Here is a 57671-nt window from a genome sequence, read left to right on the forward strand (position 1 = left end):
GCTCGGTTCGGCCGGCAAGCCGGGTACCGGTAGCTTCCTGCGGGCGGATCCGCCGGAGGAGATCGAGGCCCACTTCGCCAGCGAGCTCGAGGAAGAACATCGGCAGCTCGCCGTGCTGAAGCGAGTTCAGGAGACGGCCTCGTCCAACGGACACGGGTCCAACGGACACGGCCACTGACGGCACTCGCACGAACGACGATCAGGCCCCCGGGATACCTCCCGGGGGCCTGTTTCGTATCGGCCGAGACCGTCGGCGGATGGGCACCGGGTGGGCGAGTCGGGGGAGAATGTTCGAGCGGTCGTCGCGTCGCTCAGCCGAGGCCGCGGCGGCGCGCCGCTTCGATCGCCTCGTACTTGGCGAAATTATGGCGGGCATCGGCGAGCGCGTCGTGCGCGTCCTCGGGGACCGGGGGCAGCCCGGGCCGGCCGTGTGCCTCCCAATGCTGACGCAATTCGTTCGTATAGCGGGGAAGCGCACTCGGTAGATCGATCATGGAGCCCCACAGCTGGCACAGCGCCACATGATCGTAGGCCCCCACCCAGGCCCAGAGCTCCGGTCGCACGGTCGGCCGCGGCACCAGGAACTTGTACAGCTCGTCCCGAATCTGCTCCCGGGTGCGCCACAGCGGGGACGAGGGATCCGGCAGTTTCGGCAGCACGTGTTTACGCACCCACGGTCCGGCCCGCTCGGGGTCGAACTCGGAGGAGACCGCGTAGTATTCGCGGCCGTCCTCACACACCACACCGATCGAGATCAGGTCGATGACCCGACCGTCTTCGATGAATTCGGAATCGTAGAAATACTTCAAGTAGCGATCTCCTAGACAAGCGCACCAACGGCCCGAGGGTACGGCTCGGCCGAACCGTCCGGTACGTCGGGAGGTATTCCGGAGCCCTGCCGGGTTCGGTCGCCCACCGCGAGGCAAGCGGACCATTTGGTTGGTTTTATGCTCTGTTTTGGCCCGGCCGCGGCAACGGCGCCATCGGCACGGCCGTATTCTGGACCCGTGAACTGGACCGTCGACGTACCCATCGATCGTTTGCCCGAACTGCCCCCGCTGCCTGCCGAGCTGCGCAAACGCCTCGATGAAGCGCTGGCCCGGCCCGCGCTGCAGCAGCCGTCCTGGGACAGCGACGAGGCAGCGAAAATGCGCACGGTCCTGGAGAGCGTGCCGCCCATCTGCGTACCGGCCGAAGTGGACGAGCTGCGGGAGCGGTTGGCCGAGGTCGCCCGCGGCGAGGCCTTCCTGATGCAGGGCGGCGACTGCGCGGAAACCTTCGCCGACAACACCGAACCGCATATCCGGGGCAATATCCGAACCCTGTTGCAGATGGCGGTCGTGCTCACCTACGGCGCCAGTCTGCCGGTGGTGAAGGTCGCCCGGATCGCCGGCCAGTACGCGAAACCGCGTTCGGCCGACACCGACGCGCTCGGCCTCAAGTCCTACCGCGGCGATATGGTCAACTCTCTGGTCGCGGACGCGAAAATGCGGGAACACGACCCGTCCCGGTTGGTGCGCGCCTACGCCAATGCCAGTGCCGCCATGAACCTGGTGCGGGCGCTGACCGACGCCGGAATGGCCGATCTGCACCGGGTGCACGACTGGAACCGGGACTTCGTCGCCCAGTCGCCCGCCGGTGCCCGGTACGAGGCGCTCGCGGCGGAGATCGACAAGGGTCTGCGCTTCATGCAGGCGTGCCGGGTCCACGATCCCAGTTTGCAGAGTGCACGGATCTACGCCAGCCACGAAGCGCTGGTCCTCGACTACGAACGGGCCCTGCTGCGCCTCGCGGAGGGCCCCATGGGCCAGCCGTTGCTCTACGATCTGTCGGCGCACTTCCTGTGGATCGGTGAACGGACCCGGCAACTGGATGGCGCGCATATCGCCTTCGCCGAACTGCTGGCCAACCCGATCGGTCTGAAGATCGGGCCCGGCACCACCCCGGAGCAAGCGGTGGAATACGTGGAGCGACTGGATCCCAACAACGAACCCGGCCGGCTGACGCTGGTATCGCGGATGGGCCATTCCAAGGTGCGGGACATCCTGCCCCCGATCGTGGAAAAGGTGCAGTCCACGGGGCACCAGGTGATCTGGCAGTGCGATCCCATGCACGGCAACACCCACGAATCGTCCACCGGCTACAAAACCCGCCACTTCGACCGGATCGTGGACGAGGTGCAAGGCTTCTTCGAGGTGCATCACGCGCTCGGCACACATCCGGGCGGGCTGCACATCGAGTTCACCGGAGAAGATGTGACGGAGTGCCTGGGCGGGGCGCAGGACATCTCCGATCTGGATCTGTCCGGGCGATACGAAACGGCGTGCGATCCGCGACTGAATACACAGCAGTCGCTGGAGCTGTCGTTCCTCGTCGCCGAGATGCTGCGCTAGCGACCGGATGCGCTAGCGATCGGATTCGACCACCCGGCGGTCTCGCTCTCGGAATGCGGGACCGCCGGGTCATCGGGTCAGGGGATGGCGACGATGGTGACAGTGCCGCCCTTCTCCACATTGGCATTGGCGGCCGGGGTCTGGGAGACCACGACCGACGAATTCAGCGGGGCGAGCTGGCGGACCTGAACCTGGAGGCCGAGACCTTCCAGGGTGGCGCGCGCATCGGCGACCGTGCGGCCCAGCACCTCGGGCATCGTGACAGCGTCACTGATCAGAAGCGTGACGGCGGAGCCGGGGGACACGGTGGTGCCGGTGGTCGGATCGGTGCCGACGACCCGACCCACCTCGACCCGCTGGTCGTACTGAGGACGGGTGCCGGACACGGTGAGACCGAGGTCCCGGAGTACGGCCGTGGCCTCTTCCGGGGTCTTGGCACGCAGATTCGGCAGTGGCACCGGTTTGGAGCCGCTACTGGTGAACACCTGCACATGCGCCCCCATGGGCAGTACGGTGCCGGGGCCGGGCTCGAGCCGGGCCAGCGTGCCCTCCGGGGCGGCGCTGGCGACCTCGCCCGCTTTCACCGGCTGCAGGCCCTGATCGCGTAGTAGCTGCTCGACCGTGTCCATATCGGTGCCGGGGGCGGCATCGGGGACCCGAGGTTTACCGCTGGAGAGCAGGATTGCAACGGTCGATCCCTTGGTGACCTTGGCCCCCGCGCCGGGATCACTGCCCACGACATTGCCGATCGGGATGGTGTCGGATGCCTTCTGTCGGGTCGTGGTCTCGAATCCCGCCGCCTGGAGCGCGGCTGTGGCCTTGTCGACGTCCAGTCCCGCGATCGGTGGAACCGACGCGAACCTGCCCATCCCGAGCCACCAGCCGCCGATACCGACGAACAGGGTGAGCACGGCGATGATCGCCACCCACACCATGGCGGTGCGGCGGGATCGGGCGCGCTCCTCGGCATAGGACGGGACCGGATGAGATCCGGGCGTACGCGGTGACGTCGCCTGGTAGACGGTGGTCTGTTGTTCCGGGTGGCTGCGGACCATGGTGTCCACCCGGGTGGGTTGCGGTCCCGGTACCGGACCGGGTTGCGGCGCGGGGACCGGGGGCGCAGGTCGCGATGGCGGGGGAGTGTCGGGGGTGACCACCGGGAAGCGCGCGCTGATATGTGCGGCCGAATCCTTGGGCGCGGGCACCCGATAGTCGGGCAGATCCAGGGCGGCGGCGATGGCCCGCAGTTCGGCGGCCATGGCGCTCGCGTCGGGGAAACGATGTCCCGGTTCCCGGGCGGTGGCCCGAGCGACCAGTCGATCGAATTCGGGCGGAACCCCGGCAATGGCCGAGCTCGGGCTCGGAACGTCGTTCTCCACCCGCTGGTAGGCCACCGACAACGAGTTGTCGCCGGTGAAAGGCACCTCACCGGTGAGCAGTTCGTAGATCAGGATCCCGAACGCGTACACATCGCTGCGCGCGTCGGCGGTGCCGGAGACCACCTGCTCGGGCGACAGATAGGCGGCAGTGCCCAGGATGACGCTGGCCGAGGTGGTCTTGGCCGCCGCCACCGCCCGCACCAGGCCGAAATCGGCGATCTTCACCTCGCCCTCGTCGGAGATGAGCACGTTCTCCGGTTTGACATCGCGATGGACCAGCCCGGCCTTGTGCGCCACGCCGATCGCCTCCAGAACCGGTTCGGCCACCGCGCGCACGGCATGCGGTGGCATCGGCCCGCGTTCGCGCAGCAGCTCCCGGAGCGTGCCTCCTTGCACCAGTTCCATGATCAGGAACGGATGCTCACCGTCCACGCCCTGGTCGTACACTTCCACCAGCGCCGGATGCTTGAGCTTGGCGACGGCTCGGGCCTCGAACTCGAAACGGGTCAGAAACTGCGGGTCACCGGCGAATTTGGGGTCCATCACCTTGATCGCCACCGGACGATCCAGGCGGGTGTCCTCCCCTCGGAACACCATCGACATCCCACCCCGGGCGATCGGCGCATCGATGCGATAGCGCCCTTCCAGCATCTCGCCGACCAAATGATGTCTTCCGGCTGTCACAAACCTCTCCACCCTCGGTACGTGCCAGGCACGTCTGGGCCGCGCTCTGCGGCTCCCACGATCGTAATCGGCGGTTCGAGTCCGGGTGTCGCACCACAGTCTTGCGGACAACGTTTACCGTTATCGCCGTGAGTGCCTTTCCTTGCAGTTCCGATGTCCTGCCCCCCTCGGTCACCCTGCTGACGCTCCCCGAGGTCGCGGAGCGGCTCGGAATCGTGGTCACCCGAGTTCATCAGATGCTGCGCGACCACCAGTTGTTGGCGGTTCGCCGTAACGGGGTGGTGGGCGTCCCGGAAATCTTCTTCGACGACACCGGCGCGGTGGTGAAACCGCTGCCCGGACTGATCACCGTGATGCGTGACGCCAAATACACCGACGAAGAGATCCTCGAATGGATCTTCACCGAGGACGAGACACTGCCCGGCAAACCGGTGGAGGCCCTACACGGTCCGCTGGCCCGGGAAGTGCTGCGCCGCGCCGCCGCGGAACCCTTCTGACCGTGCACCGGACGCGCCGTCACCGACCCGCGGCGACCGCGGTGGCGACCATCCACAGTCGCCGCCGGGTGGGGACGACGGCGCGTCCGGAGAAAACGGCGTAATCGTCCGATTCGATCCGATCGAGAATCCCCGAATACAGGGCGCGGGCCGCGCGGATCGCCGGGCGGGCCCGCGGCGCGAGCATGGCCACGCCCGGGTCGGCGCTGCGGTATCGGGCGCGGGTCACCGCGATGAAATACGCCAGGGCCCGCCGCACCCGCCGATCGGTCCGGCCGGTGGCCCGGCAGTGGGCGAGCAGGTCGACGTCCACCCCGAAGGCGGCCAGATCCTCGCCCGGTAGGTAGATGCGGTCCCGATCCAGGTCTTCGCCGATATCGCGGAGGAAATTGGTGAGCTGGAAGGCGTCGCCCAGCGCGGCGGCCGCCGGTTCGGCCTCCGCGGTCGGGACGACGGTGCCGAGTACCGGCAACAGCTGCAACCCGATGACGGCGGCCGAACCGCGCATGTATTCGGCGAGTTCGGTCAAGGTGGCATAGCGGTTGCGGAACAGGGGTGAGCCGGGAACGTCCATTCGCATGGAGTCGAGGAACACCTCGAAATGGCGTCGATCGATCCCGTACCGGCGGACGGTGTCGACGAGTGCGGGCAGGATCGGGGTGAGCGGATCGTTCGTCCGGCTCGCCGCGGGGGCGCCGTGTGCCAGGGCCAGTCGTAGCCGCCGTTGGGTGTCGTCCAGGGCCGCCGGTGCGGGGACGCCGGCGGTAGCGCCCGGGACACCCGGCGCCGTGGCCGTCCGGACGGGCCGGTCGACGATATCGTCGACCACCCTGGCGAAGGCGTACAGGGCGTGGACGGCGGGGCGGCATTCGGCCGGGAGCAGACGGGTCGCCAGATAGTAGGAGCGGCCGTGGGCGGCGGCGATGCGACGGCAGTGGCGATAGGAGCGGGCCGGCTCCGCCGGGTCGAGGTCGACGCTCGGCGCGGGGTCGTCGCCCCCGGTCGTGATCTCCCCCTCGGCGACGGAGGACCGGGTCATGCGCGGCCGGTGACGACTGGGGTGTCGATCACCGATGGTGTGCTGCGCAGCCGGAGCGGGTCGACGGTGCGCAGCGAGACCGCCGCCACCACGGACGCGAAGGTGGCCGCCGCGACATGCCAGAAGTTGTACAGCCCGATGGAGCCGTCCGGGTTGAACACCAGCATCAGCCAGGTGCACACGCCCACCAGCCACATGAGCGTCCCGGTGGACAGCGCGAAGCCGGCGGCCAGCGCCAGTGGCCACGAGTAGTACCAGGGCAGGGCCGCGGGCGACAGGATGACGATCGCGACGAAGGCGATGAGGATGCCGAACACCGCGTCGCGTTCACTGTGCTTGAACCGCCACCAGGTCCACACCAACAGGCCCAGCAGGGTGAGCATGCACAGCAGGCGGGTCACCTCGAGCACCGGGTCGAGGGTGAAGGGGGTGATCCAGGTCGTCATATGGGCCAACACCGTTGGCAGCGACAACCAGTTGATGATCTTCTTCGAGCCCGACAGCGCGGTCAACCAGCCGATCCCGACACCCGCGATGGCCGAGGCCGCCGCGAACACCACCGCGAAGACGGTGAGTCCCAGACCGGCGATCTTGGCGAACATCATCGCCGGATGCGGTAGCGCCTCCCGGTCGTCGCCGTCGGTTCCGTTGCGCTGTGCGCTCTCGGCCCGCCGGTCGCGTTCGTGCAACATCCAGATCCACACCAGGAACGGCAGCGCGACCCCCGCGGTCGCCTTGATCGCGACACCGATCGCGACCACCACGATGCCCGCCACATGATGGCGTTCCAATACCAGTGCGATACCGGCGCACATCAGGCCGACCATCAGCATCTCGTTGTGGACGCCGCCGATCAGGTGGATCAACACCAGCGGGTTGAGGACCGCCAGCCACAGCGCGACGGTCGGTTTGCCGCCGAGGTGTTTGGTGAGATACGGCACCGCCCACATCATCAGCGCCAGACCGGGCAGCATCACCAACCGCAGCGCGATGGTGCCCGCCACCACATTGTCGCCGGTGACGGTGGTGATGGCTCGCCCGAGCAGCAGGAACACCGGGCCGTAGGGGGCGGTGGTGGTGGTCCAGACGGTGCTGACGTTGTCCAGCAGCACACCCGGATTGGCGACCGGACCCACCTGGTACGGGTCGAAGCCGTCCCGCAGCAGGGCGCCCTGCGCCAGATAGGAGTAGGCGTCGCGGCTGAACATCGGCACCGCGACCAGCAGGGGGGCGATCCAGATCCCGACGATGGCGCGCAGCTCGTTCAACCGGACCCCGCCGTGGCCGAGGGTGGCCCGGCCCAACCGCACCCACGCGGTGACCATCATGAGCACACCCGCCCAGACGCAGATCGTCGACAGGGCATAGCCGTGCCCGAAGCGCAGCCAGGACAGGTGCATCGCTTCCAGCAGCGGATCGCGTTTGCGGACCCCACCGGCGCCGAACCCGCCGAAGGTGATCAGGATCGCGCCGAAGAACCCGAGTAGCGCCGCCTTGCCCTCCGGGCTGCGGAGAAAGATCGCGCAGAACCTCAGCCACGCCAACAGACCTTGACCGGATTCGGGTCCCCGACCGGTGTCCGCGGTGGCGCGACCGGTCTCGGGGGTGTGAACGGATGCGGTACGGGCGGACGTGGTGGCTGTGGCGCTCATATCGGGGGGTGGCATCTGGTGTCGGTCCCCCCGGGATTCTGTCGGCGGTCGCAACCGCGGGCGAATAGGTCGGCGCTTAGTCTACGGGGTCGGCGCCAGAGGCCACTCGGATGGTGCGACGCCGGCCGGTGCGATTTTTCCCCACAATGCGCTGGGCCGCGAGTTTTCCGGACAGCAGTACCGTGGGTACGCCGACCCCCGGGGTGGTGCCGCACCCGGCGAGGACCACGTTCTCGCTGGTCCACGGGAAGTTGTTCGTCCGGAACGGGCCGGTCTGACGGAAGACGTGCGCCGCCGAGAAGGGGGTGCCGGCGAGCATACCGCGCTGTTGCCAGGTCCGCGGGGTGTCGAAATGGTCCACCGTGAACGCGGTCCCGATATCGCGGTAGCCGCGACGCTCCAGCACCTCGAGCAGCTCGCGCAGATACGCCGGACCGAGCCGATCCCAGTCCAGTGGTGCCGAATCCAGATTGGGGCACGGTGCCAACAGCGAGAACGGTTCGTGCCGACCGTCGGGGCGGGTGATGTAGAGGCCGGGGTCGCTCAGCGCGGGACGGGTCAACAGCAGCGACGGGTCGCTCATCGGCCGCCCACCGCGGCGCGGGGTGATCTCGGCGAAGGTGGTGTCCCAGGCGGCGCCGAACTCGATCCCGTGATGCGCCTGCACCGGCCAGGTTTCGGTGACCGACACCGGTACGGTGCCATGTGCCACCACCGCCGACGGGGCCGCGCGCAGCGGTCGCCGGCGGCGTAGGCCGAACCGGTCGAGCGACCCCAGATCCGCGGTGAGCACCACCGCCTCACAGGGTAGTTTCCGTCCGTCGGCCAACAGGACGCTACGCGCGCGGCCGCGCCCCCACCCCAGCGGCCGGGTCGACGGACCGTAGTCGATGGCGGTGACCTCCGCCCCCAATTCCAGGCGTCCCCCCGCGTCGGTGAACGCCTGCGCCATGGCCTCGGCTATCGCGCGCATACCGCCGCGAGGGAAGTAGACGCCCAGGGCGGTGTCCATGTACGGGATCGCACCGTAGACCGCGAGCGCCTCGGCGGGCGCCATACCGGCGTACAGCGCCTGAAAGGTGAACAGGCGGGCCAATCGCGGATCGCGCAGGAATCGCCGCACCCGTGGGCCGAGCCTGCCGAAACCGCCGAGTCGCACGAGTTCGCGCAAGGCGGCCCGCTGCTGCGGGGACCGCACCAGATCCAGGGGGGAGTCGAAGTTGGCGTCCATGAATTCGCCGAACTCGGCCCGGTAGATGCGGCCCAGCCAGTCACGCAGCCGGCGGTAGCGTTTGGCCTCCTCCGCTCCGTAGACGCGGGCCACCTCCGCGCTCATCAGATCCACATCGGTGAAAACCCGGATATCGGATCCGTCGGCGAACCGCGCGTGATACGCCGGGGCCAGCTGCCGGATGCGCAGCGGCGGCACCAGCGAGGCGCGGTCGGCGCCCACCGCGGCCAGTGCGTCATCGATCAGTGCGGGCAGGGTGAGCACCGTGGCCCCGGAATCGATCTCGTAGTCGGCGAACCGATATCTGCCGACCCGCCCACCGACGTGATCCTCGCGCTCCAACACGGTCACCATACGTCCGGCCCCGGTCAGGTACAGCGCCGCCGACAATCCCGCCAGTCCGCCGCCGATCACCACGACATGATCGGTGGGTCCGCTCACGGTGCGCATAGAGAACTCCTGATCCGGTCGGTGGGAGGGGCGTGGTAGCGGTGGATCGGTCGACGGTGGAGCGCCGGATCGGCCGGCCGGTGGTGCCCGTCTCGGTGCTTTCGCCCTTGTTTCGTATACCAGTGTCCGGGGTCTGATCCGGTCCCGGGGCGGTCGATCCTCAGACGCTGCGCCGGGTGGCCGCCAAGGCCATGGCGCGGAGCCGTTCCTTGGCCTCCGGGGTCGCCGAGCTCTCCGCGAGCGCGGCCAGGGCGCGTTCGGTGAGTTCGGTGATGCGGGCCTCCACCGCATCGACGGCGCCGAGCTCCACGAACAGCGCGCGCAGCCGGTCGACCTGGTCGGGGCTCAGATCGGTGCCGATTTCGGCCCGGATACGGGCGGCGGTGTTCGGGTCGTCGCGTTCGGCCCGGCGCAGCGCCTCGGCCAGGAGAACGGTGCGTTTGCCCTCGCGTAGATCGTCCCCGGACGGTTTCCCGGTGACCGCGGGGTCGCCGAAGACGCCGAGAAGATCATCGCGGAGTTGGAAGGCGATACCGATATCGGTGCCGTAGGCGCGGTAGGCGGCGATCAGTTCCGGTCCGGCATCGGCGAGGGCGGCGCCCAGATGCAAGGGGCGTTCCACGGTATAGGCGGCGGTTTTGTACCGGTTGATGCGCAGTGCGGCCGCCACGGATTCGTCGCCGCCGGCCTCGCCGTGGATATCGAGCAGCTGCCCGCCGAGCACCTCGGTGCGCATCAGCGCCCACACCGGTGCGAACCGGGCGAGCGCGGCGCTGTCCAGTCCGGAGGCCTGCACCATATCGTCGGCCCAGGCCAGTGCGAGGTCGCCGAGCAGAATGGCCACCGATTCACCGAAATGGGCGGAATCGCCGGCCCAGCCGCGGTCGCGGTGGTGCTGTTCGAACTCGACGTGCACGGTGGGGTGGCGCCGACGGGTGCGCGAGGAGTCGATGATGTCGTCGTGGATGAGCGCGCACGCCTGGATCAGCTCGAGGGCGGCGCAGGTGGTGAGCACGGCGTCGGCGTCGCCGCCGTGCGGGTCGCCGCCCGCGCCGAGCCAGCCCGTCCAGGCGAAACCGGGACGGGTGCGTTTACCGCCGCGCAGCACGAACGACTCGAGTGCCGCGGCGGCGTCGACGAAGACGGGTCCGAGCGCGCCCACGCTTTCCCGGCGGGTGGTGAAGAAGGCGGTCAACGCCTGTTCCACGGCGGCGGCGAAGGCCGGCGTCCCCGGCGCGGCCGAGGTGGGGCCGGGCCTGGTCGGGGTACCTGGTCCGACGGACAGGATGACCTCCCGGATCGTTGTGGTGGTGGGAAGCGGCGATATGCCGCCGCCGATGACGCGGCCATGGGTATCGGGAGCCGATACGGCGGACCGTGTTCGGCAAGAATACGCGTCGCCCGGTCGCATCGCCGTGCAGCGGGTGTGTCGCCGGTCGCGCGATGGCGCATTCGACGACGTAGGGGACCTGCCGCCGGTTGTGTCCCCTTAGACTGAGCGCGTGACTTTCGACAACGCGCGGGGACTCCCGACCCCAGGCCGGCCGTCCTCCACGTCACCGATCGTCTCCGCGACGCCGTCGGTCGTGCAGAGTTTGCACCAGTATTCCGGTACGGGAGTGCCATTTTCGGTGGAGTTCTCCCCACCCCGCGATGCCGAGGGCGAACAGCGGCTGTGGCGGGCGGTACGCACCTTCGAACGGATGCACCCCGCCTTCATCTCGATGACCTACGGCGCCGGCGGCACCACCCGCGACAACACCGTGCGGGTGACCGGGCAGCTCGCCCAGGACACCACCCTGCTGCCGGTGGCGCATCTCACCGCCGTCGGGCACAGTGTCGCCGAGCTGCGTTCCATCGTCGGCGCGTACGCAGACTCCGGTATCCGCAATATCCTGGTGCTGCGCGGCGACCCCCCGGGCGATCCACTGGCGGAATGGCGCAGACACCCCGAAGGGGTCGAATACGCCGAGGAACTGGTGCGCATCGTGCGCGACCTGGGTGACTTCCACGTCGGGGTGGCGTCCTTCCCGCAGGGGCATCACCGCTCACCGGACCTGGAAAGCGACACCGTTCACCTGGCGGCGAAACTGCGCGCGGGCGCCGAGTACTCGATCACCCAGATGTTCTTCGACGTCGAGGACTATCTGCGGTTGCGCGACCGGCTCATCGCCCACGACCCGGTCGAGGGAGCCAAACCGATCATCCCCGAGCTGATGCCGATCACCTCGCTGCGCAGTGTGGCCCGCGCCGAACAACTGTGTGGGCGTCCGCTGCCGGAACGGGTGATGCAGCGGCTGCAGCGGGCGGCGGGCGACGGCCCGGAACCCGACCATGCCGCCGTTCGCGAGGTCGGTATCGAGATCGCCACCGAGATGGGTCGCCGGCTCATCGCCGAGGGTGCCCCCTGCCTCCACTTCATCACCCTGAACTTCGCCAAGGCCACCAGCGAGGTGCTGGCCAACCTCGGATACGGGGAAGCGGTGCCGATCAGCGCCTGAACCCGCCGTGCCGCACCGGCCGGTCGGGCCGCGGCGCCAACCGCCGTCCCTTCCAGCTCAGCGTGTCCCGGCGTCGGGCTCGATGCGAGCGCGCCCACAACAGCAGATACCCGGCGATCGATACCGGATGTGCCGCCGCGGCCACGATATCCGGACCGCGAGGCCGACCCCCGCGGTCGACGGATGCCGCCATCAGCCGTCCCGCGACGGCCGCGGCATACCCGAGCATGCCGATCCGCCGTAGCCGGCCGCGCCCCAGCACGGCCGCCGCCGGAGGCAACCAATACGCCAGTGCCGCCACCACGGCCACCGCCACCCCACCCGCCGCCGAGCCGCCGTAGGCGGACCACAACCACCGGGTGTATCCCGCCTCGACCTCGGCCGCCCCGCGATACATCCGGGTCGCGGCCAGTCCGCCCGCGGTCGCCGCCGCCGTGCGGTAACCGGCTCGGCGCAGAACGCGGGCGATATCGAGGTCCTCGGTGACGCTGTCCGCCACCGCCGCATGTCCCCCGATCGATCGGTAGGCGGCGGTATCGACCACCAGGAACTGGCCGCAGGCCACCACCGTCGACGGCCGCCGCCCACGATCGGTGGCCACCACCGGCAGGGTGGAGGCCCACGACCAGCACAGCAGTGGTTGGACGAGCCATTCGGCCATGGACGCGGCCCGCTGTCGGGGCCACGGCGACAGCAGCGCCACATTCCGCTCGCGGAGTTGCCCCACCGCCGCGGCCACGGCCGTCGGTGCGAGCCGCACATCGGCGTCCACGAAGACCAGCACGGTGGGCTCGGATTCCGGGGTCGCCGCGGCGGTGCGGGCCCGGTCGGCGAGTTGCGCGCAGGCCGCGGACTTGCCCGTCCAACCGGTCGGTGGCGCGGCGGGGCCGTGGACGAGGACACAGCGTGAATCGCCGGCCATGGCCGCCCGCGCCGCCGCGGCCGTTCCGTCGGTGGAGGCGTCGTCCAGGACCAATACCCGTAGTCGGGACACCCCGGTCTGCGCGCGCAGATCCCGGATCAGCCGGGGGAGGCGATCGGCTTCGTCGCGGGCGGGAACGCACACCGTCACCGGTTCGTCGACCGGCGCCGGATGACGGGACAGCCGGGGCAGGGTCAGCCGATTCCAGATGGTGAGGGCGCAGCCCAACAGGGCGATACCGGTTCCGCAGCCGGCCGCACGCGTGACGGCCCGGCCGGCCGCAGCGGATGACATCGACCGTCTACTCGGGATTGCGGACCAGCTCCCACCAGCGGCGTAGCGAGAATCCCTGCGGTGCGCCCGGTGCCGGCGGGTTGCGGTCGAGATAGGCCAGCGCCGCGATCAGCGCCGCGACGGCCAGGGTGACTCCCCCGACGATGCCCGCCCAGCCGGCGAACGAGCGGGTATTCGGATCGGCGTAGCCGACCTCGGCACGAATGAGGCTCACCTCGCCGGGCGGCATCTTCCAGGTGACGATGGTGTCGCCCTCGCGGGTTCCGTTGGTTCTGCCGACTCGGGTGGGGAAGGCCACGCTGAGTTGAACGTCCGAACCGTGGGGCGGCACGGATTCCAGATCGACCCGGCCCTCCAGGGTGACCAGATCGCCACTGCGCCGGAATTCGAGCTGGAACATCCCCTGCGCCTGGTCCGACATCTGGGACAACTGTTGTACCTCGCCGAAATTCAGATCGTCGAAGTACACCTCACTGCCCACATAGCCGTCCTGGTTGTACGGCTCGACCCGGACCCGACCGGCCAGCGACTCCGGCGCCTTCAGTTCCGGTCCCTTGTCCTCACCGTTCTCCGGCACCACGGCGGCCACGATCCGCCCGGACACCCGGTCGTTGGACGACACACCCATGGAGGTCTGCAACCGCAGGCAGCCGGCGAGCGCGGGCACCATCAGCGCCGTCAGCAGAACCAACGCCGCCACCCGGACCCGTCGGCGTGCTCGACCGAAACGAAAAGGGAGATTTCGCGAAGGCAGCGGGCTCGACCATCGGACCGGGGTATCGGGTGTCGGGGGAACGGGACTCGGCTGTTGCACGGATGACATCGTGCCAGGCTTCCCACCGCGCCTGCCACGCGACGGGCGCAGGCATGCGAGAGTGAGATCTCACCGCCGCGCCGTGACGGGAATCCGATCCGTCCGGGCCTGCCGCACCAGGTGGGCCAGTAGTGGAATCCCGAGCACGGCCAGTCCGACGAAGCCGTAGACCGCGGAGTGGGGCAGGCCGAGGAACACCGCGTGCGCCAGCGTGGAACCGAGCCAGGTCCACAGGAATACCCCCACCGGTACGGCAACCGAGACATCTCGTTCCGGTGCGGTGCGTTCCCACAGCATCACGGCTCCGGCCATGATGGCCGCCACCGCGAACCAGCCCAGATAATTCGTATACGGAATGGGATCCGGTCCGGGCAGACCGGCGTCGGTCACGCACCAGCGCCAATGCCCGTCGGCGACCATCTGGGGATCCAGGAACAGATCCCAGCCCACCGCCCCGAGCGCCGTCGCGCCGACCCGATGCGCCGGACCGTCGGTCAGCAGCCCGGCGACCACCCAGATCGGATAGAGTCCTCCCGTCCACGCCAGTGGGACCACCAGCGGCACATCGGCAATCGCCGGTCCGAGTCGATCGAGGGCGTAGTCGTAACAGCCGAACGGTATCCCGGTCGCGGTGCCGATCGCTTCCACCACCCACCCGAGACCCGACACGATTACCAGAAATCCCACCGCATACCGGGTTCCGCGCGCCACGGCCGCATGTGCCAGCGCCGTCCCCGCGGACAACAGCACCACCGCCACCGTCACCCGATCGCGGGCGGCTCCGGTGGTGAGCGGATAACAGATCTGCGCGACAACCAGCAGCACCGCCAACCCGAAGGGGGCCGCCTCGTATCGGCTCGCGGCGACCATCCGGCCGGTCATCGGCGCAGCAGGCGCCGGATACCGCGGTCGTCCCGCAACACCAGCCGGGCCGCGGTGCGGCCGCTCGCCCCGGAGACCCCGCCGCCGGGATGGGTGGAGGCACCGGTGAGATACAGACCGGGCGCGCCGGGCACCCGCTGCCCGGACAGCTCCGGCAGCGGCCGCCACATCATCATCTGGTCCAGCGCCATCTCCACATGCATGACATTGCCGCCGCGCAGACCCAGCTCGCGTTCCAGGTCGACCGGGGTCTGCACATAGCGGCGCAGCACGGTGTCGGCGAAGCCGGGGGCATAGCGGTCGACCTCGGCGATGATCTGGTCGGCCGCGCCGTCCGCCCGCGCGGCCCAGTCGCCGCCGTCGGCGAGCCGATAGGGATGCCATTGCGCCCACAGCGACAGTTGGTGTTCGCCGGGAGCGGCGATGGTCGGATCCAACGCGCTGAAACTCATGGCCAGCACCACGGGCCGCGGGGGAAGCAGACCACCCAGGGCCGCGCCGTGCGCCAGCCGCAGCTGCTGTCGATCCGACACCAACAATTGCAGACCGGTCGCGGATTCGGTCGTCGGGGCGTCCGGATAGCCGGGCAGCGCGCTCGTCGCGGCGCGCACGACCATACCGATCCCGGGGCCCACCCGGATACGCCGACACCATCCGTCGAGGACGTCGGCGTCGAAGTCACCGGCGCGCAGCAGGTCCAAGGTGGTGAGCACATGGGTTCCGGAGATCACCGTGCGGGCGCGCAGCTCCTGCCCCGTGGCGGTGCGAACCCGCCAGCCCGCCCCGTCGCGGATGAGTGCGGTGACCTCCGTGCCCGCCGTCACCTCGCCGCCGTCGGCGCGCAACCGGCTCACCAAGGCCTCGGTGAGGGCGCCGCTGCCGCCCACCGCCCGCCCCGGTGGGATACGGTGCATGAGCGCGGCGAATCCGACCATCGGGGCGGTTCCCGGTTCCGACATCGGGGGGCCGGACTGCGCCCCGAACCAGGCCAGTGCCGCCTTGAGCCGCTCGTCGTCGAAGAACGAGTCCAACAGGGCGTCCCCGGACTGGAGGAATTCGCGGGAGAGCGCGCTGCCGCCGTCACCGGTGTCCAGCCCCCAGAACGAGCGCAGCAGATGGCCCGGTGTGGGGCCCGCGCCGAATGCCCGCATGACCCGTGCACCGCGCGGTCCCCAGATCTGCACGAATCGCCGATAGGCGTCGGCGTCGCGTTCGGAACAGGCGGCGGCGATCGAGGCGCAGGTGCGGTCGAGGTCGCGGTGGAAGACGATCGGTGCGGCGCCCGTCCGCGGGCACGCGGGGGCGAAACCCCAGGGGTCGCAGTCGAGATAGCGCAGCCCGAAGCGGGCCAGCTCCAGTTCCTCGATGATGCCGGTGTGCCGGATCATCAGATGGGCCGATGAGCCCCGATCGACCCGATGTCCGGGCAGGCGGGGAACCGTCGACACCGCCCCACCCAGCACCTCGTCACGTTCGAGCACCCGCACCCGGTAACCGGCCCGTGCCAGATAACAGGCCGCGACCAGCGCATTGTGGCCCGACCCGACAACCAGAACACTCACGACGGCACTACAGGGGCAGCGAGCGCCCGAGAATGGCGAAACGACGGTTGTCGCCCGCGAAGACGAAGTTGCGCAGTACGTCGCGGAAGCCCTGGCGCCGGTACAACCGCCAGGCCCGGTTGGCCTCCGCCTCCACCTCGGGCGTGGACAGCAGCACCGAGCGTTCGGGTCGCTCGGCCAACAGCCGCTCCAACAGGACCGAGCCGATACCGCGTCCCTGGGCGGTGGGGTGGACGTGCAGTTCGGTGAGCTCGAAATAGTCGCCGAGCATATTGCGGATGGCCGCCTCCGGCCAGCCCGCGTGCCGCATCCCCGCGTGGACCTGCTGTTGCCACCACTGATGCGGTGCGCCGTGATAGCCGTAGCCGATCGCCACCAGGGGGGATCGGCGCAGGTCGATGCGGCCGGACTCGTCGGGGACGACCGCGGCCACCGCCTGCCAGCCGGTGCGGGTGGTGTGTTCGGTCCACATGGGCGCGCGATGGTGTTCGGTGCCGCGCGGATACTCCATGGCCGCGACATACACCGCGAGCGCGTCGTGCAGCCGCGCGCGCAGTTCCGCGACCGACAGGTCGACGACGACCGGTGCGGGCAGATGGTCGGTCTCGAGGGCGGTCATGGCTCTTTCACGGTCTGTCCTGGCGCTACCCGAACGTGGGCGCGCAAAATTGTCGGTGGTGCTCTCTATATTCAAGCTCGAGCCAAACGTTCGAATACCTGTTCGGTCTCCGCGGTGCTCGACCAGCCTGCCATATCAGCGGGTCACCGTGGTGGTTGGTGGGTAACCGATGGAAGGAGGGCTATGTCGGGTCGAAGTGTTCATCCGGGACAGCCCGGCCGGGCGGGGATGTTGCTACGACGCGCCGACGGACTGCTGATGCAGGCGGCGGGCGAGCGGGATCCTCGGGAACGATTCCGCACCGCCTACCTGGGCGCACTGCGCGGTGCGGGGGCGGTACTGGCGCTCACCGGCGCCGATCGGGCGCCGCGAGCGAGCTCGCGCAATGCGTGGGTGATGCTACAACGTGCCGCGCCCGAATTCATCATGTGGGCCGACTACTTCAGCGGACACTCCGATACTCGGGCGGCGCTGGAGGCCGGGATACCGCGGGAGGTCGACGAGGACCAGGCGGACGAGTTCTGTTCCCGGGTCGCCGCCTTCCTGCACGATGTGGAGGATCTGGTCGCTCCGGTCGGTCGGTTGCGGGCCGCGGAAGATCACAGCGCCGCAAACGACCGGTGAGTTATCGGAGAGTAGGTGGTACGGCTCTGACCGAACTCGTATCATTGGTGTCAGATAGCCGCCAAGGGGTTATCTGCCGTCGACCCGGAGACGGCAGCCACGTCCTAGTGCCGGGGGAGGTACCGTGCCACTCTCCGAGCACGAGCAGCGCATGCTCGAACAGATCGAGAGCGCTCTCTATGCTGAGGATCCGAAGTTCGCCTCGTCCGTCCGTGGCGGACGTCTCCGAACGACATCGAGTCGCCGTAGACTTCAGGCTGCGGCGTTGTTCGTCATCGGTCTGTTTCTGCTCGTCGCGGGTATCGCCGCTCCGGTGAAGCCCGGTGGTTTTCCGATCATCAGTCTGGTCGGTTTCATCGTCATGTTCGGTGCCGGCGTGCTCATGCTGCTCGGCAGCGACTCCAAACGAGCCCCGGGCAGCGGTGGGGGCAACTCCTCCGTGACCTCCTTGGGTTCGCCCGGTGGTCGAGGTCGACAGCGCCGTGCCGGCGGGTTCTCCGAGCGCATGGAGGATCGCTTCCGTAGAAGGTTCGAGCAGGACTGACCACGGAGCCTCGTAGCAGGTATTCCGCGAACGGCGGTGCCACACCGAGAGCCGGTGTGGCACCGCCGTTCGCGTCGTATCCACTTCCGTTTCCCGGATCCGTTCCGCCGGTGTGAACACGACTTCACATCGTCTCCCACATCCCCCCACCGCCGGGATCGCGTCGGTGATCGCCGCCTGTCCGAAACGTCCCGAGCGGCATGTTTGCTGGAAGTTTTCGGGCCTGTCCGTGGCTCGAGGCGATGACGCGCGGAGGGAGGCAGGACGTATGAAGCTTCTCCACCGTGGTGATAGCTGAGATGACCTGCGGAATCGGCGAATCGGGGAGGGAGATCACCCCGTGTTTCGATTGAAAGTGGGGGAAAGTGGGGTAATGTGGAGCGCGCACTACAGGAGAGGCCGAAAGGCACTCGGCCGGAACATCCGGCCACACATCAGCCGAGGTGGTCCGGTAGGGAGGTATCGGGGTGTTTCTCGGTACCTACACACCACGGCTGGACGACAAAGGGCGACTCACGTTGCCGGCGAAGTTTCGAGACGATCTGGCGGGAGGGTTGATGGTCACGAAGGGACAGGACCACAGCCTTGCCGTGTACCCCAGAGAGGAATTCGCCGCGCTCGCCCGTCGGGCCGCCGCGGCCTCTCGGAGCAACCCGAAGGCGCGTGCGTTCGTTCGGGCGCTTGCGGCCGGTACGGACGAGCAGCGACTGGACGCTCAGGGTCGGATCGTGTTGTCGGCGGAGCATCGACGTTACGCGGGCCTCGATCGAGACTGCGTGGTGATCGGTTCGGTCGACTTTCTGGAGATATGGGATAAGCAGGCTTGGGAGTCCTACCTCGCCGAGCACGAGGAGGACTACGCACAAGCGAGAGACGAGGCGCTGGGCGGGATTTTCTAGTCCGCACGAGTGCCACGCGGCCTCTGCCCGGACGCGGACCCTGACGTACTTCCCCGACGCCAGGTGCCGCTTCGGTCAGAGACCCCGCGGCATTCGTAATCACCGCCGGATCCCTCTGTCGCGCATTCTATGGACGTGAGTCACCCAGTAGTTGTTCAACCGCGGATACCCGTGTACCCCGTGCCCGTATGGAGGTGCGGAGGTGCGCGGTATACGACGAAGCGAGGTAGATCCGGGAGGTCGAGGTGAACCGTGCAGACCACGGATCTCGCCACATTCCCGTACTTCTCACCCGCGCGGCCGAATTGCTCGACCCGGTATTGGCCGCCCCCGACGCGGTCTATCTCGACGCCACCCTCGGCCTCGGCGGACACGCCGAGTACTTTCTGCGCACCCATCCGAACCTGCGCCTGATCGGGTTGGATCGCGATACCGTCGCCCTCGAACACGCCGCTGCCCGACTGGCGGTGTATCGGGACCGAATCACCCTGGTGCACACCAGATACGACGGTATCGCCGCCGCACTGGCCGAGGCGGGACTGCCTTCCATCGGCTCGGTCGACGGCATCCTGATGGATCTGGGGGTCTCGTCCATGCAGCTGGACGAGACCGACCGCGGCTTCGCCTATTCGGTGGACGCGCCACTGGATATGCGAATGGACCCCACCACCGGTCCCACCGCCGCCGATGTGCTCAACACCTACGACCGCGGCGAACTGATCCGGGTGCTGAAAACCTATGGCGAGGAACGATTCGCGAACCGGATCGCGAGCGAGATCGTGCGGCGCCGCGCGCAACGGCCGTTCCGCACCAGTGCGGAACTGGTGCGGTTGCTCTACGACACCATTCCGGCTGCGACCCGGCGCACCGGTGGGCATCCGGCCAAACGGACCTTCCAGGCATTGCGGGTGGAGGTCAACGGTGAACTCGATTCGCTGCGTGCCGCATTACCCGCCGCGCTGGACTCGTTGCGCCTCGGCGGTCGGATCGTCGTCATGTCCTATCAGTCGCTCGAGGATCGGGTGGTGAAGCAGGAACTGACCCGGCGCGCGACCTCCCGGACGCCGATCGACCTGCCGGTCGAACTTCCCGGTATGGGACCGGAATTCCGGGTATTGACCCGAGGTGCGGAACAGGCGACCGCGGCCGAGATCGAGGACAATCCGCGTGCGGCTCCCGTGCGGATGCGCGCGGCGGAACGGATCTCGGAACAGGAGGCGTGATGGAGCTCGGGCGCGCGGCGGTCCGTTGCCCCCGCGGGGCGCGCAAGCGCCCACGCGGCACGGTGGGGCGCGGTTCGACGACCGGACCGGGCACGCGGAAGCGGGGGATATCGGGATGAGTGTGCGCACACACCACAGCGAGGCCGATCGACCGGCCCGCCGCGCCCGATCGGCCGATCAGGGGAAAACCGCTGCCGCGCAACGCGCCTATGCGCGACGAGGCCGCCGGACCGAGGGGCGCTCGTCTGCCGGCGCGGTATTGGCGGCGCGGGACAGGTCGACGACGGCCGGCCGGATTCCGTTCGTCGTGGCGATCATGGTGATGATCGGTTGTGGACTCGCACTCACCCTGTTGCTGACCACGCGGGCCGCCGAGGCCAGCTATCAGCTCGGCGACGCCCGCGCCGTCAATCGGGCGCTCGCCGACGAGCGCGCGGCCCTGCGGCGGGAGGTGGCCGCGGCCGACTCCCCGCCCGAACTGGCCGCCCGGGCCCGCGAACTCGGAATGATCCCGGCCATGGATCCGGCGCGGCTGCTGGTCGGTCCGGACGGGAAGGTCACCGTGATCGGTGAACCGAGACCCGCGCAGGGCACCCCGGTGCCGCCGCTCAACCCGCCGCCGCCCACCCCTCGCCATGGCCCGACCCCCGGAGAACGGCTCGTACCGGTCACCACCACTCCGCCGCCACCCGCGCCGGTGCTCGAGGAGGGCGGCGTCGTCGCGGCACCACCCATGGACGGCGAGCCTGCGGGGGAGGAGGCCCCGGCGACCACGGATGCGGTATCCCCGGAAGACACCCCACAACCACCCGAGGTGCCCACGGAACCGGGAACAGTCGACCCACCCTCGTCGGATACGGACCCCGCGTCGACGGACGGCGCATCCGAAGTGACACCCCCGACCCCACCCGGTGACGCCCCCGTGGATGGGGTGGACGCACCGGCGAGCGCACTCGACGGCAACCGGCCGAATACTCCCGAACCCTTCGTCGAGAGCTCCACGGAGGGCGCCGCGGGACAACCATCCGACCAGCGGGCGCCCCGCGAGGAGGTGCGATGAATCAGGGCAGGCCCGGCGGCGGTCGAGGACGGGGGGCCACTCGTCGCTCCGCGCCGCGAACCACGGCGCCCCGCCGGGCGGCATCACGGAAATCGGCATCCGGGAAAGCGATTCCGCCCAAACCGAGGTCCCGGCCGCGTGCCACGATATCGGCGGCGGACCGGTCCTTCCGATTGCGGATGAGCGCCGGTCGGATCGCCATGCTGCTGGCGCTCGTCGTCGTCGCCCTGCAACTGTTGTGGATCCAGACGGTTTCCGCGCCCGAATTATCGGCGCAGGCGGCGAGTCAGCGCACCGTGCACCAACCCGAACCGGCAACCCGCGGCACCATAACCGACCGGTACGGCACCGCGTTGGCCTTCACCCTGGTCGCGAAAGCGTTGAATTTCCAACCGGTTCAGGTGCGCAAACAGCTCGCCGAGGCACGGGCGAAGGACGATTCGGCCCCCGACCCGGAGGAACGGCTGCGCGCCATCGCCGCCACCATCCACGACAAGCTCGGTTCCCGCGCCCCCTCGGAAGCGGATCTGCTCGAGAAACTGCGCAGCGACGAGCCCTTCGTCTATCTGGTCCGCAATGTCGACGCCCGGATCGCGAGCGAGATCACCGAGGAATTCCCCGAGGTCGGTGCGGAACGACAGGATCTGCGGGAATATCCGGGCGGATCACTGGCCGCCAATATCGTCGGCGCCACCGGGTGGGACGGGCACGGACAGATCGGGTTGGAATCTGCGCTGGACTCGGTGCTCGCCGGCACCGACGGATCGCACACCTACGACCGAGGTTCCGACGGCGCGGTCATTCCGGGTAGTCGACGCGATCACCAGCCCGCCGTCGACGGGAACAATGTCGAACTGACACTGGACTCGTATCTGCAGTACTACGTTCAGCAGCAGGTGCAGCAGGCCAAGGACAAATCCGGGGCTCGTTCCGCCTCGGCGGTGGTCCTGGACGCCAAAACCGGTCAGGTGCTGGCCATGGCCAACGACGGCACATTCAATCCGGCGCTGGGGCCGCAGCACTGGAAACCCTCCGGTCTGGACAATCCGTCGGTGACCCAGCCGTTCGAACCCGGTTCGGTGAACAAGATCGTCACCGCCGCCGCTGCGCTCGAGTACGGACTGACCACCCCCGACGAGGTGCACGAGGTGCCCGGCAGTATTCAGATGGCCGGGGTGACGGTCGGCGACGCATGGGATCACGGTGTCGTGCACTACACCACCACCGGCATCTTCGGTAAATCGTCCAATGTCGGGACCCTCATGCTGGCGCAGCGGGTGGGCGAGGACCGGTTCGCAGATATGCTCACCCGGTTCGGGCTGGGCAGCCGCACCGGTGTCGGACTGCCCGGCGAGAGCGCGGGTCTGCTGCCCGCCCGCGACCAGTGGTCCGGCGGCACCTTCGCCAACCTGCCGATCGGACAGGGTCTTTCGATGACGACCCTGCAGATGACCGGGATGTACCAGGCCATCGCCAACGACGGGGTGCGGATTCCGCCGCGGATCATCCGCGCCACCATCGCCCCGGACGGTACCCGCACCGAGGAACCCACCCCGGACGGGGTGCGGGTGGTGAGTCCGGAAACCGCACGTACCCTGCGCACCATGTTCCAGGCGGTGGTCCAGGACGACCCGAGTGGAGTGCAACTGGGCACCGGCGTGCCCGCGGCGGTGCCCGGCTATCGCATTGCGGGCAAAACCGGTACCGCACAGCAGGTGGATCCGAACTGTCGGTGTTATTCGACATCGTCGCACTGGATCACATTCGCGGGTATGGCGCCCGCCGACAACCCCCGCTACGTCATCGGCCTGATGTTGGACGCCCCGGTCCGCAGTTCCGATGGCAGTGGTGGACAATCCGTGGCCCCGCTGTTCCACAACATCGCCTCGTGGGCATTGCAGCGCGACCGTATCCCACCGTCGACCGAGCCCGATCCGCGGTTCGTGCTGCAGGCATCGTGAATCGGCGAACCGCGTTCGGCTCCGAGACCCGGCGTCGGTAACCTGACTCGTCGTCCGTGTACGCGTTCCACAACCAACGCAGAGAGGATCCCTGTGCCCGCGCAGTCCAGCCAGCACGCGCTCCGGCCGGCCCGGCCGCCGTCGACGCCGCTGTCCGACCTGCTGGAACTGATCGCCGCGCAGCCGCGGCAGGACGTCCCCGCCGATCTCGTGGTCACCGGTATCGAACAGCGCTCCGACGCGGTTCTGCCCGGTGACCTGTTCGTCGCATTGCCGGGTTCCCGCGCGCACGGCGCCCGATTCGCTCGGGCCGCGGTGGAGCGCGGTGCGGTGGCGGTGCTCACCGACGCCGAAGGCGCCGAGTTGGCCGGTGAGTTGTCCGTGCCGGTACTGGTGCGGTCGCACCCGCGGGCGGTGCTCGGGGAACTGTCGGCGGCCGTCTACGGCAACCCGTCGCAACGGTTGCGCATCATCGGCATCACCGGCACCTCCGGTAAGACCACCACCTCCTATCTGGTGGAGGCCGGATTGGCCGCCGCCGGTCTGTCCACCGCGCTGATCGGCACCATCGAGACCCGCATCGGGGGGCGCCGGGTGCCGAGTGCTCTGACCACCCCGGAAGCGCCGCAACTGCACGCCATGTTCGCGCTGATGGTGGAGCAGGGGGTGGACGCGGTGGTCATGGAGGTGTCCAGTCACGCGCTGGCATTGGGGCGGGTCGACGGGGTGCGGTTCGCCGTGGGGGCCTTCACCAATCTGTCGCAGGACCATTTGGACTTCCACGCCGATTTCGAGGACTATTTCGCGGCCAAGCGCCGGCTGTTCGAAGCCGGTTCGCCGGTCGCCGCGCGCACCGCCGTGGTCTGTGTCGACGACGCGTGGGGACGGCGTCTGGCCGACGAATTGGCCGATCCGATCCGCGTCGCCACCACCACCGACGAGGCCGACTGGACGCCGGCCGTGCCCGCCCGGCCGCACGACGGGGAGCAGGAGTTCACCGCATCCGGTCCCGACGGTGAGGTGGTGGTCCGGCTGCGTCTGCCCGGCGATTACAACGTCGCCAACGGACTGTTGGCAGTGGCGGTCTGCGCGGCTGCGGGGGTCGAGCCGCAGATCGCGGCGCCCGCGCTGGCGACGGTGGACGTGCCGGGGCGGATGCAGCGAGTGGAGCGCGGTCAACAGTTCCTCGCACTGGTCGACTACGCGCACAAACCCGCCGCTCTGGAGTCGGTGATCGCCACGCTCCGCGGGCATCTGGCCGCGGCGGGCTCCGGTGGTCGGTTGGCGGTGGTGGTCGGCGCGGGTGGCGATCGGGATGCCGGGAAACGTGGTCTGATGGGTGCGGCGGCGGCGCGTGGCGCCGATCTGCTGATCGTCACCGACGACAACCCTCGGAGCGAGGACCCGGCCGCCATTCGCGCCGCGCTGTGCGCGGGCGCGGCGAATATCCCCGAGAGCCAGCGCGGTGAGGTACGCGATATCGGCGATCGAGCCGCCGCCATCGAGGCCGCGGTTCGGTGGGCGCGACCCGGCGATGTGGTGTTGGTCGCCGGTAAGGGACACGAAGTAGGGCAGGAGATCCAGGGCGTGAAATATCCGTTCGACGATCGCGAAGTGCTCGCGGCGGCGATCGAGGCATTACGACAGGACGGTCCGCAGAGCACGAATGCGGAGGACTTGACGGTTCCATGATCGACATGACACTGCGGGACATCGCCGACGCCGTGGGCGGTGAGCTGCACGACGTCGACGACCCGGAGGTGCGGGTGACCGGGACGGTCGAATTCGATTCGCGCCGTATCGGTCCCGGGGGGTTGTTCCTCGCCCTGCCGGGCGAGCACGCCGACGGCCACGACTACGCGGCCGCGGCGATCGCGGCGGGCGCGGTGGCGGTGCTGGCCGCCCGACCGGTGGGGGTGCCCGCCATCGTGGTCTCTCCCACGCCCGGTGCGCTGCCGCCGGGCTCCCTCGCGCTGGCCCATGATTCCGACGGTTCCGGTGCCGCGGTACTCACCGCGCTGGCCGCATTGGCCGAGACCAGTGTGCGGCGGTTGGTCGCCGCGGGCGGGTTGACCGTCGTCGGGGTCACCGGTTCCTCCGGGAAGACCTCGACCAAAGACCTGTTGTCGGCGGTGCTGGCCCCATTGGGGTCGGTGGTTGCGCCGCCGGGCTCCTTCAACAACGAACTGGGTCATCCGTGGACCGCATTGCGCGCCGACGCCGAGACCCGGTTCCTGGTGCTGGAACTGTCCGCGCGCGGCGCCGGCCATATCGCCGCCCTGGCCCGGGTGGCGCCGCCGAGTATCGGAGTGGTGCTCAATGTCGGCACCGCCCACCTGGGCGAATTCGGCGGCCGGGAGGCGATTGCGCAGGCCAAGGGAGAACTCGTCGAGGCATTGCCGGCCACCGGTCTGGCCGTCCTCAACGCCGACGATCCGCGGGTGGCGGCCATGCGCGAGCGCACCGCGGCCCGCGTGGTCACCGTTGGGTGCAGCGCCGACGCGGATATCCGGGCCACCGATATCACCCTCGACGAACAGGCGCGGGCCGTATTCGTCCTGCACACCCCACACGGCAGCACCGAGGTCCGGTTGGCCGTGCACGGTGAGCATCAGGTCGGAAACGCCTTGGCCGCGGCCGCGGTGGCCCTGGAATGCGGCGCCGATCTCGACACCGTCGCCGCCGCTCTCTCCGACGCCAAGGCCGTATCGGCACGGCGGATGGACGTGCGGACCACCGAGCGTGGGGTCACGGTCATCAACGACTCCTACAACGCCAACCCCGATTCCACGCGGGCTGCGCTCAAGGCGTTGGTCACCATGGCCCGCGCGAGTGAGCGTCCGCGGCGCAGTTGGGCGGTTCTCGGCGAGATGGCCGAACTCGGTGAGGAATCGGTGATCGAACACGATCGCATCGGTCGGCTGGCGGTCCGGCTGGACGTCGACCGGCTGGTCGTGGTCGGTACGGGACGACCCTCCCGGGGCATGCACCAGGGCGCGGTCATGGAAGGCTCCTGGGGCGAGGAATCGGTCCTCGTCCCCGATATCGATGCGGCGATCGCACTGCTCGACACCGAAGTCGAGGCGGGCGATGTGGTTTTGGTCAAGGCCTCGCAGTCGATCGGACTGTGGGCCGTGGCAGAGTACTTGCTGGCCGCCGACGGCCGGCAGCGGGCCGGTGACCCTCACCAGGTCTCGGGCCAGGGTAGTACGGAGGCAGTGCGGTGAGGCAGATCTTGTTCGCGGCGGCGATCGCGCTGGCGGTGTCGATCATGTTGACCCCGCTGCTGATCCGGATATTCGCCCGACAGGGCTTCGGGCAGGAGATCCGGGTCGACGGTCCGGCCAGCCATCAGTCCAAACGCGGCACACCGACCATGGGCGGTGTGGCCATCCTCATCGGTATGTGGGCCGGCTACCTCGGCTCGCACCTGATCGGTATCGGCTATGACGCCGAGGGGCCGACCGCGTCGGCGCTGCTGGTCCTCGGACTGGCCACCGCTTTGGGCGGGGTCGGGTTCATCGATGACTTCATCAAGATCCGCAAGGGTCGCAACCTCGGTCTCACCGCCGCCGGCAAGTACATCGGCCAGATCTCCGCGGCGGTGGCCTTCGGTGTCCTTGCCCTGCAGTTCTCCAACGGTGGGCTCACCCCGGCCAGCCGGCAGCTGTCCTATGTGCGCGATATCAACACCGTCTCCATGGGTGTGATCGTGTTCCTGGCGTTCGTGTGCCTGGTCGTGGTCGCCTGGTCGAACGCGGTGAACCTCACCGACGGATTGGACGGATTGGCCGCCGGCTCCATGAGTCTGGTGCTGGGCGGCTATGTGATCATCACGTTCTGGCAGTACTACCACGCCTGCGAGACCAAACCGGAGACCGGCTGCTACAACGTGCGCGATCCGCTGGACCTGGCATTGGTCTGTGCCGCGGGCACGGCGGCCTGTATCGGCTTCCTGTGGTGGAATGCCGCGCCCGCCAAGATCTTCATGGGCGATACCGGTTCGTTGGCCCTGGGCGGTCTGATCGCGGGCCTGTCCATCACCACCCGCACCGAGCTGCTGATGATCGTGATGGGCGCGCTGTTCGTGGCCGAGGCCGCCTCGGTGGTGCTGCAGGTGGCGGTGTTCCGCACCACGCGCAACCGGTTGTTCAAGATGGCGCCGTTCCATCACCATTTCGAGCTCAGTAAATGGGCGGAGACAACGGTGATCATCAGGTTCTGGCTGTTGGCCGCCATGGCGTCGGCGGTCGGTCTGGGCCTGTTCTACAGCGAATATCTCTCGGCGGTCGGGTGAACTGACAATGGTGGAATATTCTCCGCGGGCCCTGCGCTCCCCGGGACCCATGCTGGAATTCCTGCGGGGCCGCGATGTGCTGGTCGCCGGGTGGGGGATCTCGGGACAGTCGCTGGTCGAACCTCTGCGCGATATCGGCGCCCGTCCGGTGGTCACCGACAACGGCGCCACGGCATTGGCCGAGGCCGCCGAACTGGGACTGGAAGTGGCCACGAGCACGCAGTTGGAGGACAGCGACTGGTCGCGGTTCGCATTGGTGATCACCAGCCCGGGGTGGCGTCCGGATTCGCCGGTGCTGGCATCGGCGGTCGCCGAGGGCATTCCCGTCTGGGGCGATGTGGAGTTCGCCTGGTGGGTGGATCAGGCCCGGATCTACGGTCCGGCCCGCAAATGGCTGGTGGTGACCGGCACCAACGGTAAAACCACCACCACATCGATGGTGTACTCGATCCTGCGGGCTGCGGGTATTCCCAGTGTCGCGTGCGGCAATATCGGGCTGCCCATCCTGGACGCGCTGCGCCGCACCCCCGGACCGCAGGTGTTGGCGGTGGAACTGTCCTCGTTCCAACTGCACTGGGCGCCGTCGGTACGGCCGGAGGCCGGGGTGGTGCTCAATGTGGCCGAGGACCATCTGGACTGGCACGGCGGTCTGGACGCCTACGCGGCCGCGAAGGGACGGGCGCTGCTCGGCCGGGTCGGCATCGTGGGATTGGACGATCCCGTCGCCGCCGCATTGGCCCGTCGCTCCAAGGCTCGCCGCACTGTCGGATTCCGGGTCGGGGTACCCGCCGACGGGGAACTGGGTGTCGTGGACGGCAAACTGCTCGACCGTGCCTTCACCAAGGCCGCAATCCTGGCCGAGACCAAGGAGATCAGCCCGCCCGGACCGGCCGGTGTCGCCGATGCGCTGGCAGCCGCGGCGCTGACCCGCGCCATCGATGTGGCGCCGCAGTTCGTGCGGGAGGGCCTGGTCGAACACAAGGTGGGTCCGCATCGCGCGGCCCTGGTGCGGGAACTGGGCGGGGTCGAGTTCATCGATGACTCCAAGGCCACCAACCCGCATGCGGCCCTCTCGTCGATCCTGGCGCATCAGCAGGTGGTCTGGCTGGCCGGTGGTCAGCTCAAGGGCGCGAGCGTGGACGACCTGGTGGAAGAGGTGGCCGACCGGTTGGTGGCCGCCGTGCTCATCGGCGCCGACGCGCCGGTGATCGCGGAAGCGTTGGCGCGACACGCACCGGAGGTCCCCGTGGTCCAGTTGGACGCGGGGGACGATGCGTTCATGGGGCAGGCACTGTTGCAACGGGCGGCCGGGGAAACCGGCGACGCCGAACCGAATATCGCCGAGATCGTGATGGCGCGTGCCGTCCGGGAGGCGGCGGCGTTCGCCGGTCCCGGCGACACCGTGCTGTTGGCGCCCGCCGCGGCGTCGCTGGACATGTTCGACGGCTACAGCCATCGGGGCCGTAGCTTCGTCACCGCGGTGGAGGCCCTGGAGGACGGGGATATCGGGCGGCGGCTATGAGCTCGTCCGGTGCCCGGCACCCGCAGCTGGGCCGTTTCGGGGCCTGGTTGGCGCGGCCGTTGGCGTCGTTTCATCTGGTGGTGACCATCGCCACCCTGCTGACCGTGTTGGGGCTGGTAATGGTGCTGTCGGCTTCCAGCGTGGAGTCCTACGCCGATGGGGGCTCGGCCTATTCGCTGTTCATCCAGCAGACGCTGTACGCCGTGGTCGGGGTGGTGCTGTTCTACCTCGCGCTGCGGATTCCGGTGCGCCGGCTGCGGCAGCTGTCCTTCCCGTTGTTCGCGGTCTCGGTGCTGCTGCTGGTGCTGGTGTTGATTCCCGGGATCGGCAGCCGGGTCAACGGCGCGCGGCGCTGGCTCGATCTGGGGCTGTTCTCGGTGCAGCCGTCGGAGGTCGTCAAGGTGACCTTCGTGGTGTGGGGCGCACATCTGCTGGTCTCGCGCCGCGCCGAACACGCCGGTCTCAAGGATCTGATGGTGCCGTTGGTGCCGGCCGGTCTGCTGGTCTGCCTGCTCATCGTGTTGCAGCCCAATCTGTCGACCACCATCGCGGTGGGTATCGTGCTCGCCGCCCTGCTGTGGTTCGGCGGGGTGCCGGTGCGGCTGTTCATCACCATGGCGGTGGCCGGTCTCGTCGCCGCCGGTCTGCTCGCCCTGTCGGCCGGTTATCGGTCCGACCGGATGCGCGCGTTCTTCAACCCCGGCGACGATCCGCAGGGCATCAACTATCAGGCCCGGCAGGCCATGTACTCGCTCGCCGACGGCGGTATCTGGGGACGAGGATTGGGGCAGAGCCGGGCCAAGTGGAGCTATCTGCCCAACTCACACAACGACTTCATCTTCGCCATCATCGGCGAGGAGCTCGGGTTCCTCGGCTGCGCACTGGTCCTCGGCCTGTTCGCGCTGTTCGTCTACACCGGGCTCCGGATCGCGGCCCGCTCGGTCGATCCGTTCCTGCGGTTGCTCACCGCGACGGCCACGACCTGGATCGCCGGGCAGGCGCTGATCAATATCGGCTATGTGGTGGGGCTGCTGCCGGTGACCGGATTGCAGCTGCCACTGGTTTCGGCGGGTGGTTCGTCGCTGGCGATCACCCTGCTGATGTTCGGCATCATCGCCAATGCCGCCCGACACGAACCGGAGGCCGTCGCCGCCCTGCACGCCGGCCGGGACGGGCGGGTCAGCCGGCTGCTGCGGTTGCCGCAGCCGGAGGTGTACTCCCCGGGGCGGGCCCATTCCGCCCCCACCCGGTCGGCCCGAATCCGAAGTGGCGACCGGGGTCGCGCGCGGCCCGAGACGAGTGGTCACGGAACCCGCGCGCTCCGTACCACCCGGGCCTGGGAACCCAGCTACCCGGTGACACACGCACGAGAACGAGGAAGATCCAGGTGAGCGTAAACCGGTCCACGAACGAGAACTCGGCCACCGGGGCGGAGGGTTCGGGGCTGTCGGTGATCGTCGCCGGCGGTGGTACCGCCGGCCATATCGAACCCGCGTTGGCCGTGGCCGACGCGTTGCGCCGGATGGATCCCTCGATCCGGGTGACCGCCCTGGGCACCGCCCGCGGGTTGGAAACCCGACTGGTACCCGAGCGCGGCTACCCGCTGGAGCTGGTCCCGCCGGTCCCGCTGCCCCGGAAACCGACCATGGACCTGCTGCGGTTGCCCGGTCGGGTCCGGGCGTCGGTGGCCCGCACTCGGGAGATCATCGATACCGTGCAGGCCGATGTGATCGTCGGTTTCGGCGGTTATGTGGCGCTGCCCGCCTATCTGGCGGCGGGTAAGGGATTGTTCCGGCGGCGGAGCGCGGTTCCGGTGGTGGTGCACGAGGCCAATGCCAAGGCCGGTATCGCCAACAAGGTGGGCGCGCGCCGGGCGGCGCGGGTATTGGCGGCCGTACCCGATTCCGGGCTGGCCGCGGATGTCGTGGGCATTCCGGTGCGGTCGGCCATCACCTCGCTCGACCGGGCCGCGCTGCGCGCCGAGGCGCGCGCGCATTTCGGGCTGCCCGCCGAGGGGCCGGTGCTGCTGGTGTTCGGCGGCTCGCAGGGGGCGCGCTCGCTCAACGAAGCCGTATCCGGCGCGGCGCCGCAGTTGGCGGCGGCCGGGATCTCCGTGCTGCACGCGCACGGCCCCAAGAACACCCTCGACATCTCCGGCGCCGACTCGCCCGACGCGCCGTATGTAGCGGTGCCCTACCTGTCTCGGATGGATTTGGCCTACGCTGCCGCCGATGCGGTGGTCTGCCGGTCCGGGGCGATGACGGTCGCCGAGGTGTCGGCGGTCGGACTGCCCGCGGTGTATGTCCCCCTTCCCCATGGAAACGGCGAACAGGAACTCAATGCCCGGCCCGTGGTGGCCCAGGGGGGTGGCAGAATTGTGCCGGATTCGGAAATGTCCCCGAAATACGTGATCGATGAGGTGATACCGCTGCTCATGGACCCGGCACGAGTGCAGGAGATGGGGCGCGCCGCGGCGCATGCCGGCCATCGGGACGCCGCCGATACGGTGGCGCGGATCGTGCTGGAGGTGGCGGGCCGATGACGGAGGAGTATCCGGTTTCCGCGGCCGTCGACCGTTCGGCGCTGCCGTCGGAGCTGGAGCGGGTCCATATGGTCGGTATCGGCGGGGCGGGTATGTCCGGGATCGCCCGGATTCTGCTGTCGCGCGGCGGTTCGGTCTCCGGGTCCGACGCCAAGGAGAGCCGAGGCGTATTGGCCCTGCGCGCCCGTGGTGCCCAGGTGCGGATCGGCCACGATGCCGGCGCGCTGGACCTGCTGCCCGGCGGCCCGACCGCGGTGGTCACCACCTACGCCGCCATTCCCAAGACGAATCCCGAACTGGTGGAGGCCCGTCGGCGGGACATACCGGTGCTGCTGCGGCCCACCGTTCTGGCCGCGCTGATGAACGGCCACCGCACCCTGCTGGTATCGGGCACCCACGGTAAGACGTCGACCACATCGATGCTGATCGTCTCGCTACAGCACTGCGGACTGGACCCGTCGTTCGCGGTGGGCGGTGAACTCAACGAGGCGGGCACCAACGCCCATCACGGTAACGGCGATATCTTCGTCGCCGAGGCCGATGAGAGCGACGGGTCGCTACTGCAGTACACCCCGGATGTCGCCGTGGTCACCAATATCGAATCCGACCACCTGGACTTCTTCGGTTCCGCCGAGGCCTACGTCCAGGTCTTCGACGATTTCGCGGATCGACTGGGACCCGGTGGTCTGCTGGTGGTGTGTCTGGACGATCCGGGGGCCGCGGCATTGGCCCGACGGGTCGGCGACCGGCTGGCCGCCCGTGGCGTGCAGGTGCTCGGCTACGGCTCCGGTGATCCGGCCGAGGCCCCGGTTCCGATGGGGGTGCGGCTGCACAGCTGGGAACCGCGGGATGTCGGCGGTTTGGCCCAGTTCCAGTTGACCGGCGAGTCCGCGCCGCGCACGCTCCGGTTGTCGGTGCCCGGCCGACATATGGCCCTCAACGCCCTGGCGGCCCTGCTGGCCGCGCGGGCGGCGGGCGCGGATGTGGACGAGATCGTCCAAGGGCTGGAGGGTTTCGGCGGGGTGCATCGCCGGTTCCAGTTCGTCGGTCGGGAGAACGGGGTGCGGGTCTTCGACGATTACGCCCACCATCCGACGGAGGTGCGTGCCGTGCTCGGCGCCGCCGCCGAACTGGTCCGGCAGGAGGCCGCCGACGGTGCCAGATCCCGACAGGGCCGGGTGCTCGTGGTCTTCCAACCGCATCTGTACAGCCGCACCGCGACTTTCGCCGCGGAGTTCGGGTCTGCGCTCGATCTCGCCGACGAGGTGGTGGTGCTCGATGTCTACGGGGCCCGAGAGGAACCGCTGCCGGGTGTGAACGGTGCCCTGGTCGCCCAGTCGGTCGGCAAACCCGTGCACTACCAACCGGATATGTCGCGGGTCGGTCGGCAGGTCGCGGGCCTGGCCCGGCCGGGCGATGTGGTGATCACCATGGGAGCGGGCGATGTGACGATGCTCGGTTCGCAGATCCTCGACGGACTACGCACCCGTCCGCAGTACGGGCGGTGAGCGGGAGTGCGGTTCGGGGCCGAACTCTCCGGTGTGGGCGATTGGCGTCGGATTCGCCGGTGGGCGGTGCCGATCGTGGGCGTACTGGTGGCCTTGGGCGCCATCGCCTGGTTCACCCCGATGCTGGCGGTCCGCGAGGTGCGTATCGAAGGAGTGTCCGCGGTTCCCGAGGAACAGGTCCGCGAGTTGCTCGCAATCCCCGATGGGTTGTCGATCCTGCGCATCGATACCGCGGCCATGGCCACGCGGGTGTCGGAGATTCCGAAGGTGCGGTCGGTGCGGGTGCGGCGATCACTGCCGGCCACGGTGCAGGTGACGGTGCAGGAGCGAACGCCGGTGCTGTACTACGGCGATCCGCAGGAGGCCCATCTGTTGGATGCCGACGGGGTGGAGTACGCGATCGAGTCGGCGCCGATCGGGGTGCCGCGGTTGCGCACCGAGCATCCCGGTATGGACGATCCGCTCACCCGGGCCGCCGTCGAGGTGGCGACCGCATTACCGCCCGCGCTGGAAATTCAGGTCGACGAGGTGATTGCCCGGTCGTTGTCGGATATTTCGCTGACCCTGCGCGACGGCCGCGCGGTACTGTGGGGGAGCAGCGCGGACGCCGAACGCAAATCGGCGGTGGTAATGCCGTTGTTGACGCGCGAGGGGACCGTGTTCGATGTCTCGAGTCCCAGTCTGGTCACGGTAAGATGAACGCTACCCACCATGCCCGCTTCGACGGTGCGTACGCATCGTGTGCGGCGGTTGTCGAACGGGTAGGCGGTGTCGGTGCGGGAGGGGTGCCACGATGTGCGCCTTCGCCGGGGCGCTACCGTTCGCGATGCGGTATCCGGTGCGTCGGTACGAGGGAGTTCAACCAAGATTCTGGTTCTCACCTCGGCGCGCCTGCGAGCGGATCGCGACGGTGGCGAATAGCGTTCCGCACCAGTCGGATACTTGACATAACGCCAACCCTATGGTTGAGGCTTAGGGTTTGCCCGAAACGCGGATCGCTGGGACCCGGTGCCCACTTGACGCGGCCCGGTACCGGGCATCCGAAAACGACAGGCTTTGGATCGAAGGAAGGCGAGCGCCCATGACGCCCCCGCACAACTACCTTGCAGTGATCAAGGTCGTCGGTATCGGCGGCGGCGGCGTGAACGCCGTCAACCGAATGATCGAACAGGGACTCAAGGGAGTCGAGTTCATCGCCGTCAATACCGATGCCCAGGCGCTGCTGATGAGTGACGCCGACGTCAAACTCGATGTGGGGCGCGAACTCACCCGAGGGCTGGGCGCAGGCGCCGACCCGGAGGTCGGACGCAAGGCCGCCGAGGACCACAAGGACGAGATCGAAGAGGTGCTCAAGGGCGCCGATATGGTCTTCGTGACCGCCGGTGAGGGCGGCGGCACCGGTACCGGTGGCGCCCCGGTTGTGGCGAGTATCGCGCGCAAGTTGGGCGCGCTGACCATCGGTGTGGTGACCCGGCCGTTCTCCTTCGAGGGCAAACGCCGTGGCAATCAGGCCGAGGTGGGCATCAACCTGCTGCGCGAATCCTGCGACACCCTGATCGTCATTCCGAACGACCGACTACTCCAGCTCGGCGATGCCGCGGTGAGCCTCATGGACGCCTTCCGCTCCGCCGACGAGGTGCTGCTCAACGGTGTTCAGGGCATTACCGATCTCATCACCACGCCGGGTCTGATCAATGTCGACTTCGCCGACGTCAAGAGCGTGATGTCCGGTGCGGGTAGCGCTTTGATGGGTATCGGTTCGGCGCGGGGCGAGGGTCGTTCGGTGAAGGCCGCCGAGGCGGCGATCAATTCACCGCTGCTGGAGGCCTCCATGGACGGCGCGCACGGGGTGTTGTTGTCGATCGCGGGTGGTTCGGATCTGGGCCTGTTCGAGATCAACGAGGCGGCATCGTTGGTGCAGGAGGCCGCACACATCGAGGCCAACATCATCTTCGGCACCGTGATCGACGATTCGCTCGGTGACGAGGTGCGGGTCACAGTGATCGCCGCCGGTTTCGACGGCGGCGGCCCGGCCCGGCGCACCTTCGACGCCGCCACCGCGCGCGGCGCGGTCGGTGGCGGTCGGGCCGGAGAACTCGGGGCGGGTCGGCAGGCCGAGGTGGGGCACGCGCGCGCTCCCGAATTGGGAATCGGCCGCAGCACCGAAACGTCATCCGTTCGCGACGATGAATTGTCGACCGCCCGTTCGACCGATATCGCTTCCGGTATCGCCCGGGGGCCCGCTCCCAATTACCGCGAGCCGGAACGGATGCGCCCGCCGGTCGATCCGACGGTCACGCACAATACCCGGGCTCATATCCAGCCGCCCGATCCCAACGACGACGATGACGACGACGATGTCGACGTTCCGTCGTTCATGCGCCGCTGACCGTTCGGGACCGGAACCGGGGCCCGACGCGAATCGGTGGTGAGGGCTGTGGTTTCGCACTCACCGTGTTCTCGCCCGCGGCCGGTCCGTATCGTCTGCGACCGCGTGCCGATCGCGGATGAAACGGCTGCACACACCACATCGCGGGTCGAGGTGCGGCGGACTCCGTCCTCGGCTCGAACCCACTTTCCTACGGTCGGGTTCGGGTTCGGCGACGAGTTGTCTCCCGGTTCCGCCGACTAGGCTCGGTGTCATGACATCGGTACCGGTACTCGCGGTCCGGCGGGTGGTGACCACCCGCGCCGGCGGCTGCTCCGCGCCGCCCTACGATTCGTTCAACCTCGGTGACCACGTCGGGGACGACCCGGAGGCGGTGCGGCGCAATCGCGCTCGACTCGCCGAGACCATCGGTCTGCCCAACGATCACCTGATCTGGATGGAACAGATCCACGGCCGCACGGTGGAAATCGTCGACGGCCCCCGTCTCGACCCTGTCCCGGCGACCGACGCGCTGGTCACCACGGTCCCCGGGTTGGCGTTGGCGGTGCTCACCGCCGACTGTGTTCCGATACTGCTCTCCGACGACACGGCCGGCGTGATCGCCGCCGTACACGCCGGACGGGTGGGCGCCCGGATCGGTATCGTGCCGCGGGTTCTGGACACCATGATCTCCGTCGGCGCCCGACCGGAACGTATCGGCGCTTTGCTCGGTCCGGCCGCGAGTGGGCAGCACTACGAGGTGCCGGCGCAGATGCGCGCCGATGTCGAACGTCATCTGCCCGGGAGCGCCACCACCACGGTGCGCGGTACCCCGGGCCTGGACATCCGGGCCGGAATCCGTCGGCAACTACTCGACGCCGGGGTCGGCGCGATCGCGGAGGACCCCCGGTGCACCATCTCCGATCCGACCCTGTTCAGTCATCGCCGGGGTGCGCCGACCGGCCGGTTCGCGAGTGTGATCTGGATGCAGGCCGCATGAACCGATCCGTCACCACCGCCGACCCCGAGGTGCGGGCCGCCGAGCTCGAGGCCAATCTCCGCGCGCTGCTCGCCCGCATCGACGCGGCCTGCGCCGCGGCCGGTCGAGATCCGGCCACGGTGCGGTTGCTGCCGGTGACCAAGTACTTCCCGGCCTCCGATATCGAGCTGCTGTACCACCGTCTCGGCCGGCGGGAGTTCGGGGAGTCCAGGGCTCAGGAGGCCGGTGCGAAGGCCGAGACCCTGGCCGGTTTGCCGGATATCCGCTGGCACCTGATCGGTCGGTTGCAGCGCAACAAGGCCCGCCAGGTCGCACGGTGGGCCGATACCGTGCACTCGGTCGACAGCGAACGTCTGGCAACCGCCTTGGAGCGGGGCGCCACGGCTGCGTTGGAGAACGGGGAACGCACGACCGCGCTGCGGGTGCTGATCCAGGTCAGTCTCGACGCCGATCCGGAGCGCGGGGGCGCACCGCCCGCGAGCCTGCCCGCGCTGGCGGAGCATATCGCCGGTTCGTCGTCCCTGCGGTTGGCCGGTTTGATGGCGATCCCGCCATTGGGCGCCGATCCCGAGGAGGCCTTCGCGCGGCTGGCCGACCTGCATGCCCGGCTGCGCGCCGATCACCCCGATGCCACAGAGTTGTCCGCCGGAATGTCGGGTGATCTCGACTCGGCCATCGCGCACGGTTCCACCTGTGTGCGTGTCGGTACCGCTCTGATGGGTACCCGCCCGATAATCTCGGGCTAGCAAACAAACCTCATCAGTCACATTCGACACATATGCTGGACCGACGAGGGCTGAGCAAGACTTCAACTCCCGGCCGCCACCGGGGCGAAGGAAGGTCTACGTATGAGCACGCTGCACAGGTTCAAGGCGTATTTCGGCATGGTTCCACTCGAGGACTACGAGGACGACTATGTCGACGACCGCACCCCGCGTGGGGTGGATGAACGCAGCGTGCGACGGTCCCGCGACTATGCCGATCGGCAGGATTACGCCGACCGGTCGGACTATGGTGACCGATACGGTGACTCTCGCTACGATGTGCCCGACTACCGTGAACGCGAGTCGGTGTACAAGCCGGCCTATCAGTCCGGCTACCCGCCACGGCGGGACGAATACCCGGGTGACGCCTACGACGACTACGAGGGTCCGCGTCGGCCCACCCGGATCGATGCGGCCTCCTCCACTCGCTTCCGCTCCGGCGCCGGTATGCGCGGAGTCACGCGGGGAGCGCTCGCGGTCGATCCCGAAGCCGAGGAGCGGCGTCTGGAGGAGCGGGTGCGTCCCGATCCCGTCGCCGCCCGCCGTCCCGCGATCTTCGAGGACGGAGGTCCCTTGTCCAAGATCACAACGCTGCGCCCCCGTGACTACAGTGAGGCCGCGATCATCGGCGAACGGTTCCGTGAGGGCAACCCGGTGATCATGGATCTGGTGGATCTCAGCAATGCCGATGCCAAACGGTTGGTCGACTTCGCCGCCGGCCTGGCCTTCGCCCTGCGTGGCTCGTTCGACAAGGTGGCCACCAAGGTGTTCCTGCTCTCACCTGCCGATGTGGACGTCTCGGCCGAGGAACGTCGCAGGATCGCGGAAACCGGCTTCTACAACCAGAAATAGCCCCCGGTCCCGAAGGAGATCGCGGACTCGGGCCGTTCGACTCGGCGCGGGCATTTTGCACCGCGCCGATTTTCGGGCACAGTTGAAGTCGTGGCCTTGTTCGCGGTGCTGTACCTCGTACTGTTCATCTTCTGGCTGTTGCTGATCAGCCGGGTGATCGTGGAGTTCATTCGGAGCTTCGCGCGCGATTGGCGGCCCAGCGGGATCGTGGTCGTCATCCTCGAGGTGATCTTCACGATCACGGATCCCCCGGTGAAACTGCTCCGGCGGTTGATTCCGCCTGTGTCGCTGGGCGGAATTCGGCTCGATCTGTCGATAATGATCCTGCTCTTCATCGTCTTCATCCTGATGTCGATCGTCCGCGGGCTCGGATCGTCGGTAGCTCCGGTGTGACAGAATGGGCCGTGTAGACATTGCCAGAAGTGTTAGGTCTCATAAGACGCGCGAAGGGATCCCTCCATGCCGCTGACCCCAGCCGATGTGCACAACGTCGCGTTCAGCAAACCGCCGATCGGGAAACGCGGCTACAACGAGGATGAAGTCGACGCCTTCCTGGATCTCGTCGAACAGGAACTCTCTCGACTGATCGAGGAGAACGCCGACCTACGCCAGCGCGTTGCCGAACTGGACGCCGAGTTGGCCGATGCCAAGGCCAACCGCGGTCCGGCAACCGGGCCGAGTCAGCCGATTCAGCAGGCTCCACCGGAGCCGATCAAACCACCGGCACCGATACCGGCACCCCCTTCGCAGCCGATACCCGCCATCCCCGGCGTTTCGGGCGCCGCGCCCGATACCGCTGCCGATGCGAATCTGCAGGCGGCCAAGGTGCTGAGCCTGGCCCAGGAGATGGCCGACCGGCTCACCACCGACGCCAAGGCAGAGGCCGAGAGCCTGCTGGCGAACGCCCGGGCCAACTCGGAACGGATGGTCAGCGAGGCGCGCACCCGCTCCGAGGCGATGATCGCCGATGCCCGGGAGAAGTCCGAGGCCATGTTGTCGGACGCGCAGAGCCGGTCGGACAACCAGCTGCGGCAGGCCAAGGAGAAGGCCGACGCACTGCAGGCCGATGCCGAGCGCAAGCACACCGAGATCATGTCGACCATCAGCCAGCAGCGCACGGTGTTGGAGAGCCGGATCGAGCAGCTCAAGACCTTCGAACGTGAGTATCGGGTGCGTCTGAAGTCCTACCTCGAATCGCAGCTGGAGGAGCTGGAGAATCGTGGGCCGGCCGTGCCGGTGGAGGGTGGCGACGCCTTCGACACCGGTGCCAACAGTCTCGCGCCCGCGTCGTTCGCGAAGGGTGGCAACTAGCCCGATACCACCAGGTGCGAACGGGCCACCTGGTATCCACTGGGGGTCATCATGCTTGTCTTGACGCTGGTCCTCGCTGCGATCGGCTTCGTGTTGCTGGTCGCCTCACTGATCACCGGTTCGGTGATCTGGGCGTGGGGTTGCATTGTGGTCTGTGTGATCGGTGCGGTGTTGTTGCTGGTCAGCGCATTGTCGATCAGTGGCTCTGATGACAGCGTGCCGCCGCAGCGGCAGATCAGGCGCTGATATACGGACACTGACACGCCACGCTGCGCGTCAGTGTCGGCGCCGATGAGCGCCGAATACAGATTTGACCGTTACGGCTAGAATCAAACATGGAAATCGGCATTGATCCGGCTATCACCGGGGAGCCTTCGGAAGAACGGCGACGCGCCGGGGTGGTCGGCGACCGTGGCGCACAGCTCAGTAGAACCGAACGGGTGAGCCCGTCACAGCTCGTAACGAGAGGTTCCGTACCCGTACGCGGGTGGTGGGACAAACGGGGTGGTACCGCGGTTCCGACGCACCGAGCGTCGGTGATCGTCCCCGTGCCGCATTCGAACCGCGCTTGTAGCGCTCGGCACGAGGAGACCTATCCGCGATGGCGGACGAGACTTCCAGAAGCAACGCATACCCCCGCGTCGACCTCGGCGGCGGTTCCGGTGCGTCCTTCCCCGATCTGGAACGGGCCGTACTCGACGCCTGGGCGGCCGACGACACCTTCCGAGCGAGTATCGAGCAACGGTCCGGCGCGGGCGACGCGACGGACGGGAGTGCTTCGGCCGGGACGGGGGGGGAGTTCGTGTTCTACGACGGCCCCCCGTTTGCCAACGGTCTGCCACATTACGGACATTTGCTCACCGGATATGTCAAGGACGTTATCCCGCGTTTTCAGACAATGCTCGGAAAGCGCGTCGATCGGCGTTTCGGTTGGGACTGTCACGGGCTGCCCGCGGAAATCGAAGCCGAAAAACAGCTGGGTATCACGGACAAATCACAGATCGATTCGATGGGGCTCGCGGAATTCAATGCCGCGTGTAAAACATCGGTGCTTCGCTATACCGATGAATGGCGTGAATATGTCACCCGCCAGGCCCGCTGGGTGGACTTCGACAACGACTACAAGACGCTCGATCTCGACTTCATGGAGTCGGTCATGTGGGCGTTCAAGTCGCTTTACGACAAGGGGCTGATCTATCAGGGTTTCCGGGTGCTGCCCTACAGCTGGTACGAGCAGACCCCGCTGTCGAATCAGGAGACCCGGCTCGACGACGCCTACAAGATGCGTCAGGACCCGGCGGTCACCGTGGACATGGTGTTGCGGGTGCCTGCCGATCATCCGCTCCACGAGCTGGATGGCGCCAATGCCCTCATCTGGACCACCACACCGTGGACGCTGCCGTCCAACCTGGCCGTCGCGGTGCACCCCGAGGTGCGGTACGCGCACCTGCGCGGGACCGACGGCAAACGGTATGTGTTGGCCGTCGAACGGGTGGCCCACTACGCCCGGGAACTCGGCGAGGAACCGGAGACGCTCGGTGAGTTCGCCGGCGCCGAGCTGGTGGGCCTGGCCTACACTCCGCCGTTCGACTTCTTCCTCGGCCGCCCCAACGCGCACCGGGTGTTGTCCGCCGACTACGTCACCACCGAATCCGGTACCGGTGTCGTGCATCTGGCGCCGGCGTTCGGTGAAGAGGACATGGACGTCTGCCAGGCCAACGGTATCGAGCTGGTGCAGCCACTCGATCCGGGTGGCCGGTTCACCGCCATGGTGCCCCCCTACGAGGGTCTGATGGTGTTCGACGCCAATCCGGTGATCATCAAGGACCTCAAGGCCGCGGGCAAACTGCTCCGGCACGAGACCATCGAACACTCCTATCCGCACAGCTGGCGTTCCGGACAGCCGCTCATCTACATGGCGGTGCCGTCCTGGTTCGTCGCGGTCACCGCGTTTCGCGAGCGGATGGTGGAGCTGAACAAACAGATCAACTGGGTACCCGAACACATCCGCGACGGCCAATTCGGCAAATGGCTGGAAGGCGCGCGGGACTGGAACATCAGCCGTAACCGGTATTGGGGCAGTCCGATCCCGGTGTGGGTTTCCGACGATCCGGCCTATCCGCGGGTCGATGTCTACGGTTCCCTGGACGAGCTGGAACGCGATTTCGGGGTGCGACCCACCGATCTACACCGACCCATGATCGACGAGCTCACCCGGCCCAATCCGGACGATCCCACCGGGCGCTCGACCATGCGTCGCGTACCGGAGGTTCTGGACTGCTGGTTCGAATCCGGGTCCATGCCGTTCGCGCAGGTGCACTACCCGTTCGAGAACAAGGACTGGTTCGATTCGCACTTCCCGGGCGATTTCATCGTCGAATACAACGGGCAGACCCGCGGCTGGTTCTACACCCTGCACGTCCTGGCCACCGCCCTGTTCGACAGCCCGGCGTTCGAGAACGTGGTCGCGCACGGCATCGTGCTCGGCGACGACGGGCTGAAGATGAGCAAGTCCAAGCGCAACTACCCGGATGTGAACGAGGTGTTCGACCGGGACGGCTCCGATGCCATGCGGTGGTTCCTGATGAGTTCGCCGGTCCTGCGGGGTGGCAACCTCATCGTCACCGAACGCGGTATCCGTGAGGGAATGGGCCATGCGCTGCGCCCGTTGTGGAACACCTGGACCTTCCTTCAGCTCTACGCCTCGGAACCGGGGCGGTGGCGTACGGATTCGCCGCATGTGCTCGACCGCTACATTCTGGCCAAACTGGCGCAGACGCGGGATGTCATCACCGAGGCGCTGCAAACCTACGACATCGCCGCCGCCTGTGAGGAACTGCGGACCTTCGCCGACGCGTTGACCAACTGGTATGTGCGTCGGTCACGGGCGCGGTTCTGGGCCGAGGACCGCGATGCCGTGGACACCCTGCATACCGTGCTGGAGGTGGCCACCCGGCTGGCCGCTCCGCTGCTGCCGCTGATCACGGAGGTCATCTGGCGTGGTCTGACCGGTGGTCGCTCGGTCCACCTGACCGACTGGCCCGGCGCCGACGATCTGCCCCACGACGCCGAACTGGTCGAGGCCATGGACGAGGTCCGTACGGTGTGCTCGACGGTGCTGAGCCTGCGCAAGGCGCAGCAACTGCGGGTGCGATTGCCGCTGGCGGAGGTCACCATCGCCGCCCCGGACGCCGAGCGGTTGCGTCCCTACACCGACATCATCGCCGACGAGGTGAATGTCAAGAGGGTCGATCTGACCACCGATGTGGCCGCGCACGGCCGGTTCGAGCTGGTGGTGAACGCCCGGGCGGCCGGCCCACGACTCGGCAAGGATGTGCAGCGGGTGATCAAGTCCGTCAAGGCGGGCGAGTGGACCGAGAACGCCGACGGGGTGGTGAGCGCTGCCGGAATCGAGCTGCTGCCCGAGGAATACACCCGGCGACTGGTGGCGGCCGAACCGGAGTCCACGGCGGCGTTGCCCGGTAATACCGGTCTGGTGGTGCTGGACTCGGTGGTCACCGAGGAACTGGAGGCCGAGGGCTGGGCGCGCGATGTGATTCGCGATCTGCAGGAGACGCGTAAGTCACTGGGGCTGGACGTCTCGGACCGGATTCGGCTGGTGCTGTCGGTGCCCGAGGACCGACGCGCCTGGGCCGAGAACCACCGTGAGCTGATCGCCGGCGAGGTCTTGGCCGTCGAGTTGGAATTCGGTGAGACGGGGGAGGACTCGGCGCAGATCACCGGCGGGGTGCGCGCCCGGATCACCAAGGTGGGCTGAGACCGGATCGGCCGGCCCCGGTCGCGCACCGGGGCCGGCCGAGCTGCGATGCGCGTTCGTGACCCGACCGCCGCGTGTCGTTGTCCACTAGGGTGGGATTCCATGGTTTCGGATGATCCCCACGAATGGTGGAAGTCGACATCGGAGGGGCAGGGGAGGGAATCCTCATCGGGGCAATGGCAACAGGCTCAGGGCGCACCCCCGACAGTGCATTGGGACGCGACCGCGGGGCGGGTTCCGCAGCCGGGTATGCCGGGGCAGCCCGTTCCGGGGCAGACCGGCCCGTACGGTCCGACGCCCGCCGGTCCGTACGAGATACCGCCGTTGGGTGCGACCGGGGGATGGGGCGGGCCGCCCGCCCGGAACTCCAACGGTCCCCTGATCGCGGTGCTGGTGGTCGTGGTGGTGTTGGCCCTGGCCGGTGTGGTGGGGTTGGTGGTGCTGCGCGGTTCGGATTCGGAGGAGAACACCACGGCCACCGGTACGACCACGGCCACCGCTTCGACGACCCGATCCACCAGCCGCACCACCTCGGCGGCGCCGACGAGCGCCCTGTCCGGGGATGAGCCGCAGTTGCGCACCGTGCCATCGGTGGTGGTGCTCGGTCCCATCTGGGGCGACGGCGAAGACACCTACACCATGGCGTTCAAGGGGTGGCCCTTCGCCTTTCGGACCGCGCGCAGCTGGGGATGTTTGAAGGGGTCGATCGACGCGATACCCGATGCGCAGGCCTGGCGGTGTGTCGACGAGTCCAACAGGAATGCCGGACAGCGTGTCGACATCATTCTGCGGAAGTGCCCCACTACCTGTGATGCGGATACGCAGCGCCGGTACAACGCGGACTGGTTGAAGGAGAATGCCGACCGGGCCACTCGATTCGACGATCGCACCGTCTACGTGGTGGAGCAGTCCAACGAACGTGGGCGTTACAGCGTGGATCTCAGCCGTTATTTCGCCGATCCGTCCGGGGGTGAATTGGTCTGGCAGGTCGGTGTGTATGCCGAATCGCCGCCGGCGACAAAGGAAGTCGTCTTGAAAGCGGTCAACGATATCGTCACCCAAACACAGTGAGCCGAGGTCACGCGTGGGGTTCGGGGCGTTCGAGTAACGCTCGATTGCGTGTGATGTAGATCACATTCCAGCGGATTATCGAAATCTCGGGTTTCGTCCGAATCGCGCGGGACAATCGTTTCGGCCGCCGTCCCACGCCGAATGCGCCGGTGGCGCGACAGGCGTCGACAGCGGTGATCTTTGCGGTCTGTTCTACCTGTAATGCGTTGTGTCGAGGGCTGATACGCCTCGACACACGTCGCTGTGGTCTGCGGTCCCCCTCGTCGCCGAGGGGGTGCCGCCTCTGCCGTGGGCCCCGTCGTACGGCGGCCCGCCTCCAGACGACAGAAGGGTGGGCACGTGATCGAAATCCAACTCCGTCGAGGTGTTCTCGGAATCGCTCTTGTCGCCTGCGCCGCAGGCGTTCTCGCGCCGACCGCGGGAGCCGATACCGGCAGCGGAAGCGGGTCGGCCGCCATCGCTTCGGGCAGCGCCAGTGTCACCGCCGGGCTGCCGATTTCGAGTCCCAACGGGCTGGGAGCGCTCACTGCGGCCCTGACCCAGCTCGGTAAACCGTACGAATGGGGTGGGGAGGGTCCATACGCCTGGGATTGCTCGGGCCTGGTCCAGTGGGCATTCCGACAGGTCGGTGTCCAGCTGCCGAGGACCACCTGGGAACAGGCCCGAGTGGGCGCCGCGGTGCCGCGATACGCGCTGTCCCCCGGGGATGTGGTCATCCTCAACCCGGACGCTTCGCATGTCGGGATCTACGCCGGGTACGGGCAGGTGTTCAACGCCTACGGCAGGGGGGTGCCGGTGGGTTTCACGCCGCTGAACAAGTTCGTCATCAAGACCATCCGCCGATTCTGAGCGGGCCGCCGCGGGCCGGCCGTCAGTCGACGAGCCGGCGCAGCAGCGGTCCGTAGTCCGGGTGCGCCAGCGCGGAGGCGAACTGCGCCACCAGGTAGTCGGCCGGGTTACCGGTGTCGTACCAGCGACCCTGGATGACCTGGCCGTACACGGCGTGCTCGGCAGCGTAGGCATTGATGGCGTCGGTCAGGTACACCTCGCCGGTGCGGTGGGTGTACCAGCGCTCGGTCTGCGCCCGCAGTTCCTCGATGATGCCGGGCGTGACCACATAACCACCGATGGCGGCGTAGGCCGAGGGCGCATCCTCCGGTTTCGGCTTCTCCATGATGCCGGAGATGCGCAACAGCCCGTCGTCGAGATCCTCCCGCACCTTCGGCACGCCGTAGCGCTGAGAATCCTTGGGGTCCATCGGCATAAGGGCCAACACCGGGCAGCCGGTGGCCTCGTAGGCGCGGATGAGCTGTTGGGCTCGCGGGATCTCGGCGACGAACACGTCGTCGGGCCACAACACCAGCATCGGCTCGTCACCGAGGGCGCGCGCGGCATTGAGCACCGGTGTGCCGTTGCCGTAGGGGCCGTGCTGGTCCAGGTAGGTGATGTGTCCGAGCCGGGACAGCTCCCCCACCTCTTCCACCGCGTCCGCGTAGGCGGTCTTCCCGTCCGCGCGCAACTGGGCGACCAATGTCGGGTTGGGCCGGAAATGGTCCTGAATCAGCGATTTTCCACCACTGACGACGATGGTGATATCGGTGATCCCCGACGCCACCAGTTCACGTACGGTGTGCTCGATCACCGGCTTGTCGCCGACCGGCAGCATTTCCTTCGGGATCGCCTTGGTCAGTGGCAGCAGGCGAGAGCCGATACCGGCGGCTGGGATAACGGCCTTGCGGATCATCATCCTTCGATCATCACATATCGTTCGGCTCGGGAAACCCGGCCCGGGTCGGGCGTGGCGGTGGACGCCGTGTTCTCGCGCCGTTTCCGCACCGGTGGCGGTGTGGCTCGGGGATCGGGGCGCGCGGCGGAACATTCGGGTCGGTATGCCGACTCCGGGCCCCGGACCGGCGAAATGTGTCGGGGGGTGGGCGTAGATTGGCCCCGATCGCCGTGGTGGCCTTCGGAGGAGGTAGGTGTGGGACGCGACTCTCGCCGGCCCGGCCGCGGGGCCGCTCGTACCATTGTGCGCGAGCGTCCCATTGTGCGCGAGCGTCGAGGAATCGTCGGGAAAGCAGCGCGGAGCCGATTGTGACGCGGGCGAGTGCCCCGGTGGGCGCCGGGGAGCGTCCCGGAGGCTCGGACGGGGAGACCTCCCGTCGCTGGGTGTTGCACATCGATATGGACGCGTTCTTCGCCTCCTGCGAGCAATTGACCCGCCCCACATTGCGCGGCCGGCCGGTACTGGTCGGCGGGACGGGCGCCCGGGGCGTGGTGGCGGGGGCCAGCTACGAGGCCCGGGTTTTCGGCGCGCGGTCGGCCATGCCGATGCACCAGGCGCGGCGACTGGTCGGGGTGACGGCGGTGGTGGTGCCGCCGCGGGGTGCGCTGTATTCCGCGCTCAGCGGTCGGGTTTTCGACACATTGCGGGCCCGTATACCGGTTCTGGAGACACTGTCGTACGACGAGGCGTTCGGCGAGCCCGCGGAAATGGCGGGGGCGAGTGTGGCCGAGGTGCGCCGATTCTGCACCGAATTGCGCGCCGCCGTGCGGGACCGCACCGGGTTGGTGGCCTCGGTGGGGGTGGGCAGCGGAAAACAGCTCGCCAAGATCGCGTCCGGTCTGGCCAAACCCGACGGGATCCGGGTGATCGCGCCGAGCGAGCAACAGGATCTGTTGGCCGCGCTTCCGGTGCGCAAACTGTGGGGTATCGGTCCGGTGGCCGAGCATCGGCTGCGCTCACTCGGGATCGAGACGGTCGGTGCGTTCGCGGCGCTGCCCGAGATGGAGGCGGTCTCCATCCTCGGCAGCAGCGTCGGCGCCACCCTGCACCGGCTGGCCCGCGGAATCGACGACCGACCGGTCACCGAACGCGCCGAGGCCAAACAGATCAGCGCCGAAACCACCTATGAACACGACATTGTCTCCATGCAACAGCTGCGTCCGGCGATCGCGGAAATGGCCGCCGCCGCGCACCGGCGGCTCGCCCGCGACGGCCGGGCCGCCCGAACCGTGGTACTCAAACTGAAACGTTCCGATATGAGCATCGTGACCCGCTCCACCACCCTGCCGTACGCCACCGAGGACCTGGCGACGCTCACCGCCGCCGCCCAGCGGTCCGCCGTCGACCCGCTGGAGCTGGGCCCCATCCGGTTGGTCGGCGTCGGCTACGCCGGGCTGTCGACGGTACGGCAGGAATCGCTGTTCCCCCTTTTCGCGGAGGGGAGTGCCGAGATCGCGGAGGGCGTCGACAGCGGGCCGGTTCCCGATCGCGTGTCCGAGCCGGCCGTCGGCCCCCGGTGGCGGGCGGGGATGGATGTCCGGCACGCGGAGTTCGGACACGGGTGGGTGCAGGGCGCGGGATACGGAGTTGTGACCGTCAGGTTCGAGACCCGCTCGACAGGTCCCGGTTCGGCGCGTACGTTCGCTGCCGACGACACCAAGCTGAGCCCGGCGGATCCGCTCGACAGTCTGTCTTGACGGTTCGGCGGGTAGTTTGGTGATCCGTGCAGCGTCGCCGGTTCCGGTGGGGCTGCCGACAGTGCACGACACCGAACCCCGAACGCAAAGGACGAGCAGTTGAAGCTTCGCAGAACCGGACGTATCGCGATCGCCGGCCTGGCCGCCGCGGCCATGCTGACCTTGAGCGCGTGTGGTAGCGATGACTCGAACTCGGACACCAAGGCCAAGTCGACCACGACGCAGCAGACGACCACCGGGGCCGCCGAGGCCGACCTGCCGCCGGTCCCCACGGCCGACGATCTGAACGCTCAGCTGCAGCGCGCGCTCGACCCGGGTGTGCCGAACGAAGAGAAATTGGGCATGGTGCAGGGCGCCGAGGCCGACCCGAACCTGCCGGGCACCCTGGCGCAGGCCTACCAGAACTCCGGCGCCACCATCAAGGTCACCGAGGTGAGCTCCTTCGGTGACACCCTCAACGCCAAGGCCGAGTTCACATTGGGCGACCAGGTGAACATGGTCGACGTGCCGTTCGTCGCCGAGAACGGCGAATGGAAGGTCGAGAAGACCTGGGCCTGCAATATGCTCGCCACCGCGCAGTTGCAGTCGCCCGCCTGCCCGGCGGCCTGACCGAGCCACACGAGAGACCGGCCGATGCCTCGCGGCGTCGGCCGGTCTTCGTCTGCGGAGGATGTTCGTCTGCGGAGGATGTTCGTCTGCGGAGGATGTTCCTTCGAGCCGGTGCTCCGGTGGGGCGGTGATACGCGTGGGTCTCGCCTAGGCTTGCCGCTATGTCGATAACCGTGCGGGCCGCGGGCGCACCGGGGTTGAGCGCCGACGAGGTCGAGCAGCGTCGTCGGGACGGTCTCACCAATGACGTTCCGGATCGGGCGAGTCGCTCCGTCCGCGATATCGTCCGGGCCAATGTCTTCACCCGGATCAATGCCATCCTGGGTGTGTTGTTCGTGCTGGTGCTGGCCACCGGCTCGGTGATCGACGGAATGTTCGGGCTGCTCATCGTGGCCAACAGCGCGGTCGGCATCATCCAGGAGGTCCGCGCCAAACGGACCCTGGACAAACTGGCCATCGTGGGTCAGGCCAGGCCGACGGTGCGCCGGGACGGGCGCTCGGCGCAGATCGCGCCCAGGGACGTGGTCCTCGACGACCTCATCGAGCTCGGCCCCGGCGATCAGATCGTGGTGGACGGAGTCGTCGTCGAAACCGAACTGCTCGAGATCGACGAGTCCCTGCTCACCGGTGAATCCGACCCGATGCACAAGGAAATCGGTGCCCAGGTGTTGTCGGGCAGCTATGTGGTCGCCGGATCCGGCGCCTATCGCGCCACCAAGGTGGGGCGCGATGCCTATGCCGCGAAACTGGCCGAAGAGGCCAGCAAGTTCACCCTGGTGAACTCCGAACTGCGCAGCGGCATCGACACGATTCTGAAGGTCATCACATATCTGCTGATCCCCGCCGGTGCGCTGATCATCTACAACCAGCTGTTCTCCAGCGGTCAGTCGTGGCGTCCCGCGGTCACCGGAATGGTGGCGGCTCTGGTGCCGATGGTGCCGGAGGGGCTGGTGCTCATGACGTCGATCGCGTTCGCGGTGGGGGTGATCCGGCTCGGTCGGCGGCAATGCCTGGTCCAGGAGCTACCCGCCATCGAGGGTCTCGCGCGGGTCGATGTGGTGTGCGCGGACAAAACCGGCACGCTCACCGAGAACGGTATGCGGTTGGCGCAGATCCGGATGCTCGACGGGCACGATGAATCGGTGGCCCGGCAGGCGCTCGCGGCCATGGCGAGCGACGACCCACGCCCGAACGCCAGCATGCAGGCCATTGCCGAGGCGCTGCCCGACGGTCCCGGCTGGGTCCACACCGCGGTCGCGCCGTTCTCCTCGGCGAAGAAATGGAGTGGATGCTCCTACGGGAAACACGGCGACTGGTTGCTCGGCGCGCCCGATGTGCTGCTGCCGGCGGGTTCGGCCGCCGCCCGTCTCGCCGAGGAACTCGGTGCGGCGGGTCTGCGCGTGCTGCTGCTGGGCCGGTGCGATCACCGGGTCGACGCCGCCGACGCGCCCGGTGTGGTGACCCCGGTCGCGCTGGTCGTCCTGGAGCAGAAGGTGCGGCCCGACGCTCGGGACACCCTGGACTATTTCGCGAGTCAGGACGTCTCCATCAAGGTGATCTCCGGTGACAACGCCGTCGCGGTCGGCGCGGTGGCTTCCTCGCTGGGACTGTCCGGCGGCGATCGCCCGGTGGATGCCCGCGAACTCCCCGAGGACCGGACCGAGTTGGCGGATGTACTGGAGAACCACACCACCTTCGGCCGGGTGCGGCCCGATCAGAAACGCGCCATGGTGGCCGCCCTGCAGTCCCGGGAGCACACCGTGGCCATGACCGGTGACGGAGTGAACGACGTCCTGGCCCTCAAGGACGCCGATATCGGCGTCGCCATGGGCTCGGGTAGTCCGGCCACCCGTGCGGTGGCGCAGATCGTGCTGCTGGACAACAAATTCGCCACCCTCCCGTATGTGGTGGGCGAGGGGCGTCGGGTGATCGGCAATATCGAGCGGGTCTCGAACCTGTTCCTCACCAAGACCGTGTACTCGGTGCTGTTGGCGTTCCTGGTGGGCGTGGCCGGGGTGGGATCGCAGATCTTCGACTACGAACCGCTCGGCTATCCGTTCCTGCCGCGGCATGTCACCATCGCGGCCTGGTTCACCATCGGTATTCCGGCGTTCATCCTGTCGTTGGCGCCCAACAACGAGCGGGCCCGCACCGGGTTCGTCGGTCGGGTCATGCGATTGGCGATCCCGTCGGGGACGGTGATCGGCGTCGCCACCTTCGTGGCGTATCTGATCGCCTACGCCGGACCGGAGGCCACCGAACAGCAGAAGGTGCAGGCCGGGACGACCGCCCTGATCACCTTGATCATGATCGCGGTATGGGTGCTGGCGATCGTGGCCCGCCCCTACACCTGGTGGAAGATCCTGCTGCTGGCCGTTTCGGTGCTGGCGTACCTGCTGCTGTTCACCATCCCGTTCACCCGCGAGTTCTTCGCCCTGGACCCGTCGAATATCGCCCTCACCACCGCCGCCCTGATCTGCGGTGTTGTGGGCATAGTCCTCGTCGAGGCGGCGTGGTGGGTGGGCGCGACCCTACACGGCGACGAACACAAACTCGTCCCCGCCGCCCCCGGTGAGGCCGCCTGAATCTTCGCCATTGCCGTTTCAATTGCCTTGTGCGAAGGGGCTATTCGGCATTGGAGTACTTTCGGTGGCATGGAGGTTCTGCTGCACCAGATCGACGCGTTCGCCGACGCACCGTTCTCGGGTAATCCGGCGGCGGTCATGCCGTTGCCCGCCTGGCTGCCCGATGCGTTGTTACAGCATCTGGCCGAGGAGAACAATCTCGCCGAGACCGCCTTCTACACCGCCGAGCTGCCGCCCGAGGCCGGTGCCCCGCCGGGGGAGTGGCCGGCGTTCCACCTGCGCTGGTTCACCCCCATGACGGAGGTGCAGATGTGCGGGCACGCCACCCTCGCCGCGGCTGCGCAGATCCTCACCGATATCCATCCCGGTCACGATCGGGTGAGTTTTCACACCCGTAGCGGATGGTTACGGGTGGATCGCACCGATGACGACGAATACGTGCTCGATCTGCCCGCGGTGCCGTCCACCGCGGTGGAACCGGACCCGAGGTTGGTCGCGGCCCTGGGGACGCGACCGGTGCGCGCCCATACCGGTCAGGATGTGGTTTTCGTGCTGGCCGAGGAACGACAGGTGCGGCAGCTGCGTCCGGAATTCGCCTCGTTTCCGCCGCTTCCGCGGGGAGTGGTCGTCACCGCGCCGGGCGACGAGGTCGATTTCGTGTCCCGGTTCTTCGCTCCGGGGGTGGGTGTGCCCGAGGATCCCGTGACCGGTTCGGCACATGCCCAGTTGGCTCCGCTGTGGAGCGCCGAGCTCGGTCGCACCGAGCTCACCGCCCGTCAGCTGTCCCGGCGCGGGGGCGCCTTGCGCGTCGAGGTGGCAGGAGATCGGGTGCTGCTCATCGGGCGGTGTCGGCGCTATCTCGACGGGGTGGTGGAACTGGACGATCGCGCGGTATCGCCGCGGTGATCACCGCGGCGGCACCGGGCCGTCGTCGGGTGTGGGACCGACGATATCGGTCTCGGTGGGAAACAGCGGTACGACCGCGAATCTGCCCGCCACGGCGTCGGCGGGCAGAGCCTGCACCGCTCGGATTCCGGGCTGCTCGGCCAGTTCCCGCAACCGGTTCAGCGGTGCGCGGACGACCAGACCGACAACGCAGGCCCGGCCCTCGAGCAGCCGGGTGATCGAGACGTCGAGCACCCGGGTCGTCCGCTCGTCGGGGCCTGCACTGCGCTGCCGGCGGTCGAGTAGTTCCGTGGCTGCGTCCACACCGGAGCGCAGCAGCGCTCGTTCGTTCGCGGGGACCGGCACGATCACCAGGGGAGTCGCCACGCGCTCGATCGGCACGTGGTAGATCACCTGTCCGATACGCAGCCCGCGGGCGAGGGCCGGTAGCGCCGTCGCCGGACGATGCTCGGTGAACGAGACCAGTGCCCAGTGTTCGGCGTCGTCGGCGCCTCGAAGCGAGTCCCGGGCCCGGGCCAGGTAGTCGGCGACCGCCTCCCCCTGGTCGGGGCCGAGGTGATCGGTGAACACGCCTTCGGGACGGGGTGGGTTCAACACCCCGAGCAATACGATCAGCACAGGCAGCGCGCCGGCGGTGATTCCGATACCGATGCGGCGCAGTCGGGCCCGCCGATCAGGCATCGCGCAGAACGTCCAGGGCGTAGGTCAGGTCGGCGGGGTATTCGCTGGTGATCTCGATGTACCGGCCATCGGCCGGATGATGGAATCCCAGTGATCGGGCGTGCAACCACTGCCGGCGCAGGCCGAGACGTTCGGCCAGTCGCGGGTCGGCGCCATAGGTGAGGTCACCGCAGCAGGGATGGCGGATGGCGGAGAAATGGACCCGAATCTGGTGGGTGCGACCGGTTTCCAGGTGGATGTCGAGCAGGCTGGCCGCCGGGAACGCCTCGATCGTGTCGTAGTGGGTGACACTGGGTCGCCCGTCGGCGGTCACCGCGAACTTCCATTCGGTGCCACGGGCCCGGCCGATGGGGGCGTCGATGGTACCGCTGCTCGGGTCCGGATGTCCTTGCACCAGTGCGTGGTAGCGCTTGTCCACGGTGCGCTGTTTGAAGGCTCGTTTGAGCATGGTGTAGGCGTGTTCGGACTGGGCGACCACCATTACCCCGGAGGTGCCGACGTCCAGTCGGTGCACGATGCCCTGTCGTTCGTGCGCGCCCGAGGTGGAGATTCGGTAACCGGCCGCGGCGAGACCGCCCACCACCGTCGGGCCACTCCAGCCGATACCGGTGTGCGCGGCGACACCCACCGGTTTGTCCACCGCGACGATATCGTCGTCGGCGTAGAGGATTTTCATCCCTTCCACCGGTTCCGCCTCGATGGTGAGTTCGCGGCGTGGCTCGGGGAACACCACTTCCAGCCAAGCGCCCGCGGTGAGCCGGTCCGATTTGCTCGCGGCGACTCCGTCGAGCTGGATCGAGCCCTCTTCGGCCATGGCGGCCACCGCGGTGCGCGACAGCCCGAGTAGGCGGGAAAGCCCCGCGTCCACTCGCATTCCGTCCAATCCGTCGGGGACGGGCATGGTTCTGGTCTCTCTCACGCGGCACTCTCCTTGCCGGTGTTCGACGCGCTCGGACCTTCGGGGTCGTCGTCGGTCCGGTCGTCATCGGTCCTACTGCTTCTGTCACTGTCCCGGAGACGGTCCGGACCGGCTCCGGTCTCGGGGGTGTCGTCGCGACCGTGTCGGGTGCCGTCGGGTTCGAAGCCCAGGATGGTCAACACCACGAGCAATATCGCCCCGCAGACAATCGCCGAGTCGGCCACATTGAATACCGGCCACCAGCCCACCGAGACGAAATCCACCACATGCCCCTGCAGCGGTCCCGGCGAGCGGAACAGGCGATCCACCAGATTTCCCAGTGCTCCGCCGAGGACCATGCCCAGGCCGACGGCCCACCACATCGAGCGCAGGGTGCGCCCGATACGCAGCACTCCGACCACCACGGCCGAGGCCACCAGGGTGAGCAGCCAGGTCATGCCGGTGGCCATGGAGAAGGCGGCACCGGGATTGCGCACCAGTCGTAACTGCACGACATCACCGATGAGCGAGACCGGCTCGCCCGGGGTGAGCTGCTGCACGGCGAGAACCTTGGTGAGCAGGTCCAGGGCGAACAACACCACTGCCACCACGAGCAGTCGACGCAGCAGTAACGGCGGCTCGCGCCGGGTCCGCGCCGACCGGTCCCCAGGGTGGTCGGGCCGATCGGAAGGGCTGTGCTCGGGCGGCGGCCGGTCGTCACTCACGTCGCTCATCTTCCCTCGAGGCCGCGCGCGGGCGGTGCCGTGGTCACCGAACGGGTCGTCGGAGCCCGGGTGCGGATGTCCCAGCCGATACTCAGGAAGCGGTCGTACCCTGTTGCTCGTGACGGTGTTGTCTTCCCTCCCCACCCCTCGGATCGGTCGTTCCGGGGTGCTGCTCATGGTGCTCGCGCTCGGTCTGTCGGCATTCGGTGTCGGTTGCAGTGAACGAGGGGAATCGCGGGGGGACGTCGACGGCACCGAACCGCTCGGTATCGGCAACGAGGTGACGGTGCCCATCGCGGCCGCGGTCGCCACCGTTGTGGATCCCGGGGCCGAGCCTCGGACGCTGCTGCGGCCCGGCTACCCCGAGGGAACCTCCCAACAGGTGACGTTGAGTACCGATCACAGCATCCGGCAACAGATCGATGACCAGCCGGTGCGGGATTTCTCCACGCCCGCGCTGACCATTCCGATGATCGCCCGCGCCGGGACGCGTGGTGTCGAACTCACTCTGGGCTCGGTCACCACACCCGATCCGGTCCTGGCGGAAGCGCTGATCGATGTCGACGGTTTGCACGCCGGTTTCCAGTTGAGCGAGCTCGGCGCCATCACCGCGCTGCGGCTGGAGCCTGCCCCGGATACCTCCAATACGGCCCGCGCGGCCCTCGAGCAGGCCTTCTGCCAGGCGGTGTACCGGTCGGTCATGTTCCCGGACTCACCGGTGGGGGTCGGTGCGGTGTGGACGGTGCGGCAGGAGGTGGGCGGCGGTGTCATGCTCGACCAGGTGACCACGGCCACCCTGATCGAGCGGTTGGGTAACCGGCTCACCATCCGGCTGGATGTGACGCAGACCCCGAAATCGGATATCTGGGATCTGCCGGCCGCCGGGGGCACCTTGAACATCGAGGACTACGTCATGCAGGGCACCGGCGATATCACCGTCGACCTCGACCTGCCGATGCCGGTCGCCGGGGCGATCACGCTGGGCGGGCACCAGTTCTACCGGGACCCGCGCACCGACACCAGGTTGCGCCAGGTCATCGAGACCAAGGTGAGTTGGGGGGAATAACGGACGGAGGCGGATGCGGACCCCGGACATGCCGCATCGTTACCGTCGATCGACGGATATTCGCGAAGAGCGGACCTGGGCTCGGTCCCATCCGACGATCGATATGCGCCTCGGAGGTCTGTGATGCCCGATGCCTCCCCTGTGCCCGAGGGCTACCCGGCCGTATCTCTCGGCCTCGCGGTGGACGGCGCCGCCGGGGCCACCCCGATCACCGCCCCGGCGACCCAGCTCTACGGAGATCGCACCGGTTCGTTCACCGATCCGTGGGGGCACCAGTGGACGGTCGCCACCCATGTCGAGGACATCGAACCGGCGGAGATGCAGCGGCGTATGGACCGAATGTCGAGTGCTTCGTGAGTTCGGCGTCGAGAAACCGGACCCGATCCCCCTCATGGACCGGGTCCGGTCCTTCCCCATCCGCATACCACCGTCGTGTCATGCGGTGTGGGCCGTAACGGGCTCTATGGTGTACCCGGGTGTCGGAGCGTCGGTGGATCGCTCGCCCGACCGGGGCCGGTCATCGTCCCGCATCCCTCGTCGCAACCGCCATTGCGCGAGGAACCTTCTCCGGGGACGATGACCGGCCCGGGTCGGCGAGAGCCGACGCCGATTCCGCCGGACCGATCGCGTGGACGCTACCGGTATCCCGTGGTGGATTCGGTGCGTTCGGGAGAGCTCAGGGCTGGTATTTGCTCACCGTGAATTCGACGGTGCCGGGTTCGGGAAGATGCGCCCCGCCGACGGTGACGGTTGCGGAGAAACGACCCACCCCGGGGCTGAACAGCGCCGACCGTCCGTCGTTCATCCAGTAGCCGGGGCCGGTCGGGGTGCGGGTCACCGAACCGGTCTGCCCGGTGTCCAGATTGCGCCAGTTCAAGGTGACCGGCAGGGTGCACTGGCCGATGCCGAACATGATCGTCGAGACCGTGAACGCCGCGTGTTCGGGGTAGGCGTCGCCGGTGACCGAGGGCTCCACCTGGGCGACGCAGGCGCCGTAGGCGAGCGAATACACGGTGCCGAACGAACCGCCGGAGGTGGCCGCGGCCGGGGCCGCGGTGGCGGTGAGGGTCGCGGTGGTCAGGGCCGCGACAGCGAGTATGGATGTCGTCGACGCGGCCGACGCGAGTTTCAGTGATGCCATCGGACTCCTCGCGGGTCGATCGTAGGATGTCTGCGACGCGTGCGGGCCCGACCCTACCAGTGCGACAGCGTCGTTCGAGCCGGTTCGGCCGGACTCGGTGATCTTGCCGGCGTGAGTCCCGCATCGACACGCCGAGGTGTATCCGACATGCCATACCCCGAACGATCCGGTCGGTGGACGCGCATAGACTCGCTACACCAACCCCCGCGAGCCCCTGGGAGGAAGGACCGTCTTGACCGCCCCGTCCGGATCGTTCGTTCATCTGCACAACCACACCGAGTACTCGATGCTCGACGGTGCGGCCAAGATCTCCCCGTTGTTCACCGAGGCCAAGCGGTTGGGCATGACGGCGGTCGGGATGACCGACCACGGCAATATGTACGGGGCCGCGGAGTTCTACAACTCGGCCCGCAAACACGACATCAAGCCGATCATCGGGATCGAAGCGTATATCGCGCCCGGCTCCCGGTTCGACACCAAACGTGTCCAGTGGGGCGATCCGAGCCAGAAGAGCGACGACGTCTCCGGTTCCGGCGCCTACACCCATATGACGATGGTCGCGGAGAACGCGACCGGCCTGCGCAATCTGTTCAAACTGTCCTCGCTCGCCTCCATCGAGGGGCAGCTCGGCAAATGGGCGCGTATGGACGCCGAGATCATCGCCGAGCACGCCGAGGGCATCATCGCCACCACCGGCTGCCCGTCGGGGGAGGTGCAGACCCGACTGCGGCTCGGTCACGAACGCGAGGCCCTGGAGGCCGCGGCCAAGTGGCAGGAGATCTTCGGGAAGGACAATTTCTTCCTGGAGGTGATGGACCACGGTCTGTCCATCGAACGACGGGTGCGTGAGGGGCTGCTCGACATCGGCCGCAAACTCGGTATCCGGCCGTTGGCGACCAACGACTGTCACTACGTCACCAAGGACCAGGCGGCCAACCACGAGGCGCTGCTGTGCGTGCAGACCGGTAAAACCCTGTCCGACCCGACCCGCTTCAAATTCGACGGCGACGGCTACTACCTGAAATCCGCCGCGGAGATGCGCGCCCTCTGGGACGAGGAGGTTCCCGGCGCCTGCGACAACACCCTCTGGATCGCCGAACGGGTGCAGCCCTACGACGAAGTGTGGCAACACCGGGACCGGATGCCGATCTTCCCGGTGCCCGAAGGGGAGACCCAGGCCGGTTGGCTGCGCAAGGAGGTGATGCGGGGTCTGGAGCGACGGTTCCCCAACGGGGTGCCGCAGGAATACCTGGACCGCGCCTCCTACGAGCTCGACGTGATCATCGAAATGGGCTTCCCGGCCTACTTTCTCGTGGTCGGCGACCTGATCAACC

Annotated in this window: 50 protein-coding genes (1 of these 50 running past the window's edge); 34 read left to right on the forward strand and 16 right to left on the reverse strand. The window is 68.1% G+C overall.

Annotated features, from left to right (window positions below; genetic code table 11):
• Positions 1–311: 311 nt before the first annotated feature.
• A complete protein-coding gene (locus tag ON32_RS07915) occupies positions 312–809 on the reverse strand; it encodes a polyadenylate-specific 3'-exoribonuclease AS (RefSeq protein WP_040790100.1) in 498 nt (165 codons plus the stop codon).
• A 198-nt stretch (positions 810–1007) separates the two neighbouring features.
• Here ON32_RS07915 and ON32_RS07920 point away from each other — a divergent pair, with 198 nt between their 5' ends.
• The gene (locus ON32_RS07920; RefSeq protein ID WP_040790101.1) at positions 1008–2393 is read left to right on the forward strand and encodes a class II 3-deoxy-7-phosphoheptulonate synthase; all 1386 of its coding nucleotides are present in this window, start codon (positions 1008–1010) and stop codon (positions 2391–2393) included.
• 77 nt (positions 2394–2470) lie between these two features.
• Here the strand turns inward: ON32_RS07920 and pknB are convergent, their stop codons facing one another.
• Complete coding sequence (gene pknB, locus ON32_RS07925; RefSeq protein ID WP_040790102.1) at positions 2471–4456, reverse strand: Stk1 family PASTA domain-containing Ser/Thr kinase; 1986 nt, start codon at positions 4454–4456, stop codon at positions 2471–2473.
• 128 nt (positions 4457–4584) lie between these two features.
• Between pknB and ON32_RS07930 the strand changes: the two genes are divergently transcribed.
• Positions 4585–4953 carry an Rv2175c family DNA-binding protein gene (locus ON32_RS07930; RefSeq protein ID WP_040790103.1) on the forward strand — a complete coding sequence of 123 codons (369 nt, stop codon included), beginning with the start codon at positions 4585–4587 and terminating at the stop codon, positions 4951–4953.
• Positions 4954–4972: 19 nt separating this feature from the next.
• Here the strand turns inward: ON32_RS07930 and ON32_RS07935 are convergent, their stop codons facing one another.
• From ON32_RS07935 to ON32_RS07950, 4 genes are all read right to left on the reverse strand, one after another.
• Positions 4973–5992: a phytoene/squalene synthase family protein gene (locus ON32_RS07935; RefSeq protein WP_083874192.1), complete on the reverse strand. Its 1020-nt coding sequence runs from the start codon at positions 5990–5992 to the stop codon at positions 4973–4975.
• On the reverse strand, positions 5989–7644 hold the full coding sequence (locus tag ON32_RS07940; protein WP_245550870.1) for an alpha-(1->6)-mannopyranosyltransferase A: 1656 nt from the start codon (positions 7642–7644) through the stop codon (positions 5989–5991). The genes ON32_RS07935 and ON32_RS07940 overlap by 4 nt, the downstream gene beginning before the upstream one ends.
• A gap of 76 nt (positions 7645–7720) precedes the next feature.
• Positions 7721–9325 carry a phytoene desaturase family protein gene (gene crtI, locus ON32_RS07945; RefSeq protein ID WP_040790104.1) on the reverse strand — a complete coding sequence of 535 codons (1605 nt, stop codon included), beginning with the start codon at positions 9323–9325 and terminating at the stop codon, positions 7721–7723.
• Between the two features lie 160 nt (positions 9326–9485).
• Entirely contained in the window at positions 9486–10736 is a 1251-nt protein-coding gene (locus tag ON32_RS07950; protein ID WP_083874195.1) for a polyprenyl synthetase family protein, read from the reverse strand.
• A gap of 91 nt (positions 10737–10827) precedes the next feature.
• Here ON32_RS07950 and ON32_RS07955 point away from each other — a divergent pair, with 91 nt between their 5' ends.
• Complete coding sequence (locus tag ON32_RS07955) at positions 10828–11826, forward strand: methylenetetrahydrofolate reductase (RefSeq protein ID WP_083874196.1); 999 nt, start codon at positions 10828–10830, stop codon at positions 11824–11826.
• On the opposite strand, the gene ON32_RS07960 is transcribed toward ON32_RS07955, so the two are convergent.
• From ON32_RS07960 to ON32_RS07980, 5 genes are all read right to left on the reverse strand, one after another.
• Entirely contained in the window at positions 11816–13042 is a 1227-nt protein-coding gene (locus tag ON32_RS07960; RefSeq protein ID WP_051132983.1) for a glycosyltransferase family 2 protein, read from the reverse strand. The two genes, ON32_RS07955 and ON32_RS07960, sit on opposite strands and share 11 nt — an antisense overlap.
• Before the next feature lie 7 nt (positions 13043–13049).
• The gene (locus ON32_RS07965) at positions 13050–13712 is read right to left on the reverse strand and encodes an LppM family (lipo)protein (RefSeq protein ID WP_245550878.1); all 663 of its coding nucleotides are present in this window, start codon (positions 13710–13712) and stop codon (positions 13050–13052) included.
• A gap of 213 nt (positions 13713–13925) precedes the next feature.
• Positions 13926–14738 carry a carotenoid biosynthesis protein gene (locus ON32_RS07970; protein WP_083874197.1) on the reverse strand — a complete coding sequence of 271 codons (813 nt, stop codon included), beginning with the start codon at positions 14736–14738 and terminating at the stop codon, positions 13926–13928.
• Positions 14735–16300 carry a phytoene desaturase family protein gene (locus ON32_RS07975; RefSeq protein ID WP_040790108.1) on the reverse strand — a complete coding sequence of 522 codons (1566 nt, stop codon included), beginning with the start codon at positions 16298–16300 and terminating at the stop codon, positions 14735–14737. The genes ON32_RS07970 and ON32_RS07975 overlap by 4 nt, the downstream gene beginning before the upstream one ends.
• 7 nt (positions 16301–16307) lie before the next feature.
• Positions 16308–16919, reverse strand: a complete 612-nt coding sequence (locus ON32_RS07980; RefSeq protein ID WP_040790109.1) for a GNAT family N-acetyltransferase — start codon at positions 16917–16919, stop codon at positions 16308–16310.
• A 183-nt stretch (positions 16920–17102) separates the two neighbouring features.
• Here ON32_RS07980 and ON32_RS07985 point away from each other — a divergent pair, with 183 nt between their 5' ends.
• From ON32_RS07985 to ON32_RS08100, 24 genes are all read left to right on the forward strand, one after another.
• On the forward strand, positions 17103–17543 hold the full coding sequence (locus ON32_RS07985; RefSeq protein ID WP_245550871.1) for an SAV_6107 family HEPN domain-containing protein: 441 nt from the start codon (positions 17103–17105) through the stop codon (positions 17541–17543).
• Positions 17544–17667: 124 nt separating this feature from the next.
• Entirely contained in the window at positions 17668–18087 is a 420-nt protein-coding gene (locus ON32_RS07990) for an SCO2097 family morphological protein (protein ID WP_040790112.1), read from the forward strand.
• Positions 18088–18554: 467 nt separating this feature from the next.
• Complete coding sequence (gene mraZ / locus ON32_RS07995; protein ID WP_040790113.1) at positions 18555–18986, forward strand: division/cell wall cluster transcriptional repressor MraZ; 432 nt, start codon at positions 18555–18557, stop codon at positions 18984–18986.
• 245 nt (positions 18987–19231) lie between these two features.
• Entirely contained in the window at positions 19232–20209 is a 978-nt protein-coding gene (rsmH, locus tag ON32_RS08000) for a 16S rRNA (cytosine(1402)-N(4))-methyltransferase RsmH (RefSeq protein ID WP_040790114.1), read from the forward strand.
• Positions 20210–20324: 115 nt separating this feature from the next.
• Positions 20325–21269 (forward strand): cell division protein FtsL, encoded by a 945-nt coding sequence (ftsL, locus tag ON32_RS29450; RefSeq protein WP_051132984.1) that lies wholly within the window; start codon positions 20325–20327, stop codon positions 21267–21269.
• 179 nt (positions 21270–21448) lie between these two features.
• Entirely contained in the window at positions 21449–23230 is a 1782-nt protein-coding gene (locus tag ON32_RS08010) for a peptidoglycan D,D-transpeptidase FtsI family protein (RefSeq protein WP_157224124.1), read from the forward strand.
• Positions 23231–23317: 87 nt separating this feature from the next.
• Positions 23318–24922 carry a UDP-N-acetylmuramoyl-L-alanyl-D-glutamate--2,6-diaminopimelate ligase gene (locus ON32_RS08015; protein WP_373284281.1) on the forward strand — a complete coding sequence of 535 codons (1605 nt, stop codon included), beginning with the start codon at positions 23318–23320 and terminating at the stop codon, positions 24920–24922.
• On the forward strand, positions 24919–26457 hold the full coding sequence (locus ON32_RS08020) for a UDP-N-acetylmuramoyl-tripeptide--D-alanyl-D-alanine ligase (RefSeq protein WP_040790116.1): 1539 nt from the start codon (positions 24919–24921) through the stop codon (positions 26455–26457). The genes ON32_RS08015 and ON32_RS08020 overlap by 4 nt, the downstream gene beginning before the upstream one ends.
• Positions 26454–27527 (forward strand): phospho-N-acetylmuramoyl-pentapeptide-transferase, encoded by a 1074-nt coding sequence (gene mraY, locus ON32_RS08025; RefSeq protein ID WP_040790117.1) that lies wholly within the window; start codon positions 26454–26456, stop codon positions 27525–27527. The genes ON32_RS08020 and mraY overlap by 4 nt, the downstream gene beginning before the upstream one ends.
• A 49-nt stretch (positions 27528–27576) precedes the next feature.
• Positions 27577–29049 carry a UDP-N-acetylmuramoyl-L-alanine--D-glutamate ligase gene (murD, locus tag ON32_RS08030; RefSeq protein ID WP_040790177.1) on the forward strand — a complete coding sequence of 491 codons (1473 nt, stop codon included), beginning with the start codon at positions 27577–27579 and terminating at the stop codon, positions 29047–29049.
• Positions 29046–30440 (forward strand): putative lipid II flippase FtsW, encoded by a 1395-nt coding sequence (ftsW, locus tag ON32_RS08035; RefSeq protein ID WP_040790118.1) that lies wholly within the window; start codon positions 29046–29048, stop codon positions 30438–30440. Before murD ends, ftsW begins: the two co-directional genes overlap by 4 nt.
• Positions 30437–31591, forward strand: coding sequence for an undecaprenyldiphospho-muramoylpentapeptide beta-N-acetylglucosaminyltransferase (gene murG, locus ON32_RS08040; RefSeq protein ID WP_051132985.1), 1155 nt, complete (start codon positions 30437–30439; stop codon positions 31589–31591). Before ftsW ends, murG begins: the two co-directional genes overlap by 4 nt.
• On the forward strand, positions 31588–33099 hold the full coding sequence (gene murC, locus ON32_RS08045; RefSeq protein WP_051132986.1) for a UDP-N-acetylmuramate--L-alanine ligase: 1512 nt from the start codon (positions 31588–31590) through the stop codon (positions 33097–33099). The genes murG and murC overlap by 4 nt, the downstream gene beginning before the upstream one ends.
• Before the next feature lie 6 nt (positions 33100–33105).
• Complete coding sequence (locus ON32_RS08050) at positions 33106–33798, forward strand: cell division protein FtsQ/DivIB (RefSeq protein WP_245550873.1); 693 nt, start codon at positions 33106–33108, stop codon at positions 33796–33798.
• A gap of 382 nt (positions 33799–34180) precedes the next feature.
• The gene (gene ftsZ, locus ON32_RS08055; protein ID WP_040790120.1) at positions 34181–35488 is read left to right on the forward strand and encodes a cell division protein FtsZ; all 1308 of its coding nucleotides are present in this window, start codon (positions 34181–34183) and stop codon (positions 35486–35488) included.
• A 253-nt stretch (positions 35489–35741) separates the two neighbouring features.
• Entirely contained in the window at positions 35742–36467 is a 726-nt protein-coding gene (gene pgeF, locus ON32_RS08060; RefSeq protein WP_040790122.1) for a peptidoglycan editing factor PgeF, read from the forward strand.
• The gene (locus ON32_RS08065) at positions 36464–37213 is read left to right on the forward strand and encodes a YggS family pyridoxal phosphate-dependent enzyme (RefSeq protein ID WP_040790124.1); all 750 of its coding nucleotides are present in this window, start codon (positions 36464–36466) and stop codon (positions 37211–37213) included. The genes pgeF and ON32_RS08065 overlap by 4 nt, the downstream gene beginning before the upstream one ends.
• A 102-nt stretch (positions 37214–37315) precedes the next feature.
• Positions 37316–38083: a cell division protein SepF gene (locus ON32_RS08070; protein WP_040790125.1), complete on the forward strand. Its 768-nt coding sequence runs from the start codon at positions 37316–37318 to the stop codon at positions 38081–38083.
• Positions 38084–38173: 90 nt separating this feature from the next.
• The gene (locus tag ON32_RS08075; RefSeq protein ID WP_040790128.1) at positions 38174–38476 is read left to right on the forward strand and encodes a YggT family protein; all 303 of its coding nucleotides are present in this window, start codon (positions 38174–38176) and stop codon (positions 38474–38476) included.
• Positions 38477–38542: 66 nt separating this feature from the next.
• Positions 38543–39394: a DivIVA-like cell division protein Wag31 gene (wag31, locus tag ON32_RS08080; RefSeq protein ID WP_040790130.1), complete on the forward strand. Its 852-nt coding sequence runs from the start codon at positions 38543–38545 to the stop codon at positions 39392–39394.
• A gap of 51 nt (positions 39395–39445) precedes the next feature.
• The gene (locus ON32_RS27625) at positions 39446–39640 is read left to right on the forward strand and encodes a hypothetical protein (RefSeq protein ID WP_083874200.1); all 195 of its coding nucleotides are present in this window, start codon (positions 39446–39448) and stop codon (positions 39638–39640) included.
• A gap of 355 nt (positions 39641–39995) precedes the next feature.
• Positions 39996–43172: an isoleucine--tRNA ligase gene (gene ileS, locus ON32_RS08090; protein WP_040790133.1), complete on the forward strand. Its 3177-nt coding sequence runs from the start codon at positions 39996–39998 to the stop codon at positions 43170–43172.
• 102 nt (positions 43173–43274) lie between these two features.
• Positions 43275–44243: a hypothetical protein gene (locus tag ON32_RS26960; RefSeq protein ID WP_157224125.1), complete on the forward strand. Its 969-nt coding sequence runs from the start codon at positions 43275–43277 to the stop codon at positions 44241–44243.
• A gap of 339 nt (positions 44244–44582) precedes the next feature.
• The gene (locus tag ON32_RS08100; protein ID WP_083874201.1) at positions 44583–45092 is read left to right on the forward strand and encodes an NlpC/P60 family protein; all 510 of its coding nucleotides are present in this window, start codon (positions 44583–44585) and stop codon (positions 45090–45092) included.
• 22 nt (positions 45093–45114) lie between these two features.
• On the opposite strand, the gene ON32_RS08105 is transcribed toward ON32_RS08100, so the two are convergent.
• Positions 45115–45990 (reverse strand): UTP--glucose-1-phosphate uridylyltransferase, encoded by an 876-nt coding sequence (locus ON32_RS08105; protein ID WP_040790135.1) that lies wholly within the window; start codon positions 45988–45990, stop codon positions 45115–45117.
• A gap of 437 nt (positions 45991–46427) precedes the next feature.
• Between ON32_RS08105 and ON32_RS08110 the strand changes: the two genes are divergently transcribed.
• The 4 genes from ON32_RS08110 to ON32_RS08125 all read left to right on the forward strand — a co-directional run bounded on the left by ON32_RS08110 (position 46428) and on the right by ON32_RS08125 (position 51826).
• Positions 46428–47726 carry a DNA polymerase IV gene (locus ON32_RS08110; RefSeq protein WP_051132997.1) on the forward strand — a complete coding sequence of 433 codons (1299 nt, stop codon included), beginning with the start codon at positions 46428–46430 and terminating at the stop codon, positions 47724–47726.
• 99 nt (positions 47727–47825) lie between these two features.
• The gene (locus ON32_RS08115; protein WP_040790139.1) at positions 47826–48335 is read left to right on the forward strand and encodes a WKL family lipoprotein; all 510 of its coding nucleotides are present in this window, start codon (positions 47826–47828) and stop codon (positions 48333–48335) included.
• A gap of 161 nt (positions 48336–48496) precedes the next feature.
• Complete coding sequence (locus ON32_RS08120; protein ID WP_040790141.1) at positions 48497–50920, forward strand: cation-translocating P-type ATPase; 2424 nt, start codon at positions 48497–48499, stop codon at positions 50918–50920.
• Between the two features lie 69 nt (positions 50921–50989).
• Entirely contained in the window at positions 50990–51826 is an 837-nt protein-coding gene (locus ON32_RS08125; RefSeq protein ID WP_040790144.1) for a PhzF family phenazine biosynthesis protein, read from the forward strand.
• Here ON32_RS08125 and ON32_RS08130 read toward each other — a convergent pair whose 3' ends face one another.
• From ON32_RS08130 to lspA, 3 genes are read right to left on the reverse strand one after another with little or no spacing between them, the layout of a single operon-like run.
• Complete coding sequence (locus ON32_RS08130; protein WP_051132988.1) at positions 51827–52507, reverse strand: hypothetical protein; 681 nt, start codon at positions 52505–52507, stop codon at positions 51827–51829. It abuts the gene before it with no gap.
• The gene (locus tag ON32_RS08135) at positions 52500–53426 is read right to left on the reverse strand and encodes an RluA family pseudouridine synthase (RefSeq protein WP_040790146.1); all 927 of its coding nucleotides are present in this window, start codon (positions 53424–53426) and stop codon (positions 52500–52502) included. Before ON32_RS08135 ends, ON32_RS08130 begins: the two co-directional genes overlap by 8 nt.
• On the reverse strand, positions 53423–54139 hold the full coding sequence (lspA, locus tag ON32_RS08140; RefSeq protein WP_083874203.1) for a signal peptidase II: 717 nt from the start codon (positions 54137–54139) through the stop codon (positions 53423–53425). Before lspA ends, ON32_RS08135 begins: the two co-directional genes overlap by 4 nt.
• Before the next feature lie 166 nt (positions 54140–54305).
• Between lspA and ON32_RS08145 the strand changes: the two genes are divergently transcribed.
• Positions 54306–55196, forward strand: coding sequence for a hypothetical protein (locus tag ON32_RS08145; RefSeq protein WP_373284282.1), 891 nt, complete (start codon positions 54306–54308; stop codon positions 55194–55196).
• Between the two features lie 123 nt (positions 55197–55319).
• On the forward strand, positions 55320–55553 hold the full coding sequence (locus ON32_RS08150; protein ID WP_051132989.1) for a VOC family protein: 234 nt from the start codon (positions 55320–55322) through the stop codon (positions 55551–55553).
• A 319-nt stretch (positions 55554–55872) separates the two neighbouring features.
• Here ON32_RS08150 and ON32_RS08155 read toward each other — a convergent pair whose 3' ends face one another.
• Positions 55873–56337, reverse strand: coding sequence for a hypothetical protein (locus tag ON32_RS08155; protein WP_040790148.1), 465 nt, complete (start codon positions 56335–56337; stop codon positions 55873–55875).
• A 232-nt stretch (positions 56338–56569) separates the two neighbouring features.
• On the opposite strand from ON32_RS08155, the gene dnaE reads away from it, so the two are divergent.
• A protein-coding gene (dnaE, locus tag ON32_RS08160) for a DNA polymerase III subunit alpha (RefSeq protein WP_040790150.1) crosses the window boundary here: on the forward strand, positions 56570–57671 show its 5' portion. 2450 nt of this gene lie beyond the right edge of the window; 1102 of the gene's 3552 nt are visible here — the first part of the coding sequence; its start codon is at positions 56570–56572; the stop codon falls past the right edge of the window.

Source organism: Nocardia paucivorans NBRC 100373 (assembly GCF_000308675.1).
Lineage (GTDB): Bacteria > Actinomycetota > Actinomycetes > Mycobacteriales > Mycobacteriaceae > Nocardia > Nocardia paucivorans.

Coding starts and splice junctions, on each gene's coding strand:
- ON32_RS07935 (WP_083874192.1), bottom strand. CDS start 5,992: ATGACCCGGTCCTCCGTCGCCGAGGGGGAGATCACGACCGGGGGCGAC.
- ON32_RS07940 (WP_245550870.1), bottom strand. CDS start 7,644: ATGAGCGCCACAGCCACCACGTCCGCCCGTACCGCATCCGTTCACACC.
- crtI (WP_040790104.1), bottom strand. CDS start 9,325: ATGCGCACCGTGAGCGGACCCACCGATCATGTCGTGGTGATCGGCGGC.
- ON32_RS07950 (WP_083874195.1), bottom strand. CDS start 10,736: ATGCGACCGGGCGACGCGTATTCTTGCCGAACACGGTCCGCCGTATCG.
- ON32_RS07960 (WP_051132983.1), bottom strand. CDS start 13,042: ATGTCATCCGCTGCGGCCGGCCGGGCCGTCACGCGTGCGGCCGGCTGC.
- ON32_RS07965 (WP_245550878.1), bottom strand. CDS start 13,712: ATGGTGCCCGCGCTCGCCGGCTGCCTGCGGTTGCAGACCTCCATGGGT.
- ON32_RS07970 (WP_083874197.1), bottom strand. CDS start 14,738: ATGACCGGCCGGATGGTCGCCGCGAGCCGATACGAGGCGGCCCCCTTC.
- ON32_RS07980 (WP_040790109.1), bottom strand. CDS start 16,919: ATGACCGCCCTCGAGACCGACCATCTGCCCGCACCGGTCGTCGTCGAC.
- ON32_RS07985 (WP_245550871.1), top strand. CDS start 17,103: ATGTCGGGTCGAAGTGTTCATCCGGGACAGCCCGGCCGGGCGGGGATG.
- ftsL (WP_051132984.1), top strand. CDS start 20,325: ATGAGTGTGCGCACACACCACAGCGAGGCCGATCGACCGGCCCGCCGC.
- ON32_RS08010 (WP_157224124.1), top strand. CDS start 21,449: ATGAGCGCCGGTCGGATCGCCATGCTGCTGGCGCTCGTCGTCGTCGCC.
- ON32_RS08020 (WP_040790116.1), top strand. CDS start 24,919: ATGATCGACATGACACTGCGGGACATCGCCGACGCCGTGGGCGGTGAG.
- murD (WP_040790177.1), top strand. CDS start 27,577: ATGCTGGAATTCCTGCGGGGCCGCGATGTGCTGGTCGCCGGGTGGGGG.
- ftsW (WP_040790118.1), top strand. CDS start 29,046: ATGAGCTCGTCCGGTGCCCGGCACCCGCAGCTGGGCCGTTTCGGGGCC.
- murC (WP_051132986.1), top strand. CDS start 31,588: ATGACGGAGGAGTATCCGGTTTCCGCGGCCGTCGACCGTTCGGCGCTG.
- ftsZ (WP_040790120.1), top strand. CDS start 34,181: ATGACGCCCCCGCACAACTACCTTGCAGTGATCAAGGTCGTCGGTATC.
- pgeF (WP_040790122.1), top strand. CDS start 35,742: ATGACATCGGTACCGGTACTCGCGGTCCGGCGGGTGGTGACCACCCGC.
- ON32_RS08065 (WP_040790124.1), top strand. CDS start 36,464: ATGAACCGATCCGTCACCACCGCCGACCCCGAGGTGCGGGCCGCCGAG.
- ON32_RS08070 (WP_040790125.1), top strand. CDS start 37,316: ATGAGCACGCTGCACAGGTTCAAGGCGTATTTCGGCATGGTTCCACTC.
- wag31 (WP_040790130.1), top strand. CDS start 38,543: ATGCCGCTGACCCCAGCCGATGTGCACAACGTCGCGTTCAGCAAACCG.
- ON32_RS27625 (WP_083874200.1), top strand. CDS start 39,446: ATGCTTGTCTTGACGCTGGTCCTCGCTGCGATCGGCTTCGTGTTGCTG.
- ileS (WP_040790133.1), top strand. CDS start 39,996: ATGGCGGACGAGACTTCCAGAAGCAACGCATACCCCCGCGTCGACCTC.
- ON32_RS26960 (WP_157224125.1), top strand. CDS start 43,275: ATGGTTTCGGATGATCCCCACGAATGGTGGAAGTCGACATCGGAGGGG.
- ON32_RS08105 (WP_040790135.1), bottom strand. CDS start 45,990: ATGATGATCCGCAAGGCCGTTATCCCAGCCGCCGGTATCGGCTCTCGC.
- ON32_RS08110 (WP_051132997.1), top strand. CDS start 46,428: ATGGACGCGTTCTTCGCCTCCTGCGAGCAATTGACCCGCCCCACATTG.
- ON32_RS08120 (WP_040790141.1), top strand. CDS start 48,497: ATGTCGATAACCGTGCGGGCCGCGGGCGCACCGGGGTTGAGCGCCGAC.
- ON32_RS08125 (WP_040790144.1), top strand. CDS start 50,990: ATGGAGGTTCTGCTGCACCAGATCGACGCGTTCGCCGACGCACCGTTC.
- ON32_RS08130 (WP_051132988.1), bottom strand. CDS start 52,507: ATGCCTGATCGGCGGGCCCGACTGCGCCGCATCGGTATCGGAATCACC.
- lspA (WP_083874203.1), bottom strand. CDS start 54,139: ATGAGCGACGTGAGTGACGACCGGCCGCCGCCCGAGCACAGCCCTTCC.
- ON32_RS08145 (WP_373284282.1), top strand. CDS start 54,306: ATGGTGCTCGCGCTCGGTCTGTCGGCATTCGGTGTCGGTTGCAGTGAA.
- ON32_RS08150 (WP_051132989.1), top strand. CDS start 55,320: ATGCCCGATGCCTCCCCTGTGCCCGAGGGCTACCCGGCCGTATCTCTC.
- ON32_RS08155 (WP_040790148.1), bottom strand. CDS start 56,337: ATGGCATCACTGAAACTCGCGTCGGCCGCGTCGACGACATCCATACTC.